Consider the following 57,671-nt stretch of genomic DNA (forward strand, 5'->3'; position numbering starts at 1 on the left):
CCCTCACCCCCACCCCCGCCCTCCCCTTCCCCTTGCCCTTCCTCTCCCGTGCCCCCTCGCTCCCCCTCCTCGACGGCCAGGTCGCCCTGGTCACCGGCGCGGGCGGCGGTATCGGCCGGGGCATCGCGCTGCGTCTCGCCGAGGAGGGCGCGGCGGTGGCGGTGCACTGCCGTACGGCGACGGAGACGGCGCGGGACGTGGCGCGGCGCGTCCGCGACCGGGGCGGACGCGCCACCGTGCTGCGCGCCGACCTCACCGACGAGGACGCCTGCCGGCGCCTGGTGGAGGAGGCCGCCGACTGGGGCGGCGGACGGCTCACCGCGCTGGTCAACAACGCCGGCGTGCAGCCGGTGCGGGAACTGCCCGGCATGACGGCGGCCGAGTGGCGGGAGGTGGTGGACACCAACCTCACCGGCGTCTTCGCCTGCACGCAGGCCGCCGCCCGGATCATGCGGGACCAGGACGGCGGCGGCACGGTCACGCACATCGCCTCCATCGAGGCGGGCGCCCCCGCTCCCGCCCACGCGCACTACAGCGCCTCCAAGGCGGCGGTCGTGATGCACGCCCGGTCGGCGGCCCTGGAGTACGGCCCGTGGGGGATCAGGGTCAACTCCGTGTCCCCGGGCCTCATCGACCGCGAGGGCCTGTCCGAGGCCTGGCCGGAGGGCGTACGGCGATGGCGGCGGGCGGCGCCGACGGGACGGCTCGGGCGCCCGGAGGACGTGGGCGACGCCTGCGTGTTCCTCGCCTCGCGGCTGGCGTCCTGGGTGACCGGCCACGACCTCGTGGTGGACGGCGGGGTGACGGCCCGCCCGTCGTGGTGAGGAGCCGCCGGACGCCCGGGTGAGCGCGACGGCCTCCGCGTCCGTACGTACCGGCGAGGCAGTGGCTCCCGACGACGGAGATGCGACGTGAGGTGTGGCGGCGGTGCGTGCGCCGGAGACCGGGGACGGCGACCGGCGGCTCCGCGGGGAGTTCCGCGGCTGGTGCTGCTGGGCACCGTGCTGGTCCTGTTCCTCCTCGGCACCGCCGCACCGGCGTCCGCCCACGCCGCCCTCGGCGGCACCGACCCCGGCGACGGAGCCGTCCTCGGGCGGTCCCCCGCCCACGTCACCCTGACCTTCAGCGAGTCCGTCGGCCTGCGCGACGACTCCTTCCGCGTCCTGGACCCGGGCGGCCACCGGGTGCGCACGGGGAAGGCCGGACACGCGGACGGACGTGCCGACACCGCCCGCGTCGCGCTGCCCGGCGGGCTGGGGGAGGGGACGTACACCGTGGCCTGGCGGGTGGTGTCCGCCGACAGCCACCCCGTCTCGGGCGCCTTCACCTTCTCGGTCGGCGCGCCCTCGCGGTCGGCCGCACCCGTGGACACCGGCCGCACCGAGGACCCGCTCACCGCGACCCTCCACAAGACCGCCCGCTACCTCTCCTACCTGGCCGCCGCCCTGCTCCTCGGCACCGCCGCCTTCGTCGCCCTGTGCCGCCCACCGGACCCGGCGCCGCTGCGCCGCCCCCTGGTGGCGGCCTGGTGGACCCTGCTGGCGGCCACCGTCGCCCTGCTGGTGCTGCGCGCCCCGTACGAGGCGGGCACGGGCCCGTCGGCGGCCCTGGACCCGGCCGCGCTGGGCGACACCCTCACGACCCGCCCCGGCGTCCTGCTCCTGATCCGGCTCGGGCTGCTCGCAGCGGTCGGGCCGTACCTCGTCCGGGCAGCGCGTGCGCGCCGGGGGAGCGCTCGGCCCACGGCCGCAGTGGGCGTCGTCCTGGCCGTCGGCCTCGCCCTGACCTGGGCCGCCGCCGAGCACGCCGCGGCCGGCCCGCAGGTACCGGTCGCGATGGCGTCCTCGGTACTGCACCTGCTGGCCACCGCGGTCTGGGCCGGCGGCCTCGCGGCCCTGCTCACCACCCTGCGCGCCTCGCGGCACGCCGCCGACGCGGCCGTGGTCGCCCGCTTCTCCCGGACCGCCCTCGCCGCCGTCACCGTCCTCGTCGTCACCGGCGTCTACCAGTCCTGGCGGGGCCTCGGCTCCTGGCAGGCGCTCACCGGGACGACGTACGGCAGGCTGCTGCTGGCGAAAGTGGCCCTGGTGGCCGTCCTGCTGGGCGCGGCGGCGCTCTCCCGGAGATGGACGGCAGCGCTGACGCCGACGCCGGAGCCGGCCACCGTACGCAAGCCGCCCCGCGTGCCCGTGCCGCCCCGCATGCCCGTGCCCGAACGGCTGCCGCAACCGACGGGCGACGGCCCCCCGACGGATGCACCCCGATCACCGGAGGCCGACCCGCACTGCGGCACCGTCCCGCACTCCGGCACCGACCCGTCCCCCGGCACCGACCCGTACCCCGGCACCGACCCGTCCCCCGGCACCGACCCGTCCCCCGGCGCCGACCCGTCCCCCGGCACCGGCGTGGGGGACGCCGCGGCCGGAACCGTCCTGCGCAGGGGGCTGTACCGTTCCGTCCTCGTCGAGGCCGTCGTCGCCGCCGTCGTGCTGGCGGTCACCGCCGTGCTCACCGCCACCCCGCCCGGCCGTTCCGCCGACGGGGCCGTGCGGGCGGCCGTACCGGCGGGCGGGGTGCTGCCCGCGTCCGTCACCACGATCCCGTTCCGGATCGGTGCCTCGGGCCGCGGCACGGTCCAGGTCACCCTGGACCCGGGCCGTACCGGCGACAACGCGGTGCAGGCCGTCGTCTTCGGCCCCGACGGGAGCCTGGCCGCCGTCCCCGAACTCCGCCTCGCCTTCACCCTCCCCGACCGGGAGGTGGGCCCCATCGAGGCGGACCTCGTCGACCGGGGCGGCTACTGGAGCGCCAACACCCTCACCCTGCCCCTCCCGGGCACCTGGACGATGAAGGCGACGGTCCGGGTGACGGAGACCGACCAGGTGAGCGAGACCCGACGGCTCCACGTCGAGCGATAGGGGCCCGGGGTTCTCGCTCCCTCTAGGGGTGCAGGACCACCTTGGTGTAGCCCTCGACCCGCTTGTCGAACTTGTCGTAGGCGGACGGCGCCTGGTCCAGCGGAAGTTCGTGGGAGACGACGAAGCCGGGCCTGGCCCGGCCCTCGATGATCAGGTCCCGCAGCCGCCGGTTGTACCGCTTGACGTTGCACTGGCCCGTCCCGACCCGCAGCCCCTTCTCGAAGAGCCGGCCGATCGCGACCAGGAGCATGCCCTGCTTGGCCTGCTCGTCCGGGCCGCCCGGGTCGGACGGGACATAGAGTCCGGGGACGCCGAGCGCCCCGGTGGGCCTGACCGTGTTGACCAGCGAGTTCAACACGGTCGCCGGTTCCTCCTCGCCGCTCTGGCCCGCCGTCGCCTGGTAACCGACGGCGTCCACGCCCTTGTCGGTGCCCGCGCCGCCGGTCTGCTCCTTGATCTGCTCGACCGGATCGCCCGCGGAGAAGTCGACGGGCACCGCTCCGATCTCCTCGGCCTTCCGGAGCCGCTCGGGGACGCGGTCGACGACGAACACCTTCCTGGCCCCGCGCAGCAGCGCCGAGTAGGCGGCCATGAGCCCGACGGGCCCGGCCCCGTACACCGCGACGCTCTCCCCGGGGCGGACGTCGGCCAGTTCGCAGCCGTGGTAGCCGGTGGGGAAGATGTCGGCGAGCAGCACGAAGTCGGTCTCGTGGGCGTCGCCCTCGGGCAGCTTCAGGCAGTTGAAGTCGGCGTACGGGACGCGCAGGTACTCGGCCTGGCCGCCCTGCCAGGGACCCATGGACACATAGCCGTACGCGCCGCCCGCGAAGCCGGGGTTCACGGTCGTGCAGTAACCCGTGTAGCCCGCGGTGCAGTTGGTGCAGAAGCCGCACGCGACGTTGAAGGGCATGACCACGCGGTCGCCCTCCTTCAGCCCGGTGACGCCCTCACCGACCTGGTCGACGATCCCCATGTTCTCGTGGCCGAAGACGATGCCCGGCTCCGCGGCGGTACGACCCTCGTACATGTGCAGGTCGGACCCGCAGATCGCGGTGGAGGTGACGCGCACGACCACGTCGTTCGGGTGCCGGACGTCCGGCTTCTCCACGTCCTCGACCGCCACGGAGAACGGCCCCTTGTAGACGACAGCCCTCATGGTCGCGACCTCCGTCCGCGCGCGGTTTCCCCCGTGACCCACCTCTCATGGTTCTCCGGTCGGCGGATCGGGGCAAATCGTTCGGACGGGCGCCGCCCGCCTCCTACGGCTCCTCGGTGGCCGGCCCCTCCTCGCGCTCGCTCAGCCTCGCCTTGATCACCGGGCTGATGAGCAGGTCGTACACGAGCACCCCGACGACCCCGCCGATGAGCGGGCCGACGATGGGGATCCACCAGTAGCCGCTGAACCACTGGAAGGTGCCCGGCAGGGCGATGTCCCCCCAGCCCTCGAAGAAGGTGAACAGGCGTGGACCGAAGTCGCGGGCCGGGTTGATCGCGTACCCGGCGTTGGTGCCGAAGGCGAGGCCGATCGCGACGACGACGAGCCCGATGAGGTACGGGTGGAGATTGGACATCGGAGCCGTGTTGCGGGTGTCGATCAGCGCGCAGATCAGCAGCAGCAGGATGCCGGTGCCCACGATCTGGTCGAGCAGCGGGCCCCACCAGGAGTCCCCGAAGTACTCGGCGGGGAACGTCGCGAAGATCGAGTACGTGTTCAGCGAGGTCTGCCGTGTCTCGCCCGCCTTGGTGATGGCCGCGTCGATCGCCCACCGGTAGCAGGCGTACACGAGCGCGGCGGCGACGAAGGCCCCCACGACCTGCGCGAGCCAGTAGGGCAGCACCTTCCGCCACGGGAAGTCCCGCCGTACCGCGAAGCCCAGGGTCACCGCGGGGTTGAGATGCGCCCCGCTGATGCCGCCGGCCACGTAGACGCCGAACACGACGGCGAGGCCCCAGCCCCAGGAGATGATGAGCCAGTTGGCGGCCCCGAAGGCCACGGCCTGACGGCCCGAGCCCGGCAGTCCCGCGACCGCGACGGCCACCGAACCGACGCCGAACAGGATCAGGACGAACGTCCCCAGGAACTCGGCGCACATCTCGCCGCCGAGGCCTTTTCGATAACCGCGTCGATGCACCACGCGCTCGGCCACCGGCTTGCCCTCCTTCGCTGGAACGGAACACACCAATCCGCTCCATACCCGCAGAAAGCTACGCCCGGGTGTCCGACTCGAAGAGTGCACCGGTTGGCACGCGGGACTTCCCCCGGACGGAGCAACGCCGGACCCGGTGGCGCGACCGCCGGCCCGGACGTCGGGGCCGGCGGTCGCGCCGTCGCGGGTCCGGCTTCCGTCAGGCCCGGCGGAGGAGCCCCCGCAGCGTGGTGCGGGCGGGGACCCAGGTGCCGACAGCGGCGAGCGAGGCCGCGCCGAGGAGGACCAGGGCGAGCCCGGCGGCGGGGACGGCGGCCCCGGCGGTGCCGCGCGTGATGCCCTCGGCGTAGGTGGTGAGCACGGCGAGGGCGACGGCGAGGCCCAGCACGGTGGCGAGCACGAGGGCGACGGCGGTCTCCCAGCCGAGCATCCGCCGGATCTGGCGGCGGGTGGCACCGGCCAGGGCCAGCGCGGCGAACTCGCGGCGACGGTCGGAGATGCCCATGGCCAGCGTGTTCAGAACGGCGATGGCCACGAAGGTGATGATCAGTCCGAGGGTGACGTAGCCGATCTGCGCGCCGGACCGGTTCGCCGTGGCGGCGGAGGCCCGGTCGAGTACGCCGAGGCCGGGCTCGCCCCGCAGGGCGCCGGCGAGCGACCGGCGGGTCAGGCCGTCGCCGCTGACCAGCAGTTCGTCGTCCAGCGGCACGTCGACGTGGGCGGCGACCAGGCGGTGCGCGAGGGTCAGGTCGCCGAAGCCCAGGCCGCGGCTGTAGAGCGCCACCACCGTCACCTGCGCCGGGGTGCCGTCGGCGAGGGTCAGCCGGACGCGCTGGCCGAGCCGGTAGCCCAGCCCGTCCGCGGCCGCCGCGGTGCCGTCCGCCAGCTCGCCGAGGTCGCCGGCGGTGACACCGAGGTCCAGGGTGTCCGTCAGCCGCTCGGGGGTGACGCCTTGCACGCTGCGCCGGGTGAGCCCGTCCCGGACCTGGCTGTGCAGGACCCGGGTCACCGTCCGGACGCCGGGCACCGCGGCGAGCGCCTCGGCGGCGGGGGCCGGAGCGTGCGGGCCGACCACGAAGTCGGCGGTGTTGCCGCGCTCGCGCTGGGCGGCGGCCGCGTGCTCGGTGGTGGTCTGGGCGAACAGGATCGTGCAGGCCATGGCGATCAGCAGGGTCAGCGGCATGACCACCGACGCCATCCGGTGCGCTCCGGCCCGCAGGTGCTGGAGGGCCAGCCAGCCCCCGGTCCTGGACGCCCGCAGCGGCAGGCCCAGGACGGCCGTCCCGGCCCTCGCCACCAGCGGGCCGAGCAGGGAGAGCGCGGTGCACCACAGCAGGACGGCGAGGAAGCAGACCGGCGTCGAGGCCTGGTCGGAGTGGAGGACGGTCAGGAGAGCGGTCAGCACCAGGGCCCCGGCGGCGGCCAGGATGCCGAAGCCGATCCGGACCGCGGCCGGGCGCGGCGGCTTCGTCTCCGCCTCCCCGAGCGCCTCGACCGGCTTGACGGCGGTTGCCCGCCGGGCCGAGATCCGGGCCGCGGCCCAGCTGGCCAGGGTGGTGACGGCCGCGGCGGCCAGGGCCGGGAAGGGCGAGAGCACGACGGGCAGGTTCGCCGGTACGACGTCCAGGGCGACGAACCGGCCGTGCAGCCATCCGCCCAGCGGCAGACCGGCACCGGCGCCCAGCAGCCCGGCGGACAGGCCGAGCAGCAGCGCCTCGCCGCCGATCATCCTCCGGACCTGCCGCCCGGTCGCGGCCACCGCCCGCAGGACGGCGATCTCCCGCTGCCGCTGCTGGATCGACAGGCCGAAGGTGCCGACCACGATCAGCAGGGCGACCAGCAGGGAGGTGCCGGCCAGGACGCCGCCCATGCTGACCAGCCGCACTCCGGCCCCGGCGGCGTCCGGGAACTCCGCCGCCCCGCGGTCGTCGCCGGTGCGGACCACCGCGCCCAGGGTGCCGTCCAGCAGCGCCCGTACGTCGTCGGCGGCCGACGGCGCGGACGGGAAGACACCGATCGCGGCGACCAGGCCCTCGTGGCCGGCGAGCACGCGGGCCCGGCCGGTGGTGAAGAACACCGCGGCCTGGTTGTCGAAGCCCTGCGCGGTGACGCCGGACACCCGCACCTCCAGCGTCCCGGACGGCGTCCGTACGGCCGTGGTGGAGCCGGGCGACAGGTGCGCCCGGGCGGCGGTGGCGGCGTCGACGACCACCTCGTCGTCGGCGGCGGGCGCGTGACCGGCGGCCAGGTCGAGGCCGGCCAGCGGCGCGGACTCCCAGCCGTGTCCCCACGAGCCGCTGCCCGGACCGTCGGCCAGCAGCGCGGGGAAGGTCACCTCGGTGGCGACGGACCGCACCGAGGGCAGGGCCTCGATCCGGGGGACGAGTGCGGCCGGCACCCAGGCGCGGTCCGCGATCGGCTTGGCCTTCTCCTTGACCTTCCCCTTCCCCTTGTCGACGGTGACGTGGACGTCCTGGTCGCCGGAGACGACGATCGGCGCGGCCGCGTAACGCTCCGGCAGGACGGTGCCGACCAGCCCGGTGACCAGGAGGGTCCCGCATCCGCAGACCAGGGCGGCGGCGCAGAACAGGGCGACGAAGGCGCCGGCGAACCCGGCCCGGCGGTGCCGGAGGGTGGCGAGGGCGAGTCCCAGCATCATCGGTTCCACGCTCCCAGCCGGGTCATGCGGTCGGCGACCTTGGCGGCGGTCGGCCCGGCCATGGTGTCGGCGATGCGGCCGTCGGCCAGGAACAGCACCTCGTCGGCGTAGGACGCGGCGACCGGGTCGTGGGTGACCATCACGAGGGTCTGGCCGAGTTCGTCGACGGTCTGCCGGAGCAGGACCAGCACCTCACGGGCCGTCATGGTGTCCAGCGCGCCGGTGGGTTCGTCGGCGAACACCACCTCCGGGTCCGAGACCAGCGCCCGTGCGATCGCCACCCGCTGCTGCTGGCCGCCGGAGAGCTGACCCGGCCGGTGCCCGGTGCGCTCCCGCAGGCCCACCCGGCCGACGAGGTCCGCCAGCCGCCCGGCGTCGGCCCGCCGACCGGCCAGCCGCAGCGGCAGCGTGACGTTCTGCTCGACGGTCAGCGCGGAGACCAGGTTGAACGCCTGGAACACGAAGCCCACGCGGTCGCGCCGCAGTTCGGTCAGTTCCCGCTCACTCAGCCCGGACAGATCGGTGCCGCCGAGCCGGACCGTCCCGGAGGTCGGACGGTCGAGCCCCGCAGCGCAGTGCAGGAAGGTGCTCTTGCCCGAACCGGACGGTCCCATCACCGCGGTGAACCCGCCCCTGGGCAGCCGCACCGTCACCTCTCGCAGGGCGGCTACCGCCCCCCGCCCCTTGCCGTAGACCTTGCTCACGGCGTCCAAAGTGATCGCATCGCTCATGGCTCCAGCCTTCCGGCCCGTGAACTCCCTTCCCAGGGACGGGATCACGGCCCACCCGTGATCTCGTCACGGGTAGGGTCGGGCCGTGATCAGACTCCTGCTGGCCGAGGACCAGCACGTGGTGCGCGGCGCGCTGGTGGCCCTCCTCGGTCTGGAACCCGACCTGGAGGTCGTCGCGGAGACGGGTTCGGCCGACGACGTACTGCCCCGCGCGCTGGCCTTCCGCCCGGACGTGGCGGTCCTGGACATCGAGATGCCGGGCCGGACCGACGGCCTGCAGGCGGCCGCCGCGCTGAAGGAGAAACTGCCGGACTGCCGGACGCTGATGCTCACCTCGCTCGGCCGTCCCGGTCTGCTCCGCCGTGCCCTGGAGGCGAAGGTCGACGGCTTCCTGCTGAAGACCGCACCGCCCGCCGAACTGATCGCGGCGGTCCGTCAAGTGGCCTCCGGGGGCAGGGTGCTGGACCCGGCCCTGGCCGTCGCCGCCTGGGACCTGGCGGACAATCCGCTCACGCCCCGCGAGAAGGACGTCCTGCGCGAACTGGCGGGCGGCGCCGAGCCGCCCGAGATCGCCGCCCGCCTGCACCTGTCCACCGGCACGGTGCGCAACGTCCTGACCGCGGTCGTCGGCAAGCTGAACGCCCGCAACCGCACGGACGCCGTCCGGATCGCCCGCGAGACCGGCTGGCTCTGACCCGCCGTACGGGACCGCGGGGCGAAACGGTTCACCGCAGGGGCAGTTCGGCCCGCAGCAGGTACCAGCCGTCGTCCGGCCCGGCGGCCAGGGTCCCGCCCGCCCCGGCCAGCCGGACCGTCAGCCCGCCGATCCCGGAGCCGGGGGCGGTGACGTCCGCCCCGACGCCGTCGTTCTCCACCTCCAGCCGGGCCACGCCGTCGGCCGCCGAGACGGCGATCCGCGCGTGCCGGGCCCGGCTGTGCCGCAGTACGTTGGTGACGGCCTCGCGCAGCACCACGCCCAGCACCGAACCCACCGCGTCGGGCAGCGGCCCGTCCTCCAGTTCCACCGTGATTCCGGCCGCCTCCAGTACCGCCGCCGCCGAAGCCAGTTCGGCCGCGAAGGACAGCCGGGGCCCGTCGTCCGCCACCGCGCCCAGCTCGGCCCGGCCCCGCTCGGCCAGACGCGCGATGTCCGCCAGCTCGGCCCGGCAGCGGACCGGATCGGTGTCCACCAGCCGCCGGGCCAGCTCGGCCTTGAGCAGGATCGCGGCCAGACCGTGCCCCAGCAGGTCGTGCAGATCACGGGCGGCGCGCAGCCGCTCGGCGACGACGGCCGCACGGGCCCGCCCGGCCACCGCCCGCTGCAGTTCCCGCACCAGCCGGACCAGGCGCAGCACCGCGTACACCACCACGCAGGAGATCGACGCGCTGACGGCGGTCAGCAGCGAGGACGCCGGCCCACCGCCGCCGATCACCCCGGCGGCGACCACCAGCGCGCCGGCCAGTGCCGCACCCGTGCGCAGCGGCAGGGCGATCAGCAGCGAACCCGCCAGGATGCCGGCCGCACCGATCCAGTTCGGGCCCAGCCAGGGCAGCGGCAGCAGGGCGAGCACCGCCGAGGCGAGCAGAGCGGCACGGGCGTGCCGGGTCGCGTCCCGGATGGAGAAGCGGACCTGGAAGGCGCAGAAGAGCGCCGCGCACCCCGCCCCGAGGACGAACCACGGGCCGGGAACGAACATCAGCGCCCGGACGCAGAAGACGGCGAGCAGGAACCAGTACAGACCGAGTGCGGTGCGCAGCTCGGGAGGATCGACGGCGGCCGGGGCCGGGGGCACCGCGACGGACGCCTCCACCGCGAAGCGTCCGTCCGCCTGCAGGCCCGTCGTCAGCCGGCCGTCCACGGCCCGTACCCGTTCCGCGAGGTCGTCGAGCAGGTCCGCGCCGAAGGCCGCCGTCGGCACGCCGTCGTTGACCACCCGCAGCACCACCCGCCCGGCCCGCTCCTCGGTCGAGACCTCGCACCGCCGGGCGTCCCCGACCCGCACCACGGCGGTGACCGCCTCCCGCAGCACCGTCGCCAGCACCGTCCCGGCCGGACCCAGCGGCTCCCGGTGCCCGATCCGCAGCTCGGCCGCGACGCCCGCCGAGTCCAGCAGGGCGCGGGCGCTGGACGCCTCCGGGGCCAGCGAGAGGCTGCGCAACTCGGCGGCGGCGGCCCGGACCGCCGCCAGCGTCCGGCGTGCCACGTCGGTCACCTTGTCCAGCTCCGCCGGATCCCGGCGCTCCGCCGCCTCCCGGATCCCGGCCATGCCCGCGTCCAGTCCGCTTCCGAGCGCGGCCGCGATGCGCAGCCGCTCGTCGGTGACCGCGGAGGCCGCGAGTTCGAGCCGTGTGCCGTGGACCCGGCCCGCCGACAGGGCCAGCGTGGTCACGGTGTAGAGCATGGCGCCGCCCAGGGCGACCATCAGCAGCAGGTCGACGGCCTCCCGCACCCCGGCGGCCCGGTCCGCCTCCACCACCACCGCTCCCGCCGCCAACAGGGCCAGCAGCAGTCGGCGCCGTTCCACCAGCGCGGATGCCACGGGCAGGCACAGCAGGCCGATCGACGCCCCGAGCGCACCCGTCGCGAGAAACCCGACCCCCGCTTCCAGGACCGCCCACCCGGCCCACCCGACCGACCCGGCCCACTCGGCCCGTCCGGCGACGCCCCGGGTGTGCCGCAACTGCAGCCCCACCAGCGCGAGGCAGCCCAGCACCACCGCCGCTCCCGCACCGGGCTCCGCCGCGACCCGCCCCAGCCCCTTCAGCAGGGGTGCGAGCACCAGCGCGACGGCCACCACCGCCACCAACCGCCGCCCCACCGGCCCGGACTCCCCCTCCACGCGGGCATCGTACGCGGCCCCGAAACCGAAGAGCCCCCGAAGAGCCTCCGGCTGCCGCCCGAGCGGAAGCAGGTACGTCGAAGGGCCCCTGCTTCCACGGGGCCCTTCGACATCGTGCCCGGTGAGGCACTGGCGCCGGGATGATGGCCGCTGGACCACGCGTTCGCCTGTGTTCATACCCGTCCGCCTGTTCAGCGGAAGTCGTCGGCCCAACTCGCCTGAACGGTGGTGACCGCCTCTGAATGAGACGGAAACTGAGACGGACGGCCGCGGGCTGGTCAGGCCGTTCGGATCCCTAGCCGCAGGCGCATCCGGTCGCTGTCGGGGGCTCCTCGGTGGCCTGGCTGGTGCAGCAGCCGTCGCCGGTGGCGCTGGGGTCGGCGCTCTTTCCGAGGCTGTCGGCGTCGGCCTTCACGACGTAGACCTCCCACGGCTCCTTGCCGGGCCCGTGCACCCACACCTTGTCCTGGAGCGCGTAGCAGCAGGACGTGTCGTTCTCCTCGAAGGTGGCCAGGCCGGCGTCCTTGAGCCGGGTGGTGGCGGCGTTGACCCGGTCGGTGGAATCGACCTCGACGCCGAGGTGGTCCAGCCGGGTCTCCTCGCCGGGCTCGCCCTCGATGAGTACGAGCTTGAGCGGGGGCTCGGTGATGGCGAAGTTGGCGTAGCCCTCGCGCCGCTTGGCCGGTTCGGTGCCGAACAGCTTGGAGTAGAAGGTGATCGACGCTTCCAGGTCACTGACACGCAGGGCGAGCTGAGCACGGGACATGACGGGATCCCATCCGGTTGCATTGACGTCTGTCGATGCAAGATTGCGTGCTGGATCGAAGACTGTCAACATAGAGGAATGTCGAATCAAGAGCTGAGGGTGCTCGGTCAGAGCGATGACGTCGGAGCGTGCTGCCCCGGGCTGCTGACCGCTCCTCTGGATGAGGGCCAGGCCGTAGAGCTGGCGAAGGTGTTCAAGGCGCTGGGCGATCCGGTGCGGCTGCGCCTGCTGTCGATGATCGCCTCCCGGGCGGGCGGCGAGGTGTGCGTCTGTGACCTGACCCCGGCCTTCGATCTGTCCCAGCCGACGATCTCGCACCACCTGAAACTGCTGCGGCAGGCGGGCCTGATCGACTGCGAGCGGCGCGGCACCTGGGTCTACTACTGGCTCGTCCCGGAGATGACCGACCGGCTCGCCGGCATCCTGACCCGTCCGGCTGGTGAGCCGCTGCCCGAGCGCACCGCGTCGGCCGGAGCCGTCTCGTGAGCACTGCCGTACCCGAAGGGAACGTGGCCGGACGCCTCTCCTTCGTCGACCGCTACCTGGCCGTCTGGATCCTCGCGGCCATGGCCGTGGGTCTCGGCCTGGGCCGCATGGTCCCCGGCCTGGGTGACGCGCTGGCCAAGGTGACCGTGACGGGCGTGTCCCTGCCGATCGCCCTGGGCCTGCTCGTGATGATGTACCCGGTGCTGGCCAAGGTCCGTTACGACCGCCTCGACACCGTCACCCGCGACCGCCGCCTGCTGCTGCCGTCCCTGCTGCTCAACTGGATCGTCGGCCCGGCGCTCATGTTCGCCCTGGCCTGGCTGTTCCTGCCGGACCTGCCCGCCTACCGCACGGGTCTGATCATCGTCGGCTTGGCCCGCTGCATCGCCATGGTCATCATCTGGAACGACCTCGCCTGCGGCCACCGGGAAGCCGCCGCCGTCCTGGTCGCCCTGAACTCGGTCTTCCAGGTGATCGCCTTCTCGGCGCTGGGCTGGTTCTACCTCTCCGTCCTGCCCGGCTGGCTCGGCCTGGAGCAGACCGGACTGGACGTGTCGGTGTGGGAGATCGCCCGTAGCGTGCTCATCTTCCTCGGCATCCCCCTCGCGGCCGGCTACCTCACCCGACGCATCGGCGAGAAGACCAAGGGCCGCACCTGGTACGAGACCAAGCTCATCCCGCGCATCGGCCCGTTCGCCCTGTACGGGCTGCTCTTCACGATCGTGATCCTCTTCGCCCTGCAAGGCGACGCCATCACCTCACAGCCCCTCGACGTCGCCCGGATCGCCCTGCCGCTGCTGGTCTACTTCGCCGTCATGTGGGCCGGGTCCATGGCCCTGGGCCGAGCGGTCGGCCTCGACTACTCGCGGGCCACAACGCTGGCCTTCACCGCCGCAGGCAACAACTTCGAGCTGGCCATCGCTGTCGCCATCGCCACCTTCGGAGCCGCCTCCGGTCAGGCCCTCGCCGGCGTCGTCGGACCCCTCATCGAGGTTCCCGCGCTGATCGGCCTGGTGTACGTCGCCCTGTACGCTCGCCGCTACTTCACCGCCCCCGCCGTCCCTGCGCCCCAAGAAGACCCCACCCATGTCTGACACCGCCAGGCCGTCCGTGCTCTTCGTCTGCGTCCACAACGCCGGACGCTCACAGATGGCCGCCGCCATCCTCACCCACCTCGCGGGCGACCGCGTCCAGGTCCGCTCCGCCGGCTCCGCCCCCGCCGACACCGTGAACCCGGCCGTCGTGGATGCCATGGCGGAGGTGGGCATCGACATCGCGGCCGAAGTGCCCAAGGTGCTCACGGTGGAGGCGGTCCAGGCGTCCGACGCCGTCATCACGATGGGCTGCGGCGACACCTGCCCCGTCTTCCCCGGCAAGCGCTACCTCGACTGGCAGCTCCCCGACCCGGCCGGGCAGGGCGTGGAAGCGGTACGCCCGATCCGCGACGAGATCGAGAAGCGCATCTGCGGCCTGGTCGACGAGATCACTCCGGTGAGCTGACCATGGGCACGGCTGGTGAGTACCGCATCGCCGCGCTGGGCGCCGAGCGAGCCGCCCTGAACCAGTAGGGAAAGTTGTAACTCAGTCTGTCTGTCGGGGCTTGAAGTCGTGCGCACACGCGGGCAGTTCAGTCGCCTGACGGTGCGCGAGCGGCAGGAAGAGCACCGGTCGGATCGTCCAGGTGATGCGGGTTTCGGCGTGGGGAACCGACACTGTGCACGGCTCGGTCCGCAACAGGGCTCGTCGGGTCTTGACGCGGCCCTCGTACAGCCACTCCCACGCCTCGTCCGAGGCGTCCGCGTACAGCTCCGCGGTGACCGTGTGGCCATGGTCGCTCTCGTGCACGATGACGTCCGTGACCGAGACCGCCACCACCTGAGCCGAGACCGCGACCGCCAGGTGGAAGCTGCCGTACTCCCGGCCGCTGGCCGTGTGAAGGATCGCGTTCGCGCTCAGCTCGCTCACGATCAGTTCGGCGTCTTCGGCTAAGGGAGAGCCGCGCAGGATGTCGCGGGTCCACCGGCGGGCCCGGCTCACTTCTTCGGGGAATCCTGGGCAACTCAGTCCCCAGACCCGGACGGCGCACCATTCCACGATGCTCGCCACACCGCCGCGACCGTCCTCTTGATCCTCGGCGTCCCGGACGTCGTGATCGACTCGATCACGGGGTGCGAGCCTGGGGGAGCGGCACGGATGCGCGCCCGGTACATGCATGTGACGGGAGTCATGCCCCGCAAGGTCGCCCAGCAGGTTGGTGACGCGCGCTGGACGCCACCCGGCTCCGAGAAAAAACCAACTGAGACGAAAACTGAGACGGACAACGTCGAAGGGCCCCCTGTTTCCAGGGGGCCCTTCGACATCGTGCCCGGTGAGGCACTGGCGGAGGATACGAGATTCGAACTCGTGAGGGGTTGCCCCCAACACGCTTTCCAAGCGTGCGCCCTAGGCCTCTAGGCGAATCCTCCGCCGAGAACATTACATGACGCCGGGGAGTGCTTGCGAACTCGTTCCGGGGGCCCCACATCGGGTAACGTGTGCCCCAGCCCCTCACGCGGCGCTATCTGACTGAACTCCCCCAGGGCCGGAAGGCAGCAAGGGTAGGTCGGCTCTGGCGGGTGCGTGGGGGGCGTCTCCTTTGCGGGCGGTCCGGTTGTCGGTGGGCGCCTATAACCTCGTATGCGTGTCGTCTCTCGCGCTCTACCGCCGTTACCGCCCGGAGTCCTTCGCCGAGGTCATCGGGCAGGGGCATGTCACCGACCCGCTGCAGCAGGCGCTGCGGAACAACCGGGTCAATCACGCGTACCTGTTCAGTGGTCCGCGCGGCTGCGGCAAGACGACCAGCGCCCGGATCCTGGCCCGCTGCCTGAACTGCGAGCAGGGTCCGACGCCGACGCCGTGCGGCGAGTGCCAGTCCTGCCGCGACCTCGCGCGCAACGGTCCGGGCTCCATCGACGTCATCGAGATCGACGCCGCCTCGCACGGAGGTGTGGACGACGCCCGTGACCTGCGCGAGAAGGCCTTCTTCGGGCCCGCCTCCAGCAGGTACAAGATCTACATCATCGACGAGGCCCACATGGTCTCCCCGCAGGGCTTCAACGCCCTGCTGAAGGTCGTCGAGGAGCCCCCGGAGCACCTCAAGTTCATCTTCGCGACCACCGAGCCCGAGAAGGTCATCGGGACCATCCGGTCGCGCACCCACCACTACCCGTTCCGGCTCGTGCCGCCCGGCACCCTGCGCGACTACCTCGCCGACGTGTGCGGCAGGGAGGGGATCGCGGTCGAGGACGGCGTGCTGCCGCTGGTCGTACGGGCCGGTGCGGGGTCCGTACGCGACTCCATGTCGGTCATGGACCAGCTACTCGCGGGCGCCGGTGCCGACGGTGTGACGTACGACATGACCACCGCTCTGCTCGGCTACACGGACGGTTCACTGCTCGACTCCGTCGTCGAGGCGTTCGTCTCGGGGGACGGCTCCGCCGCCTTCGAGGTGGTGGACCGGGTGATCGAGGGCGGCAACGACCCGCGGCGCTTCGTCACCGACCTGCTGGAGCGCCTGCGGGACCTGGTGATCCTCGCCGCCGTGCCCGACGCCGCGGAGAAGGGGCTCATCGACGCCCCCGCCGACGTCGTCGAGCGGATGCAGGCCCAGGCGCGGTCCTTCGGCGCCGCGGAGCTGAGCCGTGCCGCCGACATCGTCAACGAGGGGCTCACCGAGATGCGCGGCGCCCACGCGCCACGCCTCCAGCTCGAGCTGATCTGCGCGCGCGTGCTGCTGCCGGCCGCGTACGGCGACGAGCGGTCCGTCATGGCGCGGCTGGACCGGATCGAGCGCGGGGTGCAGTTCTCGGCCGGTGCGGGTGCGCCCGCCATGGGGTACGTGCCCGGGCCCGAGGCGCACGCCGGCCCGGGCGGCGGTCCGGCGGCGGCCCGTGCGGCGGTACGGGGACAGGGCGCCGGGGCGCCGGGGGGCGGACCGGGGGAGAACGCGTCCTCCGGTGCCGGCACCGGAGGCGGTGGTGGTGCGGCCGACGCGGGTGGTCCTTCCGCCGGGGGCGGGCAGTCGCAGGCCGCGCCTTCTCCGGCCGCCGCCGGTCCCGCGGCGGCCCCCGCGCCTGCCTCCACCCCCGCCTCGGCTCCGGCGGCCCCGGCCCCCGCCGCGCCCGGTGCCTGGCCGACCGCGTCCCCCGCGGGGGGCGGGCGCCGCCCCGGCGGGTGGCCCACGGCGGCCCCGGCGGGCGGCGGGCAGTCCCGTCCGGCGACCGCTCCCGGGCCCGCCGCGACTCCGGCCCCGGCGTCGGCCCCCGCGGCGGCCGCTCCCGCGCCCGCCTCTCCGCCGCCCGGGGCTCCCGGGATCGACCCCCGTTCCATCTGGCCCAACATCCTGGAGGCGGTCAAGAACCGCCGCCGCTTCACCTGGATCCTGCTCAGCCAGAACGCCCAGGTCACCGGCTTCGACGGCACGTCCCTCCAGCTCGGCTTCGTCAATGCCGGCGCCCGGGACAACTTCGTCAGCAGCGGCAGCGAGGACGTGCTGCGGCAGGCCCTGGCCGAGCAGTTCAACGTGCAGTGGAAGATCGACGCGGTCGTCGACCCCTCCGGCGGCTCGGCGCCCCCCTCCGGCGGCCCGTCCGGTGGCTACGGCGGCGGTGGCGGCGGTTACGGCGGTGGCGGAGGCGGCTTCGGCGGCGGGGGTGCGCCCGCACCGCGGCCGTCCGCCCCCGCGTCCCCGCCCGCCGCGCCCCCCGCGGCGTCCGCTCCCTCCCCGGCTCCGGCTCCGGCCGCCGCCCCCGCGCCCCGGCCCTCGGCACCCGAGCCGCCCCCGGTCTCCCCCGAGGACGACATCCCCGAGGACGACGACCCGGACCTCGACGAGTCCGCGCTGTCCGGCAAGGAGCTGTTGGTCCGCGAACTGGGCGCCACGGTGGTCGAGGAGATCGCCAACGAGTAGCCCCGCCGGGCCCCGCGACTGGAGGAAGCCACAAGCGTCCGGTCCCCGTCCCTTCGGAAGCCCGCACAAACCGCGCCGCCCCCTTCCCATTAGGCTTCACCCCGTGAAGGTCCTTGTCATCGGCGGCGGCGCCCGCGAACACGCCCTGTGCCGTTCCCTGTCCCTCGACCCCGACGTCACCGCGCTGCACTGCGCACCCGGCAACGCCGGTATCGCCGAGGTCGCCGAACTGCACCAGGTCGACGCCCTCGACGGCGCGGCCGTCACCGCGCTCGCCACCCGGCTCGGCGCCGAGCTGGTCGTCGTAGGGCCCGAGGCGCCGCTGGTCGCCGGGGTCGCCGACGCCGTGCGCGAGGCGGGCATTCCGGTCTTCGGGCCCTCGGGCGAGGCGGCGCGGCTGGAGGGCTCCAAGGCCTTCGCCAAGGACGTGATGGCCGGCGCGGGCGTGCCCACGGCGCGTTCCTACGTCTGCACCACCCCCGACGAGGTCGACGCGGCCCTCGCCGCCTTCGGCGCCCCCTACGTCGTCAAGGACGACGGGCTGGCCGCGGGCAAGGGCGTCGTCGTCACCGACGACCTCGAGACGGCCCGCGCGCACGCGAACGCCTGCGACCGCGTGGTCGTCGAGGAGTACCTGGACGGCCCCGAGGTCTCCCTCTTCGCCGTCACCGACGGCGAGAACGTACGCCCGCTCCAGCCCGCCCAGGACTTCAAGCGCGCCCTCGACGGCGACGAGGGCCCGAACACCGGCGGCATGGGCGCCTACTCGCCGCTGCCCTGGGCCGACCCGAAGCTGGTCGACGAGGTCGTGCAGAGCGTGCTCCAGCCGACCGTCGACGAGATGCGCCGTCGCGGCACCCCGTTCTCCGGGCTCCTCTACGCCGGGCTCGCGATCACCTCGCGCGGGGTGCGCGTGATCGAGTTCAACGCCCGGTTCGGCGACCCCGAGACCCAGGTCGTGCTGGCCCGCCTGAAGACTCCGCTGGCCGGTCTGCTGATGGCCGCCGCCACCGGCAACCTCGCCGACCTCGAGCCCCTGCGCTGGAGCGACGAGGCGGCGGTCACCGTGGTCGTCGCCTCCCACAACTACCCCGGCACCCCGCGCACCGGCGACCCGATCACCGGTCTCGACGAGGTCGCCGCCCAGGACGCCCCGCACGCCTACGTCCTGCACGCCGGCACCCGCGCCGAGGGCGACGCCGTCGTCAGCGCCGGCGGCCGCGTCCTGTCCGTCACGGCCACGGGTGCCGACCTCACCGAGGCCCGCGACCGTGCCTACCGGGCCGTGGCCCGCATCGGCCTCGACGGAGCGCAGCACCGCACCGACATCGCGGCGAAGGCGGCGGGCGCGTAACCCCTGCGCGTTCCCGTCACGAACCCGTTCCGGCAGGCCCCGGCTCCCTCCCAGGAGCCGGGGCCTGACCTTTGCTGTCCGTCTCCACCTTTCCCCAAAGCCATTCCATCGGGTGACCAATGGGCCATACGGCTGACGGGCGCGGGGGCCCCAACTATGGTGCCGCGCATGCGTTCCGGCACTTGGCCCACCGGCATTGCGATGTCAGTGCCGGGTGCCACAGTGGGTGGAGTGAGCGAAACCGGAGAAGCGGAAAGAGCGGGAAGAGCGGGAAGAGCGGTAGTGCAGCAGGACGGTCCCGTGCAGACAGGGCAGACAGGACAGCGATGAGGGGGTGAGGTCCGGCCGTGACCGGTACCGGTGGTGTGGAGATGGGCGTGCTCGCGGCGCGCACCCGGGCGCTGGCGGTGCTGCGGGTTCGCAGCCGTGCGCTGGCCGTGGCCCTGCTGCCCGCCGCCGCGGCCGTGATCCTCCTTGCCGGTGGATCCGCCGGGCACCTCGTCGGGGAGGGCTGGGACGTCCTCCGCTGGGCGGTGTGCGTCCTCGCGCTGCTCGTCCTGCTGGCGGCCGCCGGGGTCGCCCTGGTCGTGGCCCGCTCCAAGCCCGCCGCGACCCCCACGGTCACGGTCGCCGAGGAGTCGGCACCCGAGCTGTACCGGATGGTGCGGGACCTGGCCGACCGGCTCGACGTCCCCGCCCCCTCGGCGATAGCGCTCACCCCGGACTGCGACAGCTGGCTGGAGGAGCGCACCCCTCCGCCCCACGCCCCGCCGGCCGCGGCCGGGCCCGAGGACGCCCTGCCCGGCCTGGGCGGCTCGGCCCGCCGCCGCAGTGCGGTCGCGGCGCCCGTCCTGGTCATCGGCTCACCGTTCCTGTGGTGGATGCGGGTGGGCGAGCTGCGCGCCGTCCTCGCCCCGGTCGTCGCCGGTACGGGACCCTCGGCGCACCCCGACATAGCCGCGGCCCGGCGCTTCATACGGGGCCTGGACGCCGCGGTGGCGGTGGCCTCGGCGGGCGGCCGGCGCGACCCGCTGTCCCGGGCGGTGTGTGCGGGCCTGGGGTGGGTGTCGCGGTTCCTGCTGCGTAGCTGCCGGGGGCACGCGGCGGAGATGGAGCGCGGGGTCGCGGCTGCGGCGTCCGAGCGCGCACAGGCTGTGGACTACGGGCTGCGGATCGTCGCGCAGGAGCAGGTCGGGCTCGCCTACGCGGGCTGGGACCGGCTGCTGACCCGGGTGGCGCTGCCCGCCTGGCGGATGGGCCGCTGGCCCTCACGGCTGGACGTGGGCGTCGTCGCCGCCCTCACGGAGCTGTCCCGCCGCGACCGCCTGGCCGAGGGCTTCGCGTCCCGCCTGGGTGAGCGCCCCGCCTGCGACCTGCTGGAGGAGCCCGGGGTGATGGACGAGGCGGTTTCCCTCCTCGCCGCGCGCCTCTTCCACGGAGGGCCGGCCGAGACCGGCCGGGACTGGTCGCCGGTCGGATGGGACGCGTATCCCGAGGAGGTCGTCGACCGGACCTGGCGCACGGACGCGGCCCGCCTGCACCAGGTGCTCGACACCCTGGGCGTCCGCCGCACCGCCGGGGGCGGCGCACCGGACACGGACGACCCGACCCTGGCCCGCGTCCTGGACCACCTCACGACCCCGGACCCAGCCGCCCCTCCCCCCGACGCGGACCCCGGCACGGCCCGCGACCCCCGCCACCCGAACGGCATCGCCGCCCGGCACCCCCAGCCCGCCGACCCGGACGCGGGCGTGCTCCCCGCGTCGTGGGCGGCAAGCGACGCCCCCGCCCGGCAGCCCGCCGCGGACCCCGGCGCCGGTGTCCAGTCCGGCGGCGGAAACCCGCGGCATCCCCAGCCCGCCGACCCGGACGCGGGCCAGCCCACCCACCCGGACGCGGGCCGGTTCGCGGGGTCGTGGGCGGCAAGCGACGCCCCCGTCCGGCAGCCCGCCGCGGACCCCAACGCCGAAGCCCAGTCCGGCGACCCGGACACCGGGCACCCTCACCCCGCAGCCCTGGACCCCGCGACCCCGAGTCAGGCGTACGCCGACCCCGCCACCCCGAATCAGGAATACGCCCACCCCACCACCCCCCTCGACGACGAGGACGACCTCGCCGGTACCACGGCCCGGGGTGCGGCCCTCGCCGCCGGGCTCAGTGCGCAGTTGGCCCGCGAGGAGGCGCGGGCGCGGCCCGCCCGCGCCGGGGCCGCCGCCTCCTCCTCGTCCCCGGAGTCCGCCGCCGCCCCCTGGGACGAGCGCGTGCTCCCCCTCCTGCCGCTCCAGCCCCCGCGCACCGGACGCGAGATCCTCACCGCGCACATCACGGCGATGGTGTGCTGCGCGGCGATGGACACCGCGGGAGCGGTCCCCGGCCTCGACTGGCTCGACGGGCCGTCGCTCATGCTCGACGGCGCCCGCACCGCGGACCTGGAGCCCAGCGTGCTCAGCCTCGTCGAGACGGGCGACCCCGGTCCGCTGCGCGCCTGGATGACCGAGCTCGGCATACGCCCGGAGAAGCCGGTGCGTCTGGTCTGACGTCCGCGCCGTCCCCCTGGCCCCGCGCACCCACGGGCCCCAGTGAAGCGGACGCTCCCATTCCACTTTCGGCCACTTCGCGACGAACAGTGACAGCACGCGTGCGAAATGTGATGTGCTGGGACCGATCGCGCACATGGCAAAGGCGTTCGTCATACGCACGACCACGGGGGACGAGGGAGGGGACTGTCCCATGGGGCCCGAGCAGATCCGCCGCTGGGAGTCGGGAGCACTCGCGCACGCCGTGACGGACCCCTTCGGACAGGGGCCGGTGCCGTGGCTGCGCGGCGGCGAGACGTACTTCGGCGACACCGGCCAGGTGGTCCCCTGGTACGCGGACCAGGACCGTTCCGACGCCCGCGGCGGTACCGGCGGCGGTCCCCGCGCCGCCGACGACGTCGGCCGCCAGATCAAGGGCTTCACCGCGACGGGAGCCGTCGCCCCCGGCGAGGCCATCGACTTCCACGTCACCGTCGACCCGCCGCAGGAGTTCGGCGTCGACATCTACCGGATCGGACACTACGGCGGCGACGGCGCCGCCAAGATCACCACCAGCCCCCGCCTGTCCGGCATCGTCCAGCCCGCGCCGCTCACCGCCGACCGCACGGTCTCCTGCCACCACTGGTGGCAGTCCTGGCGGCTGCAGGTCCCCTCGTACTGGAGCATCGGCGCATACGTGGCCGTCCTGACCACCGCCGACGGCTACCGCTCCCACGTGCCCTTCACGGTCCGCGACAACCACCCGGCCGACCTGCTCCTCCTCCTGCCGGACGTCACCTGGCAGGCGTACAACCTCTACCCGGAGGACGGCCGCACCGGCGCCAGCCTCTACCACGCCTGGGACGAGGAGGGCCGGCTCCTCGGCGAGGCGGACGCCGCGACGACCGTTTCCTTCGACCGCCCGTACGCCGGCGCGGGTCTGCCCCTCCACGTGGGCCACGCCTACGACTTCATCCGCTTCGCCGAGCGCTACGGCTACGACGTCGCCTACGCCGACGCCCGCGACCTGCACTCCGGCCGCGTCGACCCGGGCCGCTACCGTGGCCTGGTCTTCCCCGGCCACGACGAGTACTGGTCCAGCGCCATGCGCCGCACCGCGGAACTGGCCCGCGAGCAGGGGACGTCGCTGGTCTTCCTCTCCGCCAACACCATGTACTGGCAGGTGGAACTGGCGCCCTCCCCCTCCGGCGTCCCCGACCGCCTGCTGACCTGCCGCAAGCGCAAGGGGCCCGGCCGGCCGGCGCTGTGGCGGGAGATCGACCGCCCCGAGCAGCAACTGCTCGGCATCCAGTACGCCGGCCGCGTCCCCGAACCGCACCCGATGGTCGTCCGCAACGCCGGTCACTGGCTCTGGGAGGCCACCGGGGCGCACGAGGGCGACGAGATCGAGGACCTGGTGGCGGGCGAGGCCGACCGCTACTTCCCGCGCACGGCGCTCCCCGACCACGACGAGCGGGTCCTGCTCGCCCACTCCCCCTACACCGACGCCGACGGCGTCCGGCGCCACCAGGAGACGTCTCTGTACCGGGCACCGTCGGGCGCCTGGGTCTTCGCGTCCGGCACCTTCGCCTGGTCCCCGGCCCTGGACCGTCCCGGCCACGTGGACCCCCGGATCCAGCGCGCCACCGCCAACCTCCTGGACCGCATCTGCAAACGGGAGTAGGCCGCGCAGACTGCCCGCCCGCTCCCACGGCGACCCCACCCGCCCCGGCCAGCCCCGCCCGCCGCCCTCCCCGCGACGTACGGGACAATCGACGTATTGTTCAGAACCACGGGGAGGAACCGTGTCCGGATTCGTTGAAAAGCCCGAGCCGATCCAGGTTCCGGGCCTGGTGCATCTGCACACCGGCAAGGTGCGCGAGCTGTACCGGAACGAGGCGGGCGACCTCGTGATGGTCGCCAGCGACCGCATCTCCGCCTACGACTGGGTGCTGCCGACCGGGATCCCCGACAAGGGCCGGGTCCTCACCCAGCTCTCCCTGTGGTGGTTCGAGCAGCTCGCCGACCTGGCTCCGAACCACGTCCTGAGCACCGAGCTGCCCCCCGGCGCCCCCGCCGACTGGGAGGGCCGCGCCCTGGTCTGCAAGTCGCTGCGGATGGTCCCCGTGGAGTGCGTGGCCCGCGGCTACCTCACCGGCTCGGGCCTGGCGGAGTACGAGGAGTCCCGCACCGTCTGCGGCCTCGCCCTCCCCGAGGGCCTGGTCGACGGCTCGGAGCTGCCCGCCCCGATCTTCACGCCGGCCACCAAGGCCGAGGTCGGCGAGCACGACGAGAACGTCTCCTACGAGGAGGTGGCCCGCCAGGTCGGCCCGGACACCGCGGCCCGCCTGCGCCAGGCCACCCTCGCCGTCTACTCCCGCGCCCGGGACATCGCCCGCGAGCGCGGCATCGTCCTCGCCGACACCAAGTTCGAGTTCGGCTTCGACGGGGACGACCTGGTCCTCGCCGACGAGGTCCTCACCCCGGACTCCTCCCGCTTCTGGCCGGCCGACCGGTGGCAGCCGGGCCGCGCGCAGCCGTCGTACGACAAGCAGTTCGTGCGGGACTGGCTGACCTCGGCGGAGTCCGGCTGGGACCGGCGGAGCGAGCAGCCCCCGCCGCCGCTGCCGCAGCAGGTCGTGGACGCCACCCGCGCCAAGTACGTGGAGGCGTACGAGCTGCTGACCGGCCAGACCTGGGCGTAGCGGGCCGGGACACGACGAAGCCCCCCGGCCGGAACCGGGGGGCTTGTCCACTGGAGCGAACGACGAGGTTCGAACTCGCGACCTCAACCTTGGCAAGGTTGCGCTCTACCAACTGAGCTACGTTCGCACGGTGCGTCGTGGGTTTCCCCGTGGCGCGAGAGCCACTATACCCAACCCCGCTCCCGTGCGAGACGCACCGCCGCGTGCCGGTTCTCCGCCCCGAGCTTGCTCGCGGCGGACGACAGGTAGTTCCGCACGGTCCCCTCGGCGAGTGCGGCGCGCTCGGCGATCTCCGCCACGGGCGCCCCGTCGGCGGCGTGCTCCAGCACCTCGGCCTCGCGCGCGGTCAGCGGCGAGTCCCCGGCGGAGATCGCGTCGGCGGCCAACTCGGGGTCGACGTAGCGGTTTCCGGCGTGCACCGTGCGGATCAGTTCCGCGAGCCGCTGGGCGCTGACCGTCTTGGGGACGAATCCCCGCACCCCCGCCGCGAGCGCCCGCTTCAGGTGTCCGGGGCGCCCGTGGCTGGTCACGATCAGCACCTTGCAGGAGGGCAGCTCGGCCCGCAGCGATGTGGCGACCTTCACACCGTCGGCGCCGGGCATCTGGAGGTCCAGTACGGCGACGTCCGGGGCGTGCGCCCGCGCCATCGCCAGTGCCTCCGGGCCGGTGGCCGCCTCGGCGACGACGAGCAGGTCGTCCTCCAGGGCCAGCAGGGCGGCCAGCGCCCCGCGGATGAGGTGCTCGTCGTCGGCGAGCAGGACACGCACGGTCACGACACCACCTCCAGTGCGGCCCCGGAAGCGGGGGCGGGCAGCGGCACCTCGGCCGTCAGCCGGAACACGCCCTTGCCGGCGGGGCCCGCCCGCAGCGTGCCGTCCACCGCGGAGAGCCGCTCCCGCAGCCCCGCGAGCCCGGAGCCGCCACCCGAGCCGACCCCACCGGCCGCACCGGCCCCACCAGCGACACCGGCCCCACTGCCGGAGCCGGCCGGGCCGCCGTCCGCCCCCGGCACCGCCGCCCCGTCGTTCTCCACCGTCAGCACTACCCGCCCCTCCGACGTCCGCACCGTCACCGCGACCTTCTTCGCGTCCCCGTGCCGCAGCACGTTCGTGGTCGCCTCCCGTACCACCCAGCCGAGCGCCGACTGCACCTCCGCGGGCAGGCCGCTCGTCTCCCCGGTGACCTTCGCCTCGATGCCGGCCGCCGACAGCACGCCGCGGGCACCGGCCAGTTCCACCTCCAGGGCTGCCTCCCGGTAGCCGCGCACGACGTCCCGGACCTCGCGCTGCGAATCCTGGGCGATGCGCTGCACCTCGATCATCTGCTCCACCGCCTCGGGACGGCCGCGCCGGGACAGTTGGACGGCCAGTTCGCTCTTAAGGGCGATCACCGCCAGGTTCCGCCCCATCACGTCGTGCAGGTCGCGCCCGAACCGCAGCCGCTCCTCGGCCACGGCGAGCCTGGTCCGGGTCTCCTTGGCGTCGTCGAGCGCGTAGACCGCGTGGAGCAGCCAGAGGGAGAAGATCGAGGTGACGGCGAGGAACCCCCCGGTCACCAGCGCGAGCCCGGCCAGCACGACCGAGGCGAGGACGGGCATCCCCAGCGGGAACGTCAGCAGTCCCGCGCCCACCGCGAAGCCACCGACGACCGCGGCCCGGCGCCGCCGGCCGTTCACCCCGAGCGTCATGATCCCGGCCGCGAAGCACAGGACGCCGCCGTACACCGAGCCCGCCGCGGTCTCCACCTCGCCGGCCGGTCCGCGCTGGGCGATCCCGACCGCGGTGACCGCGACCGCGGCGCTGACGGCGACGAGCGCCCACATCAGCCGCACCGGCTGCGGGCGCCGGCCGAGGGTCCAGTCCAGCGCCCGGGACGAGACCAGCATGCAGACGGCGGCGTGCACGCCGACCAGCAGGCACAGCACGGTGGCGAGTCCGGCGCCGGTCCGGCCGTAGGCCGTCACCCCCAGCGCGAACACCTCGATGACCCCGAAGAAGTGGAACGACCACCGCGTGTACGTCTCCACCTTCTCCGGCGTGCTCTTGAGCCGCCACCATCCGCCCGGCCTGCGCATCCGTCCGCCATTCCCGATCGCCTCGTACGCCGCACGCCGTACGCCCGGCGCACGTCCCCGCGCCCCGTACGTCAGTGCCGCGGCTCCCACCGGAACCACCGTCGTACAGCAAACACCGCGAGCACGGTCCAGGCCACCGCCGTCACCAGGGCGCCCAGCGTCTCGGCCGTCGACAGGCCGCCGGTCCAGCCGCCGCGCACCAGGGTGATGACGGGGGTCAGCGGCAGCAGCTCGCACACGGAGGCCAGCCGGTCGGGAAGCAGGTCGAGCGGGAGGAACAGGCCCGAACCGAGCATCGAGAGGAAGGTGAACGGCAGCGGCGTGACCTGCGCGCTCTCGCCGGTCTTGGTGAGGCCCGCGGTGGCGGCCGCGAGCGCGGCGCACATCACCAGGCCCAGCAGCAGACCGGCGACGGCCAGGTGCGGGGCCGACGGCGACGGCAGGTCGAGCAGCGCGACGCAGCCGGCCGCGAGCAGCAGCGACTGCACGAGCCCGCTGAGGAGGGCCGGCAGGGCGGACCCGCCGAGGATCTCCACGTCCCGCAGCTCGCCGGTGCGCAGCCGCTTGAGGACGAGTTCCTCGCGCCGGACGACGAAGACGCCGACCAGGGCGGAGTAGACGGCGAACAGCAGGGAGAAGCCGATCGCGGCGGGCAGCACGAGCGTGCCGATGGTCAGCCCGGCCTTGCCGAGGTCCATCTCCTCGGCCCCCGCCCGCACGCTGAACGGCATCACGAACGGGATGAAGAGCGCGGCGAAGACGGTGCCCTTGTTCCGCCCGAGCAGGATCAGCTCGGCGCGGGCCAGCGCGGTCATGCGGCTCATCGGTGTGGTGGTCGAGGTCCCGGCGGCGTGCTCGGCGCGGGCCGGTGTGTCCGTGGCGCTCATGCCGCGTACTCCTGCTTCCTCTGCTTCTTCTGTTTCCTCTGCTTCGTCCCGCCCGTGCCGTTCGGGTCGGGGGCGGGCGTCTGCTCGGACACCTTCTTGGCGATGCTGAGGAAGGCCTCCTCCAGGGACGCCGAGCGCACGTCCAGGCGGCGCAGCTCCACCCCGGCCTGTCCGGCCCACACCAGCAGGCCGGTGGCGGCGCGCTGGAGCTCCCGGGTGCGCAGCCTGACCGTGCGCCCCTCGGACTCGTGGTCGCTGACGCCCAGTTCGCCCAGCGGCGGCAGGTCGCCCACGAAGTAGCCGTCGGGCAGTTCGAAGGAGATGCGGGAGGGCTGCGCGGCGGTCACCTCGGCGGGAGTGCCGGTGGTGGCGATCCGGCCCTCGTGCATGATCGCGAGCCGGTCGGCGAGGTTCTCGGCCTCCTCCAGGTAGTGCGTGGTCAGCAGCACGGTCGTACCGCCGTCGCGGAGCGTGCTCACCAACTCCCAGGTGTCCCGGCGGCCTTCGGCGTCCAGTCCGGTAGTGGGCTCGTCGAGGAAGAGCACCTCCGGGTCGCCGAGCAGGGCGAGTGCCAGGTCCAGGCGGCGCCGCTGGCCCCCGGACAACTGCTTCACGCGGGTGCCGGCCTTCGCATCGAGGCCGACCAGCGCCAGCACCTCGGCCGGCGGCCGGGCGCCGCTCACGCACCCCGCCCACATCCGCGCCGTCTCGGCGACGGTCAGCTCGGAGGGGAAGCCGCCCTCCTGGAGCATGACCCCGGTGCGGGGGCGCACGGCGGCCCGCTCGGTGTACGGGTCGTGCCCGAGGACGCGCACCCGCCCGCCGGCCGGGGCGGCCAGACCCTCCAGCAACTCGACCGTCGAGGTCTTGCCGGCGCCGTTGGTGCCGAGCAGGGCGAAAACCTCGCCGCGGCGCACGGAGAAGTCGACCCCGCGCACGGCCTCGAACCCGCCCCCGTACACACGCCGCAGGTCGGTGACCTCAATCACGTGTTCGTGTCCGTTGGTTTGCATGGCTCAAGCATTCCGGCGCCCGGGTGGGTAGGACAGTGCGGGCCGTCATCACCGGGCATGACAAATGTCAGAGGGCCGGGGTGCGGACCCACCCCAACCGGCGCACGAAAAGACCCCGGTCCAGGAGGACCGGGGTCTGATTCCCGAGCGGACGACGAGGCTCGAACTCGCGACCTCAACCTTGGCAAGGTTGCGCTCTACCAACTGAGCTACGTCCGCATGTGCTCCCGACCAGCTTTCACTGATCGGTGCGAGCACCAGCCTACCTGATCCAAACGGGTCATCGGTACGGCTGTGCAGAGCGGGTGACAGGAATTGCACACTGCGCCTTCCCCCTGGAAGGGGGATGTTCTACTACTGAACTACACCCGCGTGTTCCGTGAGCTGGGCCTTTCGGCCTCGCCCCTCGGCGTGCTCCAGACTTTAGCTGATCACCCGGGGTGCCGCGCAAGTCGGTTGCCGCGAGGGGCCGCTGAGCGCCCGTCGGCCACCCGCGCCGGGCGGCCCGGCCGGCGCGCCCGGTGCCGGCCGCGGGCTCACTGCGCCTCGGCGAAGGCCTCGTACACCCTCTTCGGGATCCGGCCCCGCGCCGGCACGTCCATCCGGTGCGCCTGGGCCCAGGCGCGGACCGCCGCCGGATCGGGGGCGACCTCCGTCTGCCGGTAGGTCCTGCCGGACCGGGAGCGCTTGCGGCCGGCCGAGACGTACGGCTCCAGCGCCTTGCGCAGTTTCCGGGCATTGGCTTCGTTCAGGTCGATCTCGTACGTCCGGCCGTCGACTCCGAAGGCGATCGTCTCCGCCGCTTCCGAGCCGTCGATGTCGTCAAAGAGAGTGACCACGACACGCTGCGCCACGAATATCGGTCCCTTCGTGCGGCATCTCCGCGATGACGTGCCCGAACGTGCCAAGACGCCGCGATGATGCCGACTGTTCGCCTGTAATTGGGCAAAGTATCGGCTAATGACATTTCATTTGTACCGTGCCCGGCATTGCAATGGGAAGACCGACTAAATCTTCCCGCGTGTCCGCCGCACAATGGGTACCCCGCTCCGGATCCGGATCTTTCCCGAAGCTTTTCTCGGCCACCCCCTCCCGATGCCGAATCGTGACTGGGCTCACGTAGATTCCTCCAAGGCTACGCGCGTAGAAATTTTGTGCGGGTAGTCTGAAGGAACCTGCTCAGCACCACACACCGGGAGTGCCAGTGGCACGCGTCGTAGTCGACGTCATGCTCAAGCCGGAGATCCTCGACCCCCAGGGCCAGGCGGTGCAGCGCGCACTGCCGCGGCTGGGTTTCGAGGGGATCTCGGACGTCCGTCAGGGAAAGCGATTCGAACTGGAAGTGGACGGGCCGGTCGACGACGCCGCCCTCGCCCGCATCCATGATCTTGCGGAATCCTTCCTCGCCAACACCGTGATCGAGGACTTCACCGTCAAGGTCGAGTCCGAGGACGTAGTCGCGGGGGCCGCGAAGTGACCGCTCGTATTGGCGTCGTCACTTTCCCCGGCAGTCTCGACGACCGGGACACGCAGCGCGCGATCCGCGTCGCCGGCGCCGAACCCGTCGCTCTCTGGCACAAGGACAAGGACCTCAAGCAGGTCGACGCCGTGGTGCTGTGCGGCGGTTTCTCGTACGGCGATTATCTGCGCGCCGGCGCCATCGCCCGCTTCTCGCCCGTGATGGACACCGTCATCGACCAGGCGAAGGCCGGTCTGCCGGTGCTGGGCATCTGCAACGGCTTCCAGATCCTCACGGAGGCCCACCTGCTGCCGGGCGGCATGCTGGGCAACGACCACCTGCACTTCATCTGCCGCGACCAGAAGCTGCGGGTGGAGAACGCGGACACCGCCTGGACCGGCGACTACACCGCCGGCCAGGAGATCCACATCCCGCTGAAGAACATGGACGGCCGCTACGTCGCCGACCGGCGCACGCTGGACGAGCTGGAGGCCGAGGGGCGGGTGGCCTTCCGCTACCTCGACATGAACCCCAACGGCTCGCTCAACGACATCGCCGGCATCACCAACGCCGCCGGGAATGTCGTCGGCCTCATGCCGCACCCCGAGCACGCCGTCGAGCCGCTGATCGGTACGGGCCGTACCGACGGTCTGCCGTTCTTCACCTCGATCCTCAAGAAGCTGGTCAACGCATGAGCCGGACGCCTCTGGACACGGTCGAGCACGCGGCCGCGACCCCCGACGTCGAGCTGCCCTGGGCCGAGCTGGGCCTGAAGAAGGACGAGTACGAGAGGGTCGTGGAGATCCTCGGCCGCCGCCCCACCGGCGCGGAGCTGGCCATGTACTCCGTGATGTGGTCCGAGCACTGCTCGTACAAGAGCAGCAAGGTGCACCTGCGCCAGTTCGGCGAGAAGGCCCCGCAGTCCGACGCCATGCTCGTCGGCATCGGCGAGAACGCCGGTGTCGTCGACGTCGGCCAGGGCTACGCGGTCACCTTCAAGGTCGAGTCGCACAACCACCCGTCCTACGTGGAGCCCTACCAGGGCGCGGCCACGGGCGTCGGTGGCATCGTGCGCGACATCATCGCGATGGGCGCCCGCCCGGTGGCCGTGGTCGACCCCCTGCGCTTCGGCGCCGCCGACCACCCCGACACCAAGCGCGTCCTGCCCGGCGTCGTCGCCGGCATCGGCGGCTACGGCAACTGCCTGGGCCTGCCCAACATCGGCGGCGAGGTCGTCTTCGACGCCTGCTACCAGGGCAACCCGCTGGTCAACGCCGGCGCCATCGGCGTCATGCGGCACGAGGACATCCACCTCGCCAAGGCGTCCGGCGCGGGCAACAAGGTCATCCTGTACGGCGCCCGCACCGGCGGCGACGGCATCGGCGGCGCGTCGATCCTGGCCTCCGAGACCTTCGACGACGCGAAGCCCTCCAAGCGCCCCGCCGTCCAGGTCGGCGACCCCTTCCAGGAGAAGCTCCTCATCGAGTGCACCCTGGAGGCCTTCGCCGAGAAGCTGGTCGTCGGCATCCAGGACCTGGGAGCGGCGGGCCTGTCCTGCGCGACCAGCGAACTGGCGTCGAACGGCTCCGGCGGCATGCGCGTCACCCTGGACGACGTCCCGCTGCGCGACTCGACGCTCTCGCCCGAGGAGATCCTCATGAGCGAGTCGCAGGAGCGCATGTGCGCGGTCGTGGAGCCGGACAAGGTCGACCGCTTCCTGGAGATCTGCGACAAGTGGGACGTCATCGCCACGGTGATCGGTGAGGTCACCGACGGCGACCGCCTGGAGATCTTCTGGCACGGCGGCAAGATCGTCGACGTCGACCCGCGCACCGTCGCCCACGACGGCCCGGTCTACGAGCGCCCCTACGCCCGCCCGGACTGGCAGGACGCCCTCCAGGCCGACGACGCGAACAAGCTGCCCCGGCCCGCGACGGGCGACGAGCTGAAGGACCAGGTCCTCAAGCTGGTCGGCTCGCCCAACCAGGCGTCCAAGCAGTGGATCACCCAGCAGTACGACCACTTCGTGCAGGGCAACACCGTCCTCGCCCAGCCCGAGGACTCGGGCATGATCCGCGTGGACGAGGAGTCCGGCCTCGGCGTCGCCATCGCCACCGACGGCAACGGCCGCTACGCCAAGCTCGACCCGTACACGGGCGCGCAGCTCGCGCTGGCGGAGGCCTACCGCAACGTGGCCACGACCGGCGCGAAGCCCCTCGCGGTCTCCGACTGCCTGAACTTCGGCTCGCCGGAGGACCCGGCGGTCATGTGGCAGTTCGCGGAGGCCGTGCGCGGCCTGGCCGACGGCTGCCTGCAGCTCGGCACCCCGGTGACCGGCGGCAACGTCTCGCTCTACAACCAGACCGGCGAGGCCGCCATCCACCCCACCCCGGTGGTCGCGGTCCTCGGCGTCATCGACGACGTGGCCCGGCGCACGCCGGTCGCCTTCCAGGAGGACGGCCAGCTCCTGTACCTGCTGGGCGACACGCGTGAGGAGTTCGGCGGCTCGGCCTGGTCCCAGGTGATCCACGACCACCTCGGCGGCCTGCCCCCGAAGGTGGACCTGGAGCGCGAGCGCCTGCTCGGCGAGATCCTGATCTCCGCCTCCCGCGACGGCATGATCGACTCCGCGCACGACCTGTCCGACGGCGGTCTGGTCCAGGCGGTCGTCGAGTCGGCGCTGCTGGGCGGCCGGGGCGCGCGTCTGGTCGTACCGGACGGGCTCGACGCGTTCACCTTCCTGTTCTCGGAGTCGGCGGGCCGCGCGGTCGTCGCCGTCCCGCGCTCGGAGGAGGTCCGCTTCAACGACATGTGCGGCGCCCGCGGCCTGCCCGTCACCCGCATCGGCGTGGTCGACGGCGACGCGGTCGAGGTCCAGGGCGAGTTCACCCTCCCCCTGACGGAGCTGCGCGAGGCCCACGAGGGGACGATCCCGGGGCTGCTCGGGTAGCAGCGGTACGACGTACGTGGAGGGGCCGTCCGGAGCGTTCCGGACGGCCCTTTCGCATGTCCGGCGGAACGCGCTTGCAGGGAATTACGAACTTACGTAATCTCAGAGGTGTGGAGCACCTGGAACAGCGCGTGGCCGACCTCGAACGGCGCCTGGCCGCCCTGGAGGCCGCCGGCCGGCCCGCCCCCGGGTCCCAGGAGGGCGACTTCTGGGCCCTGGCCGGATTGAAGGAGCAGCTCACCGGGATGGGGGCGGCGACCGGAGGCGTCCTGTTCACCGGCGCGGTGCGGCTGCCGACCGGGGAGCGGTACGAGTGGCAGCACGGCGCGTGGCACTGTCGACCGCGCGGAACTGACCGGGGACCGCCGGGACCGACCGGGACCGGCCGGGGACCGCCGGGACCTTCGGGTCCGTCACGAGCAAGGGGGAACGATGTCCGCACGCAAGCTCGCCATGATGACCTTCCGGGGGCTGCAACTCGCCTTCGTCGCCCTGGTGGTCGTCGCCGTCCTCCTCGACCCGGCGCTCCCCTGGTGGTGCGTCTTCCTGCCGCTGGTCCTCGCCCACGTCCTGATCACCGTGGTCAACCGGTGGAACGGCGGCGCCCCGGACGCCCCCGGCAGGGCCCCCGCGCCCGTCGAGGTCGCCCCGCCCGTCACCGGCCGCTGGTCCGCGCTGAACAGCCCCGCCGACCGCACCCCGAGCCACGGTGTCCACGCCTACGGCCAGACCTTCGCCATCGACCTCGTCGCCGAGCCGGAACCCGGCGCCCGACCCGGCTTCCGCCTCCTGTGGCCGCTCGCCCGGCGCCCCCGCGCCTTCCCGGCGTTCGGCGCCCCGCTCCTCGCGGTGGCCGACGGCACGGTCGTACGGGCCGACGACGGCCGGCGCGACCACCTGAGCCGGACCTCGCTGCCCGCGCTGCTGTACCTGATGGCCGTCGAGGGCTCGGTGCGGGAGATGGCCGGCGTCCGGCACATCGTCGGCAACCACCTGGTGCTGGAGCTCGACGACGGCACCCACGCCCTGTACGCCCACGTCCAGCGGGGTTCCTCCACCGTCCGCGAGGGCGAGCGCGTCCGCGCCGGACAGGTGGTCGCCCGGTGCGGGAACTCCGGCAACTCCACCGAGCCGCACGTCCACTTCCAACTGATGGACGGCCCCGACCCGGACACCGCCCGGGGCGTCCCCTTCACCTGGCGCGGCATCGGTGTCCCGCGCAACGGTGAGATCTTCGAGACGCCCGCACCGGCCACCTCGCCCGCATAGGCTCACCGCATGCCCCCGGCCAGAAAGCGCCCCCGCGCCTACGACCCCGCCCGCACCCGCGCCGCCGTCCTCGCCCAGTTCGGGCACGTACGGGCGGCCGTGCGCACCCTCACCCCCGAGCAGCTCGCCCTGCCGACCCGGCTCGGGGAGTGGACCGTGCGGGAACTGGTGGCGCACGTGGGCGCGGTGCTGACCACCGTGGACCGGCTGCTGGACGAACCCGAGCCGGCGCGGCAGGACGGGCGGCTGGCCGACTGGCCGTCCGCCATCGCCGCCGACGCGGACGCCATCGCCGCCACCGCCCGCCGGCTCGCCGCCGAGCACCCCGACCCGGACGCCCGTCTCGCCGAGGCCGAGCGGCGCTTCACCGGGCGGCTCGACGCCCACCCCGGGACCAGGCCGGTCCCGACCGGCGCGGGTGCCCTGCCGCTGGCCGACTACGTCGTCACCCGCACCGTCGAGCTGGTCGTCCACACCGACGACCTGAACGCCGCGGTCCCCGGCCTCGACGTCCCCTTCGACCGGCAGGCCCTGGCCGCCGCGACCCGGCTGCTGGCCGACGCCCTCGCCGTGAAGGCGCCCGGCGGTGCGACGGAGGTGCGGATCCCGCCGTACGCCGTCGTGCAGTGCGTGGAGGGTCCCCGGCACACCCGGGGCACCCCGCCCAACGTCGTCGAGACCGACCCGCTGACCTGGATCCGGCTGGCCACCGGACGGCTGGCCTGGCAGGACGCCCTGGCCGGGGCCCGGGTGAGCGCGAGCGGGGAGCGGGCCGACCTCGGATCACTGCTGCCGCTGCTCCGCTGAGCGAGGCGGACACCGCCGCCGGCGACGGGCGCGTCACCCACGGGGTCCGGTCCCCGACCCGAATGATGTGCGAAGGCTCACTCATGGACGCCGGGAAGCGGCTGCCGGGCCTGTCCGACGGCCCCGCCCCAGCGCCGCTGGGATCATGAAACCCGCGCTCTGACCAGGGACAACGGCACCATGAACCGGATCAACGCCGAACGGTGATCACCTGCTGACCCCTTGTCCCCAATTCGGACCAGTGGTCGACCTCGCCTACACTCGGTGGCGTGCCACGTGGTGACGGTCGACTCAATCACGATCTGCTTCCCGGCGAGAAGGGCCCCCAGGACGCTTGCGGCGTCTTCGGAGTCTGGGCCCCGGGCGAAGAGGTCGCAAAGCTCACGTACTTCGGGCTGTACGCCCTCCAGCATCGGGGCCAGGAATCCGCGGGAATCGCGGTCAGCAACGGCTCCCAGATCCTCGTCTTCAAGGACATGGGCCTGGTGTCCCAGGTCTTCGACGAGACCTCGCTCGGTTCGCTCCAGGGTCACATCGCGGTCGGTCACGCCCGCTACTCGACCACCGGCGCCTCCGTGTGGGAGAACGCCCAGCCGACGTTCCGTGCCACCGCGCAGGGCTCCATCGCGCTCGGGCACAACGGCAACCTCGTCAACACCGCCCAGCTCGCCGGGATGGTCGCCGACCTGCCCAAGCAGGACGGCCGCTCCACCCGCGTCGCGGCGACCAACGACACGGACCTGGTCACCGCGCTGCTCGCGGGCCAGGTCGACGACGACGGCAAGCCGCTGACCGTCGAGGAGGCGGCCGGCAAGGTGCTGCCCCAGGTGCGCGGCGCCTTCTCCCTGGTCTTCATGGACGAGCACACCCTCTACGCCGCCCGCGACCCGCAGGGCATCCGCCCGCTGGTCCTGGGCCGCCTCGAGCGCGGCTGGGTGGTCGCCTCGGAGTCCGCAGCCCTCGACATCTGCGGCGCCAGCTTCGTCCGGGAGATCGAGCCGGGCGAGTTCGTCGCCATCGACGAGAACGGCCTGCGAACGTCGCGATTCGCAGAAGCGAAGCCCAAGGGCTGTGTCTTCGAGTACGTGTACCTGGCCCGCCCGGACACCGACATCGCCGGCCGCAACGTCTACCTCTCGCGCGTCGAGATGGGCCGCAGGCTCGCGAAGGAGGCCCCCGCGGAGGCCGACCTCGTCATAGCGACCCCGGAGTCCGGCACCCCCGCGGCGATCGGGTACGCCGAGGCGTCGGGCATCCCCTTCGGCAACGGCCTGGTGAAGAACGCCTACGTGGGCCGCACCTTCATCCAGCCCTCGCAGACCATCCGCCAGCTCGGCATCCGCCTGAAGCTGAATCCCCTGAAGGAAGTCATCAAGGGCAAGCGGCTGGTCGTCGTCGACGACTCCATCGTCCGCGGCAACACCCAGCGGGCCCTGGTCCGCATGCTGCGCGAGGCCGGCGCCGCCGAGGTCCACATCCGGATCTCGTCGCCGCCCGTGAAGTGGCCCTGCTTCTTCGGCATCGACTTCGCCACCCGCGCCGAGCTCATCGCCAACGGCATGAGCGTCGAGGAGATCGGCACCTCGATGGGCGCCGACTCCCTGGCGTACATCTCCATCGACGGCATGATCGAGGCGACCACCATCGCCAAGCCGAACCTGTGCCGTGCCTGCTTCGACGGCGAGTACCCGATGGAGCTCCCCGACCCCGAGCTGCTCGGCAAGCAGCTCCTGGAGACCGAGCTGGCCGCGGGGCCCGCCGGTACGGCCGCCGCCGACGCCATCCGGCGCCCGTAGCCGTCCGCCGCCCCGCTCCACCGCCGTACGACACGAAGGTTCTCATCGTCATGCCTGACACAACTGGTGCCAGCTACGCAGCCGCCGGCGTCGACATCGAGGCGGGCGACCGCGCCGTCGAGCTCATGAAGGAATGGGTGAAGAAGACGCGCCGCCCCGAGGTCCTCGGCGGCCTCGGCGGCTTCGCCGGCCTCTTCGACGCCTCCGCCCTCAAGAACTACGAGCGCCCGCTGCTCGCCTCCGCCACCGACGGCGTCGGCACCAAGGTCGACATCGCCCGGCAGCTCGGCGTCTACGACACCATCGGCCACGACCTGGTCGCCATGGTCATGGACGACATCGTGGTCTGCGGCGCCGAGCCGCTGTTCATGACCGACTACATCTGTGTCGGCAAGGTCCACCCCGAGCGGGTCGCCGCCATCGTCAAGGGCATCGCCGAGGGCTGCGTGCTGGCGGGGTGCGCCCTGGTCGGCGGCGAGACGGCCGAACACCCCGGCCTGCTGGGCGCGGACGACTTCGACGTCGCGGGCGCCGGTACGGGCGTCGTGGAGGCCGACCGGCTGCTCGGCCCGGACCGCATCCGTACGGGTGACGCGGTGATCGCCATGGCGTCCTCCGGGCTTCACTCGAACGGGTACTCGCTGGTCCGCCACGTCCTGCTGAACGAGGCCGGGCTGGCACTCGACGCCCACCTGGACGGCCTCGGCCGCACCCTCGGCGAGGAGCTGCTGGAGCCGACCAAGATCTACTCCCTGGACTGTCTGGCCCTCATGCGCACCGCCGAGGTCCACGCCTTCAGCCACGTCACCGGCGGCGGACTCGCGGCCAACCTGGCCCGCGTGATCCCCGACGGCCTGCACGCCGTGGTCGACCGCTCCACCTGGACCCCGGGCGCGGTCTTCGACCTCGTCGGCCGGACCGGCAAGGTGGAGCGCCTGGAACTGGAGAAGACCCTCAACATGGGCGTGGGCATGATCGCGATCGTGCCCGAGGAGTCGACGGACGTGGCCCTGGCGACCCTCACCGACCGCGGCGTCGACGCCTGGGTGGCCGGCGAGATCACCGACCGCGGCGAGCACCCGACGGGCGCGGCACTGGTGGGCGACTACGCCGCCTGAGGTGCCGCGGGTGCCGTGGGCAGCACAGAACCCGGTCGGTGACATGCATCACCGACCGGGCTGGTGTTCAGTGCAAGGTCAAGCGCCGCGTCGCTGTTGGGAAGGGGACTGGCCGTCCTCGTCCTCGTCGTCGTCCTCATAGAGGTCGGCGTAACGTGCGTACACGTCGTCGTCCTGCTCATCGTCCTCGAATCGCTCGCCGTTCGGCGGTTGTGCGTTCGACGGCGATGCGCCCAGCTCCTCGGCCAGGCGGGAGAGATCAGTCCCACCGCTGTTGTACTTCAGCTGGCGGGCGACCTTCGTCTGCTTGGCCTTGGCCCGGCCGCGCCCCATGGCTCGACCCCCTCAACGACGGGGCTCGACGGCCCCAGAGTCTTGACACGCGTTCATGGTCCGGCACGGGCTCTCCGCGGAGAGACCGGTCCGTAGGGCTTCCACGGTACCTGAGCCCACGCCCATACGGTACGTCGCCCGCAGCACGTGGCACTGCCCAGGACCGTCGAGGCGCCCCGTCCTCGCTGGTCAACCGCGATTTTAACCACGTTTCGGTGGTCGACCCGCCGGGATAAGTGAGAGTTCTCTCGAACTGTGTCCCGACGGGTACCCGTCAAGCCTGCGAGGGCCCCGCAGGGCCCTCGCCGTGATGGCCGGATCACCGACGGTCGCGCGCCTCCGCCATCCGCTGCTCGGCGATCCGGTCGGCCGCGGCGGCCGGCGGAATACCGTCCTCCTTCGCACGTGCGAATATGGCCAGCGTGGTGTCGAAGATCTTCGACGCCTTCGCCTTGCACCGGTCGAAGTCGAACCCGTGCAGTTCGTCGGCGACCTGGATCACACCGCCCGCGTTCACGACGTAGTCCGGCGCGTAGAGGATCCCGCGGTCGGCGAGGTCCTTCTCCACGCCCGGGTGGGCGAGCTGGTTGTTGGCCGCGCCGCACACCACCTTGGCGGTGAGCACCGGCACGGTGGCGTCGTTCAGCGCGCCGCCGAGCGCGCAGGGCGCGTAGACGTCGAGGTTCTCCACCCGGATCAGCGCGTCGGTGTCGGCGACGGCGACCACCGACGGGTGCCGCTCGGTGAGGGCCCGTACGACGTCCTTGCGCACGTCGGTCACGACCACGTGCGCGCCCTCGGCGAGCAGGTGCTCGACCAGGTGGTGGCCGACCTTGCCGACGCCCGCGATGCCGACGGTGCGGTCGCGCAGCGTCGGGTCGCCCCACAGGTGCTGGGCGGCGGCCCGCATGCCCTGGTAGACGCCGTAGGAGGTGAGGACGGAGGAGTCGCCCGCGCCGCCGTTCTCCGGGGAGCGCCCGGTGGTCCAGCGGCATTCCCGGGCCACGACGTCCATGTCGGCGACGTACGTGCCGACGTCGCACGCGGTGACGTAGCGGCCGCCGAGCGAGGCGACGAACCGGCCGTAGGCGAGGAGGAGTTCCTCGCTCTTGATCTGCTCGGGGTCGCCGATGATCACGGCCTTGCCGCCGCCGTGGCCGAGCCCGGCCATGGCGTTCTTGTACGACATCCCGCGGGCGAGGTTGAGCGCGTCGGCGACGGCCTCCGCCTCGCTCGCGTACGGGTAGAAGCGGGTACCGCCGAGCGCGGGGCCCAGGGCGGTGGAGTGGAGGGCGATGACGGCTTTCAGGCCGCTGGCACGGTCCTGGCAGAGCACGACTTGCTCATGACCCCCCTGGTCCGAGTGGAACAGGGTGTGCAGTACATCAGCAGGTGCGCCGGTTACGTCGGTCACGGTGGTGACTCCTGTGTAGGTGCGGCGATGGGCGGCAGCCCCCGTGCGGGTGGCGGGGACTGTGGCACGAGATTAGAGCCTGGCGGTGCCGGCCCGCCGCACAGTGCGCAGGATCACCTCCGCACGGAGTACGGGCGTGCGACGATTTGCAGAGATTCTCGCGCGTTTGTGATCCGTTTCCACGGCTTTCCGCAGGTTTTCGCGTCGGTGCGCGGGGGAGGGAGCAGGCGTGCCCAAGGTGTCCTCGGTGATCGTCCCGTACGCGGCGTACCTGCGTGTCTACGAGCCGCTGGCGGCCTTCCCCGACGAGGAACGCGCCCACTGGACCCGCTACGCCCGCCGCGCCGACCGGCCCTCCTGCCAGGACGAGTTGCGCCGCTCCCTGGCCGACCTGCTGCCCACCCCGCCCGTGGCGGTGCCGGTGCACGAGAGCGCCGACGCCTTCGTGGCGGAGCTGGACGGCGTGGTCTGCGTCTGCCCCTGGCGGACCCGGCTGCGCGGCTGGCAGGCGCTGGGTGAGCTGGCCGAGGACTTCCCGGAGCCGGTCCTGGACGCGCTGATCCCGCCGGTCGTGCGCCGCCAGAGCGCGCAGGACTACGAGCGCTGGCTGGAGCGCAACCCGGACGCCCGGCCGTGGATCCGCACGGCCACCTGGCAGGTGCCGATCAACTGGTTCGTGCTGGTCTCCGACGAGGAGCGCGAGTACGAGGAGGGCGGCGACGGCCCGGCGGCGGCCGCACCGGTGCTGCGCTACCGCACCCCGATGGTGCAGGCCCGGCGTCGGGTGGCCCGGGGGCTGCGGGCCCTGCGGGAAGCCGTCGACGAGGGGCCGCTCATCGACGGGCTGGTGGACGTGGGGCGCTGGCTGGAGGAGTTCCACCCGCGCTCCCTGGTCGAGTTGGACTACGGCGGGCTGGTGCACGCCCTGCCGGCGGGCGAGTTGGCGGCGGACCACTCCGCGGCGGACGTGGCCGAGGGAATCGACGCCCTGCGGCACGGCGACGGGGCCGCCGCGGGGGCGGCCTACGGGCGGCTGGTGGAGCGCTGGCGCGCGGTCCGGGACCGGCGGTCCGCGAACTGACCGTCCGGGCCGGCCGGTGAACTGATGTTTGACGTACCGCTCGATGTGGGGTTTCGTCTTCCGCTCCGACACCTGTTCGGTGTGGGCTCATCCTTTGCCGACAAAGGACGTAGGTCCCGATCCGGGCCTTTGCGTCAAGCGTGACGGACCGCACGTACATCACTCTTGCGCCGCTTCCCCCTCCTCATGCCAAAATAGGACAAGGAGCCCGGGGAGGGCTCCTTCCGTCCTGCTGTGGTGCACTGTGGGCGGAATCTCCGCATTGCACGCTTTGGGGGGTCTGATGTCAGGTCGGGTGTCCCCTGTGCGTCCTGTGACTGATCGTCACAGAGGCGTGACTGTCCGCTATGGCATGGTCCATCGGCTTCCGTCGCTGATGAACACCTGGGAGGGCAATTCCATCGGTTTGGCCGACGCGGCTGGACAGATGGTGTAGTTGTAGTGCCGAGGACAAGCCGTTCGTCCTATAACCGACTCGACTCGCGTCCGCCATTTCGGGCAACGCGGGTCAAGGTGCAGAATTTAGAGGAATGAACCGAGAAGGTTCGGTTCTCCCGAGGAGGCCGCTCATGACCGCTCGCACCCCTGATGCCGAGCCGCTGCTGACCCCGGCTGAGGTCGCCACCATGTTCCGCGTCGACCCGAAGACGGTCACGCGCTGGGCGAAGGCCGGCAAGCTCACGTCGATCCGCACGCTCGGCGGGCATCGCCGCTACCGCGAAGCCGAGGTCCGCGCCCTGCTCGCGGGCATTCCGCAGCAGCGCAGCGAGGCCTGAACAACTGAATAACCGGGCAGAACGGCAGGTCCCCCAACCTGCCGAGGCGCCTGGAACCACAGCTCCAAGCGACGCCGTCCCTGCCCCAACAGAGGTGCGTCGTTGATCGCGCTGGACCCCGCCGGGTCCAGCGCGATTTTTTGTGCCCGGCCGGTCGGCCGGTCGGCCGGCGGGCGGTTCTGTGAGCGGGCTTGTCGGAGTCTGGGGGGCGGTGTCGGTTCGGCTGTGCGAGTGTTGCCGAGGTGGTGCAATTGCACATATTAAATTGACCAGTTGTAGGGGAGGTGTAAGCCCCACCGTTTCAAAAACTCATGGGGTGACACCCGTCACACGGTGCGGAGGTTGTTGGGTTCGGTGCCCGTGCGCTAGTGGAGGTCCGGCCTCCACGAGGTCTGTGCGGCAAGGGTGTTGGAGCCGACGGGGTTCACGCCGTGGTCGCGCTCCCGTCCCCGACGCCCTCTTGACGAGTCGTAGGAGACTGTGGCGTCGGCGAGTCCAGCGCGAGCCGCAACAGGCGGTGGCAGATGGGGCAGTGGCGCGTCACGTGACGGTACGACGACGCGGCCGACAGATGCGCCCGGAGCAGGGCCCTGGTCTCATGCCTGACCGACGCCGCCATACGCCACCTCCAGGGGCCACACGGGGGACGTGCCCTGCCTTTGGAGTACCGAGCGAATGTGACGCCGTCAAGGCCGCGGGAGGGGCTCTGACGGCCTCTCAGGGCTTCCGGCGTCCAGCCGGTGGCCACGCGAGGAGTGGCCGCCCATGTCGAAGAGGGCCCCGCACCGGACGGTGCGGGGCCCTCTTCACTGCGGTCCTGACGGGATTTGAACCCGCGGCCTCCACCTTGACAGGGTGGCGAGCACTCCAAACTGCTCCACAGGACCAGGTTTCGCGGCGCTTCTCGTGCGGTGCGCTGCGAGAAGAGACTGTACAGGAGGGTGGGCCCCCGGTCGAACTCACCCTCCGTACGGGCTCCGTCACCCTTCCGTCAGGGCGCGAGCGCGTCGATGGCCTTCACGATCCGCTTGTCGGAGACCGGGTACGCCGTGCCCAGCGCGTGCGCGAAATAGCTGACCCGCAACTCCTCGATCATCCAGCGGACCTCCAGGACCTGCTGCGGCACCGGCCGGCCCTGCGGCATCTGCTCGAGCAGCCACGCGTACTCGTCCCGCATCTCGTGGACCTTCTCCATGCGGGACGTGTCCCGCTGCACCCCCGTCGGCATCTGCTGCAGCCGGCGGTCCGCCGCGACCAGGTAGCGCATCAGGTCCGGCAGCCGCTTGATCCCCGCCTCGGTGACGAAGCCGGGCTTCACCAGGGCGTCCAACTGCGTCCGCACGTCCTGGAGGTTCGCCAGCAGCGCCGGGCTGCGCACGGCCTTCAGCCGGCGCTCGCACGCCTGCCAGGCCGCCAGCACCTGCTGCACCTGGCCCACCGTGCGGACCGTCGTGTCGACGATCTCCGCGCGGACCTTGTCGTAGAGCTTGCGGTACGACTCCTCGTCCCACGCCGGGCCGCCGAAGTCCGCGATCAGCCTGTCCGCCGCCGCCATGGCGCAGTCGTCGAACAGTGCCTGGATCGAACCGTGGGGGTTCGCGGACAGACCCAGCTTCTGCTGGTTCGTCAGCTTCTCGGACGCGAACTTCGCCGGATTGACCGGGATGTTGCGCAGGATCAGCCGCCGCGTGCCCTTCCACATGGCCTGCGCCTGCTCGGCCTCGGTGTCGAAGAGGCGGACGGAGACGGTGTTCGCCTTCGGCCCGTCGTCCACCAGCGCCGGGTACGCCTTGACCGGCTGGCCGGCCCGGCGGGTCTCGAAGACCCGGGTCAGGGTGCCGATCGTCCAGTCCGTCAGCCCGGAGCGCTCCAGGGACTCGCCGCCGCTGCGCTCCGCCGTGGCCGCCGCGGCCTGCGACAGCGCCTTGCGCGCCTTCGGGCGCAGCCGGAGCTTGAGCGCCTCCAGGTCCTTGTCCTCGGCGAGCTTGCGGCGGCGCTCGTCGACGATCCGGAAGGTGATCTTCAAGTGGTCGGGGACCTTCGCCCAGTCGAAGTCCTCGGCGTCGAGCGGCACCCCCACCATGCGCTTCAGCTCCCGCGCCATGGTCACCGTCAGCGGCTCCTGGAGGGGCACCGCACGGTCCAGGAACGCCTGGGCGTAGTTCGGCGCGGGCACGTAGTGGCGGCGGACCGGCTTGGGCAGGGAACGGATCAGCTCCGTGACGACCTGTTCGCGCAGGCCCGGAATCTGCCAGTCGAAGCCCTCGTCCGTCACCTGGTTGAGCACCTGGAGCGGCACGTGCACGGTCACGCCGTCGGCGTCCGCGCCCGGCTCGAACTGGTACGTCACCCGGAACTTCAACGGCCCCTGCCGCCACGAGTCCGGGTAGTCGTCCTTGGTGACCGCCCCCGCCTTCTCGTTGATGAGCATCTCGCGCTCGAAGTCGAGGAAGTCGGGCTGCTCGCGCCGCTTGTGCTTCCACCAGGAGTCGAAGTGCGCTCCGGAGACGACGTGTTCGGGCACTCGCTGGTCGTAGAAGTCGTACAGCGTCTCGTCGTCGACCAGGATGTCCCGGCGCCGCGCCCGGTGCTCCAGCTCCTCGACCTCGGTCAGCAGCTTGCGGTTGTCGGCGAAGAACTTGTGGTGCGTGCGCCAGTCGCCCTCCACCAGGGCGTTGCGGATGAACAGCTCGCGGCTGACCTCGGGGTCGATCCGCCCGTAGTTCACCTTGCGCTGCGCCACGATCGGCACGCCGTACAGCGTGACCTTCTCGTACGCCATCACGGCCGCCTGGTCCTTCTCCCAGTGCGGTTCGCTGTAGGTGCGCTTGAGGAGGTGCCCGGCGAGCGGCTCCACCCACTCCGGCTCGATCTTCGCGTTGACGCGGGCCCACAGGCGGGAGGTCTCCACCAGCTCGGCCGACATCACGAACCGCGGGGGCTTCTTGAACAGCGCCGAGCCCGGGAAGATCGCGAACTTGGCGTTCCGGGCGCCCACGTACTCGTTCTTCCCCGTGCTCCTCCCGCCGTCCCCTCCACTCTCCTTCACGTCCTTCATGCCGACGTGGGAGAGCAGGCCCGCCAGCAGCGACACGTGCACGCGGTCGTCGGGCGCGGCCTCCTCGGCGTCGTTGACGTGGATGCCCATCTGCTTGGCGACCGTGCGCAACTGCGTGTAGATGTCCTGCCACTCGCGGATGCGCAGGAAGTTGAGGTACTCCTGCTTGCACATCCGGCGGAAGGACGACGAACCGCGCTCCTTCTGCTGCTCGCGCACATAGCGCCAGAGGTTGAGGAAGGCGAGGAAGTCGCTGGTCTCGTCCTTGAAGCGGGCGTGCTGCTGGTCCGCCTGGGCCTGCTTGTCCGCCGGACGCTCCCGCGGGTCCTGGATGGACAGCGCGGCGGCTATGACCATGACCTCGCGGACACAGCCGTTCTTGTCCGCCTCCAGCACCATCCGGGCCAGCCGCGGGTCGACGGGTAGCTGGGCGAGCTTGCGACCGGTGTCGGTCAGCCGCTTGCGTACGTCCTTCTGCGCCGGGTCGAGTGCGCCCAGCTCCTGGAGGAGCTGCACACCGTCGCGGATGTTGCGGTGGTCCGGGGGGTCGATGAAGGGGAACTTCTCGATGTCGCCGAGGCCGGCCGCGGTCATCTGCAGAATGACGGACGCCAGGTTGGTCCGCAGGATCTCCGCGTCCGTGAACTCCGGGCGGGCGTCGAAGTCGTCCTCGGAGTACAGCCGGATGCAGATGCCGTCGGAGGTACGGCCGCAGCGGCCCTTGCGCTGGTTGGCGCTGGCCTGGGAGATCGGCTCGATGGGCAGCCGCTGGACCTTGGTGCGGTGGCTGTAGCGGGAGATGCGGGCGAAGCCGGGGTCGATGACGTACTTGATGCCGGGGACGGTGAGGGAGGTCTCGGCGACGTTGGTCGCCAGGACGATCCGGCGCCCGGTGTGCTGCTGGAACACCCGGTGCTGCTCGGCGTGCGAGAGCCGGGCGTACAGCGGCAGCACTTCCGTGAACCGGTACTTCTTCTTCTCCAGCGCGTCGGCGGTGTCCCGGATCTCCCGCTCGCCGGAGAGGAAGACGAGGATGTCGCCCTTGCCCTCGCCCATCAGCTCCTCGACGGCGTCGGTGATCGCCGTGATCTGGTCCCGGTCGGCGTCCTCGCCGTCCTCCTCCAGGAGCGGCCGGTAGCGCACCTCCACGGGGTAGGTCCGCCCGCTGACCTCGATGATCGGGGCGTCGCCGAAGTGCCGGGAGAAGCGCTCGGGGTCGATGGTCGCCGAGGTGATGACGACCTTGAGGTCGGGACGCTTCGGCAGCAACTGGGCGAGGTAGCCCAGCAGGAAGTCGATGTTGAGGGACCGCTCGTGGGCCTCGTCGATGATGATCGTGTCGTAGGCGCGCAGCTCGCGGTCGGTCTGGATCTCGGCGAGCAGGATGCCGTCCGTCATCAGCTTGATGAAGGTGGACTGCGGATTCACCTGGTCGGTGAACCGCACCTTCCAGCCGACGGTCTCCCCGAGCGGGGTGTCCAGCTCGTCGGCGACCCGCTCGGCGACGGTGCGCGCGGCGATCCGGCGGGGCTGGGTGTGCCCGATCATGCCGCGGACGCCGCGGCCGAGCTCCACGCAGATCTTCGGAATCTGGGTGGTCTTGCCGGACCCCGTCTCACCGGCGACGATCACGACCTGGTGGTCACGGATGGCCGCCGCGATCTCGTCCTTCTTCTGGCTGACCGGGAGCTGCTCGGGGTAGGTGACGGCCGGCACGCGCGCCCTGCGTTCGGCGATGCGCTGCTCGGCCTTGGCCACCTCCGTCTCGATCTCGGCGAGGACGGCGGCGCGGGCCTCCGGCTTACGGATCTTCCGCGCACCCTCGAGCCTGCGGCCGAGCCGGTGCGCGTCGCGCAGGGACAGCTCGGTCAGCCGGGGGGCGAGGGCGCCGAGGGCGGGGGCAGAGTGCGTAGACATACGGGTTCCAGGATCTCATCCCCGGGAAAATCCTGGCGAACGCTTTTGCCGTGGCCTCCGCAAGGGCGCGTACCGGCCCCGCACACAACAAAGCCCCGGTCCGTGACCGGGGCCTGTGCTGTGGCTGGGGCCGGGGTCGAACCGGCGACCTATCGCTTTTCAGGCGATCGCTCGTACCAACTGAGCTACCCAGCCGCGGGGTTTCACGTGAAACCCAGGACCTTCGTACGACAGTGTCGCACATCCACCAGTCCTCGCGGTGCTCGGCGGCCGGGGCCCCAGCGCCCTCCTAGGAGGACCCGAGGCGACGGCGCACCGCGTACCGGGCGCGTTCGGGTGCCCGGCCGTCGCGATGCAGTTGCAGCGAGTGGTTGAGGGCCAGCATGATCCCGAACAGCTCGTACACCAGTTGGTCGGGGTCGGTGTCGGCCGGCAGGTCGCCGGCGGCGACGGCCCGGCGGATGTGGATGCTCAGATCGCGGCGCCAGAGGGCGTCCAGACCGGCGACGGCATCGCGCACCGGTCCGTCCCGGCCGTCGAACTCCGCGGCCGCGGCCGTGAAGAAGCAGCCGCCCGGCAGCAGGGCCCGTTCCAGGTACGAGATCCATGCCTCGCACAACGCGGTCAGGTGGGCCAGCCCCGCCGGCACGTTCCGCACCCGTTGCGGCACCTCACGGGCGAACATCTCCGCCGCCGCGTCGACGACGGCGAGTTGCAGACCCTGCTTCGTGCCGAAGTGGCCGAGCACCCCGGCCTTGCTCATCCCCATCTCGGTCGCCAGGCGGCCGATGGTCAGTCCCTCCAGCCCTTCCACGGACGCGAGAGTCAGACCCCGGTCAACGATGCGCCGGCGGGTGCGACTGGCCTCCAGGGCGGAGTTGCGAGGGCTCACGGGATCACATGGTAGCCGCTTGCCCGGCCTTTAACTTCCGACCGTTCGGTTGCTATATTCCGGCGAGCTCCGCCCGAACATCACGCAGACCGACCGAGGAGAGCCGTGCCGGGTAACCGTATCGTCGCCATGGGTCACCATCAGCCGTCCCGAGTGCTGAGCAACGCGGACCTGGAGCAGATGGTGGAGACCAGCGACGACTGGATCCGCCGGCGGACCGGGATCGCCACCCGCAGGATCGCGGGTGAGGACGAGTCCGTGACCGACATGGCCGCGGCTGCCGCGGCCAAGGCGCTGGCTGCCTCCGGCCTCGCGCCGGCAGAGATCGGGTTCGTGACCGTCGCCACCTGCTCCGCCATGGACCGCTGTCCTTCCATCGCCGCCCAGGTCGCCGCCCGCCTGGAAATCCCCTCCGCCGTCTGCTTCGACCTGAACAACGGATGCGCCGGCTTCACCACGGCCCTGGCCGGCGCGGATCACGCGCTCAGGGCGGGAGCGGCCCGGCACGCCCTCGTCGTCGGCGCCGAGAAGATGAGCGACGTCACCGACTGGAGCGACCGCAGGACGTGCGTTCTCCTGGCCGACGGTGCGGGCGCGGCCGTGATCAGCCCGACCGAGGCGGGTGACGACGGCATCGGCCCGGTCGTCTGGGGATCCGACCCGACCCGCGGCGACGCGGTGCGACTGCGGGACGGCTGGCAGCCGAAGTTCGCCCAGGAGGGCCAGACGGTCTTCCGCTGGGCCACCACCGAGCTGCCCGCCTTCGTCGAGGACGCCTGCCGCCGGGCCGGCATCGCCACCACCGACCTCGCGGCGGTCGTCACCCACCAGGCCAATCTGCGGATCATCGAGGCGCTGACCCGACGCCTCGCGCTGCGCGACGACGTCGTGATCGCCCGGGACGTCGTCGACTCCGGCAACACCTCCGCCGCGTCCGTCCCGCTCGCGCTGTCCAAACTCGTCGAGCGCGGAGAAGTGCCCGTGGGCGCGCCCGTACTGCTGTTCAGCTTCGGCGGGGGCCTTTCCTGGGCCGGCCAAGTCGTCGCCTGCCCCTGAGAGGGCATCCGGTGCGGCCACGCCCAGGTCCGCGGGAGGCCACCGGAGGCGGGGGCACGTCGCTGACGTACATGAGAAGCCCCGGACGGAGACCGTCCGGGGCTTCTCATGATGCTGTGGCTGGGGCCGGGGTCGAACCGGCGACCTATCGCTTTTCAGGCGATCGCTCGTACCAACTGAGCTACCCAGCCGCGGGGTTTCACGTGAAACCCGGAGAACCGGACACCTGATGTTGAGCGTGCCCCCAACGGGATTCGAACCCGTGCTACCGCCTTGAAAGGGCGGCGTCCTAGGCCGCTAGACGATGAGGGCTATCGGCCCGCCTGGGCGCTTCTCAGCGCGTCGGGGACGTGAGAAGCATATGGGATGGCGGGAGGGATCGCCAAAACGGTTTACGGAGTGCTGCGGGCGGGGCCGTCCGGGGCCGAGCGGGAGGCACTGGTGGGGGAGGCGCCGGTGGGGGACGGCGACCGGACCGCGCCGGGCTGGTTCTCCTTCGGCAGGTGGCGGCTGACCTCGGCCGTGGTCAGGCCCAGGCCGCCGAGCTTGATCTCGTCCCACGCCTGGAGGCGCCGGGAGTCACGGTCGAAGTAGAGGATCGACGCCTGGATGGGGTCGGGGTACTTGCCCTCGACCGCGCGCAGGCCGCTGCCGCCGGTGGAGCCCTCGGTGCGCAGCCGGGTGCCGTACTTCATGACCTCCATGTCCTCGTGGTGGAGGTGCCCGGAAAGCACCAGGGGAACGTCGCCGTCGACCTCGCGGGCGGCCGACGGCTCGTGGGCGACGGCCACGTCCACCGGGGTGCCGGCCGCGCTCTCGTCGCGCAGGGCGGAGGCGAGACGGGCCCCGGCCAACTCCTGGGACGCCTCGGCACCGTCCGCCTTGGAGCGGTCCGGGGTGTACTGCGGGTCGCCCATGCCGGCGAAGCGCAGACCGGCGACGGTACGGGCGTGGCCGTCGTCCAGGACGTGCACGTTCTTCAGGTGCTTCAGGTACTCCTGGGTGCCGCGGGAGTCGTGGTTGCCGCGGACCCAGACATAGGGGGCGCCGAGGTCCTCGACGGGGTCCAGGAAGCCGTTCTCGGCGGCGGTGCCGTGATCCATGGTGTCGCCGGAGTCGACGATCACGTTCACCTTGTACTGCTGCACCAGCGAGGCGATGATCTTCCAGCTCGCCGGGTTCAGGTGGATGTCCGACACGTGCAGCACGCGGATCGTGGTCGGGTCGGGCTGGTAGGCGGGGAGCGTCGAGGTGACGTCGTAGAGCTTGGTCACGTTGGTGACCAGGCGGGCCAGTTCCTTCTGGTAGACGTCGAACTCGGTCACGATGCTGCGCGCGTTGCCCACCAGGGAGGGCGCGGAGGAGAGCAGTCCGGAGAACTTCGGCTCCAGGACCGAGTCGGGGTTCCAGGTCGCGTACGCGGTGCCGCCGGAGGCGACCAGCAGGGTGAGCGCGAGCCCGCCCGAGGCGAGGGCGCGCCGGGGGCGCCGGTAGACGGCGAGGCCGAGGGCGGTGGCGCCGGTGACGACGGCGACGCAGGAGCGGACGGCGAGGTCGAGGGTGCCGTGCTCGACGTCCCGGGCGACCTCGTCCTGGAGGCCGGAGAGGCGCTCGGGGTGGTCGACGAGGGCCTGGGCGCGGGCGGGGTCGAGCTGGTCGACGTTGACGTCGAGGCGGACCGGGGCGACGTGGCTGTCGAGCTGGAGGGCGCCCAGCGGCGAGACGTTGATCTTCGTGCCGCCCGCGAGGGACGGGCGCAGGGTCATCGTCGTGTCCATGGGCCCGACCGGAACCCGGACGTTGCCGACCGCCAGCAGCCCCAGCCAGGCGCCGAGCAGGACGACGGCGACCAGGCCGGCGGCGCGGGTCCAGGGGCGGGGGCCGGCGGCGAGCTCCGGGGTCGCGGACCCCCGGCGGTCGCGGCGGCGGCGGGCGAGAGCGCGCGGGACGGTGCGGATGGGGTTCATCACCTCGGCCAGGACGTGCAGGACTGCGGCGGGGACGCGGGCCATTGGTCCCGTATGCCCGTCGCCCGGGGCGGATATGCGGGCCGTGCTCCACGGTCGTACCCGACAATGGACGCGTGCTGGAGATGACGCGCGAGGAGTTCGAGGAACTGGTCGCCGAGGCCCTTGACCGGATTCCGCCGGAGCTGACGCGGCTGATGGACAACGTCGCGGTGTTCGTCGAGGACGAACCCCCGGCGGACGATCCCGAGCTGCTGGGGCTGTACGAGGGGACGCCGCTCACGGAGCGCGGCGAGTGGTACGCGGGCGTGCTGCCGGACCGGATCACCATCTACCGGGGGCCGACCCTGCGGTACTGCGAGACGCGCGAGGACGTCGTCGCCGAGACCGAGGTGACGGTCGTTCACGAGATCGCCCACCACTTCGGGATCGACGACGCACGGCTGCACTCCCTCGGATACGGGTGAGCGGACCCGGGTGCGCGTGATCGGACCGGGGGCGGCGCGTGTCCGGGTACGGGTGACGCGCTCGGGTCAAGTCCGCCTCGCCGGACGCGTGTCCTCTTGTGGGTGACGGGAGTTGGGCACGGCGACTCCTTGACCCCCGGAGGTGGCCGCCCGTGCGCCCCTTGTACGTACCCGTCCGTCTGGCCGCCACGGCCATGGCCGTCGCCGCCGCCGCCGGCTGCATGAGCGTCGGCGACGACGCGCCCGGCGGGGGCGCCAGGCCGTCGCACTCCGCCGGCGAGCGGGGCGGCGAGGCGCCGGAGGGCGGCCCCTCGGTCTCCGGCGGGAACGCCGGGTACGGCGCGGCGGTCGCCGACGGGAAGCGCGGCAAGGGCGAGAAGGGCGAGGGCAAGGCCGAGGGCGAGGGCAAGGGGAAGGGCGGCGGAGCCGAGAAGGGCGAGGGCGCGTCCGGCTCGGAGCCCCCGGCCGCCCGCCCGACCGGAGAGCGACCGCCCGACGGCGGGAACCAGGAGCCCGGTCCCACCCGGACGCCGCCGCAGGAGCCCACCCGGCCGGCCGAGCCGGAGCCGACGCCCCCCGAGGAGCCGCCCGCCTCCCCGACGCCGGAGCCGACGGTGGCCGAGCCGTCCTCGTCGGCGCACGAGCCGCCCGGGACCCAGTTGCAGCAGCGGGAGCCGGCACCGGCCGCCGGGACCCCTGCGTAGCGCGGGGCCTCTGAGCAGGGCGCGGGCTGCGCCTGAGCTGCGGATGCGCTGCCGGTTTGCCTTCGGGGGTGGAGGGTGCGTATGGTGGTAGATCGTTTGATCCCATTTGCCCGGCGCCATCGCAGAGCGCGCCGTGTGGCGCGTACTCTCCCCTTGCCGTGGTGGACCGCATCGAGGCGGTCGTATTGCGAATCGCGATTCACGGAGTTGACGGGCGCGTGCCGACGAGAGACTCCGGAAGGTTTCGCATTCGCATGTCCATCATCAGTACTGATCACGCCGTGGTGCCCGAGAACGCCGAGGGCGTCGAGGGTGCGCCGGAGGCCGTCGTCGAGGCCGCGGACGCCCCCGCGGCCGCCGAGTCCCCGGAGGCCGCCGAGGCTCCCGAGCCGACCTTCGCCGACCTCGGGCTGCCCGAGGGCGTCGTCCGCAAGCTCGCGCAGAACGGCGTGACCACCCCCTTCCCGATCCAGGCCGCGACCATCCCGGACGCGCTGGCGGGCAAGGACATCCTCGGCCGCGGCCGCACCGGCTCCGGCAAGACCCTCTCCTTCGGTCTGCCGACCCTGGCCACCCTGGCCGGCGGCCGCACCGAGAAGCACAAGCCCCGCGCCGTCATCCTCACCCCGACCCGCGAGCTGGCCATGCAGGTCGCCGACGCACTCCAGCCGTACGGCGACGTCGTGGGCCTGCGGATGAAGGTCGTCTGCGGCGGCACCTCCATGGGCAACCAGATCTACGCCCTGGAGAAGGGCGTCGACATCCTGGTCGCCACCCCGGGCCGTCTGCGCGACATCATCAACCGCGGCGCCTGCTCGCTGGAGAACGTGGAGATCGCGGTCCTCGACGAGGCCGACCAGATGTCCGACCTGGGCTTCCTGCCCGAGGTCACCGAGCTGCTCGACCAGGTCCCGGCCGGCGGCCAGCGGATGCTGTTCTCCGCCACCATGGAGAACGAGATCAAGACCCTCGTCGACCGGTACCTGAAGGACCCGGTCAGCCACGAGGTCGACGCCGCCCAGGGCGCCGTGACGACCATGTCGCACCACATCCTGGTCGTGAAGCCCAAGGACAAGGCGCCGGTCACCGCGGCCATCGCCTCCCGCAAGGGCCGCACCATCATCTTCGTGCGCACCCAGCTCGGCGCCGACCGCGTCGCCGAGCAGTTGCGCGACGCGGGCGCCAAGGCGGACGCGCTGCACGGCGGCATGACGCAGGGCGCGCGCACCCGCACGCTGGCCGACTTCAAGGACGGCTACGTCAACGTCCTGGTCGCCACCGACGTCGCCGCCCGCGGCATCCACGTCGACGGCATCGACCTCGTCCTGAACGTGGACCCGGCCGGCGACCACAAGGACTACCTGCACCGCGCCGGCCGTACGGCACGCGCGGGCCGCACCGGCACGGTCGTCTCGCTCTCCCTGCCGCACCAGCGGCGTCAGATCTTCCGGCTGATGGAGGACGCGGGCGTCGACGCCACGCGCCACATCATCCAGGGCGGCGCGGCCTTCGACCCCGAGGTCGCCGAGATCACCGGTGCCCGGTCCATGACCGAGGTCCAGGCCGAGTCGGCGGGCAACGCGGCGCAGCAGGCCGAACGTGAGGTCGGCCAGCTCACCAAGGAGCTGGAGCGGGCCCAGCGCCGTGCCACCGAGCTGCGCGAGGAGGCGGACCGCCTGGTCGCCAAGGTCGCGCGGGAGCGCGGCGAGGACCCGGAGACGGTTCTGGCCGAGGTGGCCGCCACCGCGTCCGAGGCCGTGGTCTCGCTGCCCGAGCAGGCCGGCGCGCGGGACGTGGAGAAGGCGGAGCGGCCGGAGCGCACGGGCGGACACGGCCACGGACACGGCCGCGACCGCTTCGCCGACCGGGGCGAGCGGACCGAACGTTCCTACGACCGCCGTGACGACCGTGGTGACCGGGGTGACCGTGGCGGGTTCCGCCGTGACGACCGTGGTGGCCGTTCCTTCGACCGTCGTGACCGTGACGACCGCGGCGGGCGTTCCTTCGACCGTCGCGACGACCGCGGGGGCCGCTCGTTCGACCGCCGTGACGACCGTGGCGACCGCGGCGGCTTCCGCCGTGACGACCGTGGCGACCGGGGTGACCGGGGCGGGTTCCGCCGTGACGACCGTGGTGGCCGTTCCTTCGACCGTCGCGACGACCGCGGGGGCCGCTCGTTCGACCGCCGTGACGACCGTGGCGACCGTGGTGGCTTCCGCCGCGACGACCGTGGTGAGCGGGGCGGCTTCCGCCGTGACGACCGCCGGGACGACCGCGGCGGTCACCGCGGCAGCGACCGTCCGTTCAACCGCGACCGCCAGGGCGACCGCCCCGGCTTCCGCTCCGGCGGTCACGACCGCCCGTACGGCCGCCGTGACGACCACCGCGGTTCGTCCTTCGGCCGCCGCGACGACAAGCCGCGCTGGAAGCGCAACGGCTGACGCCTGAACGTCCGTACGCGCCGCGGCCCCTGCCCTGACGGGTGGGGGCCGCGGCGTTTCCGCTTCCCGGACGCCGAGTGACGCATGTCACGCTCAGCCCGAGGGAATTGCTGGGGTCATGACAGATGACGCCAAGGCGAGTGGGCTGTCGGACGAGGAACGGCTGGCCCAGCTCGGCTACACCCAGGTTCTGGCCCGCCGCATGTCGGCGTTCTCCAACTACGCGGTCTCCTTCACGATCATCTCGGTCCTGTCGGGCTGCCTGACCCTCTACCTCTTCGGCATGAACACGGGCGGCCCCGCCGTCATCACGTGGGGCTGGGTCGCCGTCGGCCTGATGACCCTCTTCGTCGGCCTGGCGATGGCCGAGATCTGCTCGGCGTACCCGACCTCGGCGGGCCTGTACTTCTGGGCGCACCGCCTGGCGCCCCCGCGTACGGCGGCGGCCTGGGCGTGGTTCACGGGCTGGTTCAACGTGCTGGGCCAGGTCGCGGTCACCGCCGGCATCGACTTCGGCGCCGCGTCCTTCCTCGGCGCGTACCTGAACCTGCAGTTCGACTTCGAGGTGACGCCGGGCCGCACGATCCTCCTCTTCGCCGCGATCCTGGTCCTGCACGGCCTGCTCAACACCTTCGGTGTCCGCATCGTCGGCCTGCTGAACAGCGTGAGCGTGTGGTGGCACGTCCTGGGCGTCGCGGTCATCGTCGGCGCGCTGACCTTCGCGCCGGACCACCACCGGCCGGCGTCCTTCGTCTTCGGCGAGTTCGTGAACAACACGGGCTGGGGCAGCGGGGTGTACGTCGTCCTCATCGGCCTCCTGATGGCCCAGTACACCTTCACCGGCTACGACGCCTCCGCCCACATGACCGAGGAGACCCACGACGCGTCCACGGCCGGTCCGAAGGGCATCGTCCGCTCCATCTGGACGTCCTGGATCGCCGGTTTCGTCCTCCTCCTCGGCTTCACCTTCGCCATCCAGTCCTACGAGGGCGCCCTGACGTCCCCGACGGGCGCGCCGCCCGCCCAGATCCTCCTGGACGCGCTGGGCGCGACGGCGGGCAAACTCCTGCTCCTGGTCGTCATCGGGGCCCAGCTCTTCTGCGGGATGGCATCGGTGACGGCCAACAGCCGCATGATCTACGCCTTCTCCAGGGACGGCGCGCTGCCGTACTCCCACGTCTGGCACACGGTGAACCCGCGCACCCGCACGCCGGTCGCGGCGGTCTGGCTGGCGGCCCTGGCCGCGCTGGTCCTGGGCCTCCCCTACCTGATCAACGTCACGGCGTACGCAGCGGTGACGTCCATCGCGGTCATCGGCCTCTACATCGCCTACGTCATCCCGACGCTCCTGCGCGTCCGCCGGGGCGCCGCCTTCGAACGCGGGCCCTGGCACCTGGGCCGCTGGTCGCAGCCGGTGGGCGTGGTCGCGGTGACGTGGGTCGGCGTCATCACGGTCCTGTTCATGCTGCCGCAGGTGTCCCCGGTCACCTGGGAGACCTTCAACTACGCGCCGATCGCCGTCCTGGTCGTCCTGGGCTTCGCCGCCACCTGGTGGCTGGCCTCGGCGCGGCACTGGTTCCTCAACCCCGACCACGAACGCACCCGGGCCCGCGCCGCCGCCCACGCCAACGCCCCCGAGCCGGCGGACCCGTAACCCCCACGGCGCCCCCGCCCCTGCGACGCGGCCGGGACCCCGATACCCGATCGGAGTCCCGGCCGAGGCGGGCTATGCTCGGTGTGGCACCATCACGCGACACCGCGCGACAGTGCCCCTGGGCCCTTAGCTCAATTGGCAGAGCAGTGGACTTTTAATCCATTGGTTGTGGGTTCGAGTCCCACAGGGCCTACCACGCGCAGGCGGGCTGTATGTCCTGTGACCTGCCCGGCAGCGTCCGGGTCGGCTTCGGTCGGCCCGGACGCGCCGTCATTTCGCGCCCGCCCGGGCGTCCCCGCGCCGCGTGGGTGTCGTCACCGCTCGCAGGGCCCGGGCCATCCAGGGCTGGAAGGGCAGGTGGCCGGGGACGACCTGCCAGTCGTTCACGGTCCACACCAGTTGCCAGTACCGCTCGGCGAGCGGGTCGTGTCCCTTCTCGAACCGCCGGGCCGCCCACTCCCGCAGCGAGGGCCCGTCGGGACGGCCGAGGGCGGCTGCGAAGCGCCGCATCACCGTGTCGACGACCGGGGCGGCGTCCGCGGATTCCGGATCGACGCCGGCCTCCCTCGCCGCGGCGACGGTGCGCCTGACGAACAGGACGAGCTCCGCCGCCACCTCCGGGTCCACACCCGGCAGCACGTCCTCGTCGGCGGGCGGGAGCGCCGCATCCGCCACGCGCGCGCGGAAGTCCTCGTCGGCCATCAGCTCGGCCAGTTCCACCCAGGCGGCGAGCTGGGCGTCGGACGGCTCGTCGGGGAGGTCGGGCAGGGCGGTGCGCAGGGCGGCCAGGGCGTCGCGGGCCCGTGGCGGGCCGGCGCCGAGAGCGGCGACGAAGTCGGCCACCATGCGCCGCCGTTCGTCGCAGGTGAGGCGGGTGAGCCGGTGCATGAACACGGTCTCCTCGGGGCTGGGGCGGCGCCGGGCGACGAGCCGCAGCAGGCTGTGACGCAGGCGCAGCGCGCGGATGCGCAGGACGGTGGCGTCGGCGTGCGCGGCGGCGACCTCGGCGACGGAGAGGTCTCCGGTGAGGACTTGACGGATCGTGGCGAGGTCGACGTCCAGCTCCCGCAGAACGCCGATGAGGTGGAGCCGGTCGACGGCCGCGTCGTCGTATCGGCGGTAGCCGGCCGCGGTTCGGGCCGTGGGCGGCAGCAGTCCGGTGTCGGAGTAGAACCGGATGGTCCGTACGGGCACTCCGGTACGGGTGGACAGGTCACCGATCGAGTGCGGGGGCGTCGCGCCGTTCATGGGGCCCACTCTCCGGTCTCCAGCCGGTGGAGAGTCAAGGACGCACTGTCGGGGCCGCGGGGCCCCGCCGCTACCCGGCCCGCTGGCCGAGCCAGGCCAGGGCGGCGACCGTCATGGCGCTCACGCCCGTGTCCAGGGTCGGCTGGAGGACGGGGGCGAAGGAGGCGCTGTGGTTGACCGGGACGTCCTGAGCGAGGGTGCCGTTGCGGGCGGCCTCCGCGTAGCGGTCCGGGTCGGTGCCGCCGATGGCCCAGTACGTGAACGGCACCCCGAAGGCCTGCGGGATCTCGCTCATGTCCTCGCTGGCGGTCTGCAGTTCGACGGTGTGGGCGTCGTCCCCGAAGTACGCGCCGAACGCCTCCGCCACGCGCCGGGTCGGCTCCTCGTCGTTGACGGTGGGAGGGAAGGACGAGAGCCGTTCGAACCCGGGCTCCTCGGGGGAGCGGGACGCCTCGCACTCGGCGCGGACGATGCGCTCGATCGCGTCCAGGACCCGGGTGCGGGTGGCGTCGTCGTACGTGCGGACGTTGAGTTCCAGGACGGCCCGGTCGGGGATGACGTTGGGGCCGCTGCCCGCGTGGATGCTGCCGACGGTGACGACGGCGGGGGTGGTGGCGGCCAGTTCCCGCGAGACGACGGTCTGCAGGCGCAGGACGACGGACGCCGCGAGCACCACCGGGTCGACCGACGCCTGGGGCGCCGAACCGTGCGCGCCGCGGCCGTGCAGGGTGACGCGGAGGCTGTCCGCGGCGGAGAGGAAGGAGCCCGCACGGGTGCCGACGTAACCGGCCCGGTACGGCAGGACGTGCTGGGCGAGGACGACGTCGGGCCGGGGCGACCGGTCGGTGAGGCCGTCCTCGATCATGGCCTTCGCACCGGCGCCGTTCTCCTCGGAGGGCTGGAAGAGCGCGACGAAGGTGCCCCGCCAGGCGTCCCGGTGCCCGGCCATCAGTCGCGCGCACCCGACGAGGCCGGTCACGTGCACGTCGTGGCCGCAGGCGTGCATCACCGGCTGCTCCCGGCCGTCCGCGTCGGTGACCGTCTCGGTGGAGGCGTACGGCAGGCCGGTCCGCTCCCGGACCGGGAGGGCGTCCATGTCGGCGTGGGCCATGACGACCGGGCCGTCCCCGTTGGAGAGCACCCCGATCACGCCGGTGCCGCCGATGCCCTCGGTCACCTCGTAACCGCTCTCCCGCAGGGCGTCCGCCGCCTTCTTCGCC

Annotated in this window: 45 protein-coding genes, 9 tRNA genes, 1 other RNA gene and 2 pseudogenes (1 of these 57 running past the window's edge); 29 read left to right on the forward strand and 28 right to left on the reverse strand. The window is 72.6% G+C overall.

Translation table 11 applies throughout. The features are described from left to right. The first annotated feature begins 32 nt into the window (after positions 1–32). Complete coding sequence (locus tag IG88_RS0134440) at positions 33–824, forward strand: SDR family NAD(P)-dependent oxidoreductase (RefSeq protein WP_031049827.1); 792 nt, start codon at positions 33–35, stop codon at positions 822–824. A gap of 162 nt (positions 825–986) precedes the next feature. Continuing rightward, on the forward strand, positions 987–2,918 hold the full coding sequence (locus IG88_RS0134445) for a copper resistance protein CopC (RefSeq protein ID WP_031049828.1): 1,932 nt from the start codon (positions 987–989) through the stop codon (positions 2,916–2,918). A 22-nt stretch (positions 2,919–2,940) separates the two neighbouring features. Here the strand turns inward: IG88_RS0134445 and IG88_RS0134450 are convergent, their stop codons facing one another. From IG88_RS0134450 to IG88_RS0134465, 4 genes are all read right to left on the reverse strand, one after another. Beyond that, complete coding sequence (locus IG88_RS0134450; protein WP_031049829.1) at positions 2,941–4,074, reverse strand: glutathione-independent formaldehyde dehydrogenase; 1,134 nt, start codon at positions 4,072–4,074, stop codon at positions 2,941–2,943. 103 nt (positions 4,075–4,177) lie between these two features. Further along, the gene (locus tag IG88_RS0134455; RefSeq protein WP_199807533.1) at positions 4,178–5,011 is read right to left on the reverse strand and encodes an MIP/aquaporin family protein; all 834 of its coding nucleotides are present in this window, start codon (positions 5,009–5,011) and stop codon (positions 4,178–4,180) included. A gap of 253 nt (positions 5,012–5,264) precedes the next feature. Continuing rightward, positions 5,265–7,724 carry an ABC transporter permease gene (locus tag IG88_RS0134460; RefSeq protein ID WP_037837327.1) on the reverse strand — a complete coding sequence of 820 codons (2,460 nt, stop codon included), beginning with the start codon at positions 7,722–7,724 and terminating at the stop codon, positions 5,265–5,267. Beyond that, positions 7,721–8,455 carry an ABC transporter ATP-binding protein gene (locus tag IG88_RS0134465; RefSeq protein WP_031049837.1) on the reverse strand — a complete coding sequence of 245 codons (735 nt, stop codon included), beginning with the start codon at positions 8,453–8,455 and terminating at the stop codon, positions 7,721–7,723. The genes IG88_RS0134460 and IG88_RS0134465 overlap by 4 nt, the downstream gene beginning before the upstream one ends. 85 nt (positions 8,456–8,540) lie before the next feature. Between IG88_RS0134465 and IG88_RS0134470 the strand changes: the two genes are divergently transcribed. Continuing rightward, the gene (locus IG88_RS0134470) at positions 8,541–9,149 is read left to right on the forward strand and encodes a response regulator transcription factor (protein WP_031049839.1); all 609 of its coding nucleotides are present in this window, start codon (positions 8,541–8,543) and stop codon (positions 9,147–9,149) included. A gap of 31 nt (positions 9,150–9,180) precedes the next feature. Here IG88_RS0134470 and IG88_RS0134475 read toward each other — a convergent pair whose 3' ends face one another. After that, entirely contained in the window at positions 9,181–11,295 is a 2,115-nt protein-coding gene (locus IG88_RS0134475) for a histidine kinase (RefSeq protein WP_158854170.1), read from the reverse strand. A gap of 295 nt (positions 11,296–11,590) precedes the next feature. Further along, positions 11,591–12,061: an ArsI/CadI family heavy metal resistance metalloenzyme gene (locus IG88_RS0134480; protein ID WP_031049845.1), complete on the reverse strand. Its 471-nt coding sequence runs from the start codon at positions 12,059–12,061 to the stop codon at positions 11,591–11,593. Between the two features lie 78 nt (positions 12,062–12,139). Here IG88_RS0134480 and IG88_RS0134485 point away from each other — a divergent pair, with 78 nt between their 5' ends. The 3 genes from IG88_RS0134485 to IG88_RS0134495 are packed head-to-tail and all read left to right on the forward strand — an operon-like array spanning position 12,140 to position 14,047. After that, a complete protein-coding gene (locus tag IG88_RS0134485; RefSeq protein WP_031049849.1) occupies positions 12,140–12,547 on the forward strand; it encodes an ArsR/SmtB family transcription factor in 408 nt (135 codons plus the stop codon). Positions 12,548–12,570: 23 nt separating this feature from the next. Beyond that, positions 12,571–13,641, forward strand: a complete 1,071-nt coding sequence (gene arsB, locus IG88_RS0134490) for an ACR3 family arsenite efflux transporter (protein ID WP_107452395.1) — start codon at positions 12,571–12,573, stop codon at positions 13,639–13,641. Next, a complete protein-coding gene (locus tag IG88_RS0134495; protein ID WP_031049854.1) occupies positions 13,634–14,047 on the forward strand; it encodes an arsenate reductase ArsC in 414 nt (137 codons plus the stop codon). Before arsB ends, IG88_RS0134495 begins: the two co-directional genes overlap by 8 nt. 81 nt (positions 14,048–14,128) lie before the next feature. Here the strand turns inward: IG88_RS0134495 and IG88_RS44710 are convergent, their stop codons facing one another. Then, positions 14,129–14,584 (reverse strand): hypothetical protein, encoded by a 456-nt coding sequence (locus IG88_RS44710; protein ID WP_234332434.1) that lies wholly within the window; start codon positions 14,582–14,584, stop codon positions 14,129–14,131. Between the two features lie 54 nt (positions 14,585–14,638). Here IG88_RS44710 and IG88_RS44715 point away from each other — a divergent pair. After that, positions 14,639–14,824: pseudogene (locus IG88_RS44715) on the forward strand (site-specific integrase); the annotation flags it as partial. Positions 14,825–14,924: 100 nt separating this feature from the next. Here IG88_RS44715 and IG88_RS0134510 read toward each other — a convergent pair. Beyond that, a tRNA-Ser gene (locus IG88_RS0134510) sits at positions 14,925–15,012 on the reverse strand. A 73-nt stretch (positions 15,013–15,085) separates the two neighbouring features. Between IG88_RS0134510 and ffs the strand changes: the two genes are divergently transcribed. From ffs to IG88_RS0134535, 6 genes are all read left to right on the forward strand, one after another. Then, positions 15,086–15,182: signal recognition particle sRNA small type (ffs, locus tag IG88_RS40725), an RNA gene on the forward strand. A 45-nt stretch (positions 15,183–15,227) separates the two neighbouring features. Next, positions 15,228–17,495 carry a DNA polymerase III subunit gamma and tau gene (locus IG88_RS0134515; RefSeq protein ID WP_031049856.1) on the forward strand — a complete coding sequence of 756 codons (2,268 nt, stop codon included), beginning with the start codon at positions 15,228–15,230 and terminating at the stop codon, positions 17,493–17,495. A gap of 103 nt (positions 17,496–17,598) precedes the next feature. Beyond that, positions 17,599–18,849 (forward strand): phosphoribosylamine--glycine ligase, encoded by a 1,251-nt coding sequence (purD, locus tag IG88_RS0134520; RefSeq protein WP_031049858.1) that lies wholly within the window; start codon positions 17,599–17,601, stop codon positions 18,847–18,849. Between the two features lie 347 nt (positions 18,850–19,196). After that, the gene (locus IG88_RS0134525; protein ID WP_031049859.1) at positions 19,197–21,386 is read left to right on the forward strand and encodes a hypothetical protein; all 2,190 of its coding nucleotides are present in this window, start codon (positions 19,197–19,199) and stop codon (positions 21,384–21,386) included. Positions 21,387–21,579: 193 nt separating this feature from the next. Continuing rightward, a complete protein-coding gene (locus tag IG88_RS0134530) occupies positions 21,580–23,049 on the forward strand; it encodes a N,N-dimethylformamidase beta subunit family domain-containing protein (RefSeq protein WP_031049862.1) in 1,470 nt (489 codons plus the stop codon). A gap of 121 nt (positions 23,050–23,170) precedes the next feature. Beyond that, positions 23,171–24,070, forward strand: a complete 900-nt coding sequence (locus IG88_RS0134535) for a phosphoribosylaminoimidazolesuccinocarboxamide synthase (RefSeq protein ID WP_031049865.1) — start codon at positions 23,171–23,173, stop codon at positions 24,068–24,070. Between the two features lie 51 nt (positions 24,071–24,121). On the opposite strand, the gene IG88_RS0134540 is transcribed toward IG88_RS0134535, so the two are convergent. From IG88_RS0134540 to IG88_RS0134575, 8 genes are all read right to left on the reverse strand, one after another. After that, positions 24,122–24,197, reverse strand: a tRNA-Gly gene (locus IG88_RS0134540). Between the two features lie 37 nt (positions 24,198–24,234). Beyond that, positions 24,235–24,843 carry a response regulator transcription factor gene (locus tag IG88_RS0134545; protein ID WP_031049867.1) on the reverse strand — a complete coding sequence of 203 codons (609 nt, stop codon included), beginning with the start codon at positions 24,841–24,843 and terminating at the stop codon, positions 24,235–24,237. Then, positions 24,840–26,144, reverse strand: a complete 1,305-nt coding sequence (locus IG88_RS0134550; protein WP_031049870.1) for a sensor histidine kinase — start codon at positions 26,142–26,144, stop codon at positions 24,840–24,842. The genes IG88_RS0134545 and IG88_RS0134550 overlap by 4 nt, the downstream gene beginning before the upstream one ends. A gap of 71 nt (positions 26,145–26,215) precedes the next feature. Next, on the reverse strand, positions 26,216–27,031 hold the full coding sequence (locus IG88_RS0134555; protein WP_031049875.1) for an ABC transporter permease: 816 nt from the start codon (positions 27,029–27,031) through the stop codon (positions 26,216–26,218). After that, positions 27,028–28,044 carry an ABC transporter ATP-binding protein gene (locus IG88_RS0134560; protein ID WP_031049878.1) on the reverse strand — a complete coding sequence of 339 codons (1,017 nt, stop codon included), beginning with the start codon at positions 28,042–28,044 and terminating at the stop codon, positions 27,028–27,030. Before IG88_RS0134560 ends, IG88_RS0134555 begins: the two co-directional genes overlap by 4 nt. A 146-nt stretch (positions 28,045–28,190) precedes the next feature. After that, positions 28,191–28,263: transfer RNA gene (locus IG88_RS0134565), tRNA-Gly, on the reverse strand. Between the two features lie 81 nt (positions 28,264–28,344). Then, positions 28,345–28,416, reverse strand: a tRNA-Gly gene (locus tag IG88_RS0134570). Between the two features lie 164 nt (positions 28,417–28,580). Beyond that, entirely contained in the window at positions 28,581–28,898 is a 318-nt protein-coding gene (locus tag IG88_RS0134575) for a histone-like nucleoid-structuring protein Lsr2 (RefSeq protein WP_031049881.1), read from the reverse strand. A 350-nt stretch (positions 28,899–29,248) separates the two neighbouring features. On the opposite strand from IG88_RS0134575, the gene purS reads away from it, so the two are divergent. From purS to purM, 8 genes and pseudogenes are all read left to right on the forward strand, one after another. Next, the gene (gene purS / locus IG88_RS0134580; RefSeq protein WP_003974895.1) at positions 29,249–29,521 is read left to right on the forward strand and encodes a phosphoribosylformylglycinamidine synthase subunit PurS; all 273 of its coding nucleotides are present in this window, start codon (positions 29,249–29,251) and stop codon (positions 29,519–29,521) included. After that, positions 29,518–30,198, forward strand: coding sequence for a phosphoribosylformylglycinamidine synthase subunit PurQ (purQ, locus tag IG88_RS0134585; protein WP_031049884.1), 681 nt, complete (start codon positions 29,518–29,520; stop codon positions 30,196–30,198). The genes purS and purQ overlap by 4 nt, the downstream gene beginning before the upstream one ends. Beyond that, a complete protein-coding gene (purL, locus tag IG88_RS39455; protein WP_037837336.1) occupies positions 30,195–32,453 on the forward strand; it encodes a phosphoribosylformylglycinamidine synthase subunit PurL in 2,259 nt (752 codons plus the stop codon). The genes purQ and purL overlap by 4 nt, the downstream gene beginning before the upstream one ends. A 131-nt stretch (positions 32,454–32,584) precedes the next feature. Next, positions 32,585–32,782 (forward strand): annotated as a pseudogene (locus IG88_RS44720) (ArsR family transcriptional regulator); the annotation flags it as partial. A 103-nt stretch (positions 32,783–32,885) separates the two neighbouring features. After that, entirely contained in the window at positions 32,886–33,722 is an 837-nt protein-coding gene (locus IG88_RS0134595) for a M23 family metallopeptidase (protein ID WP_031049887.1), read from the forward strand. Positions 33,723–33,731: 9 nt separating this feature from the next. After that, complete coding sequence (locus IG88_RS0134600) at positions 33,732–34,529, forward strand: maleylpyruvate isomerase family mycothiol-dependent enzyme (protein WP_031049889.1); 798 nt, start codon at positions 33,732–33,734, stop codon at positions 34,527–34,529. A 269-nt stretch (positions 34,530–34,798) separates the two neighbouring features. Then, positions 34,799–36,325 carry an amidophosphoribosyltransferase gene (gene purF, locus IG88_RS0134605; protein ID WP_031049891.1) on the forward strand — a complete coding sequence of 509 codons (1,527 nt, stop codon included), beginning with the start codon at positions 34,799–34,801 and terminating at the stop codon, positions 36,323–36,325. A 50-nt stretch (positions 36,326–36,375) separates the two neighbouring features. Then, positions 36,376–37,443, forward strand: coding sequence for a phosphoribosylformylglycinamidine cyclo-ligase (gene purM / locus IG88_RS0134610; protein WP_031049894.1), 1,068 nt, complete (start codon positions 36,376–36,378; stop codon positions 37,441–37,443). A gap of 78 nt (positions 37,444–37,521) precedes the next feature. Here the strand turns inward: purM and IG88_RS0134615 are convergent, their stop codons facing one another. Next, positions 37,522–37,776: a DUF3073 domain-containing protein gene (locus IG88_RS0134615; protein ID WP_030404878.1), complete on the reverse strand. Its 255-nt coding sequence runs from the start codon at positions 37,774–37,776 to the stop codon at positions 37,522–37,524. A 319-nt stretch (positions 37,777–38,095) separates the two neighbouring features. Beyond that, complete coding sequence (locus IG88_RS0134620; RefSeq protein WP_031049897.1) at positions 38,096–39,190, reverse strand: Leu/Phe/Val dehydrogenase; 1,095 nt, start codon at positions 39,188–39,190, stop codon at positions 38,096–38,098. A gap of 229 nt (positions 39,191–39,419) precedes the next feature. Between IG88_RS0134620 and IG88_RS0134625 the strand changes: the two genes are divergently transcribed. Both IG88_RS0134625 and bldC read left to right on the forward strand, forming a co-directional pair. Further along, a complete protein-coding gene (locus tag IG88_RS0134625) occupies positions 39,420–40,271 on the forward strand; it encodes a hypothetical protein (protein WP_031049900.1) in 852 nt (283 codons plus the stop codon). A gap of 569 nt (positions 40,272–40,840) precedes the next feature. Continuing rightward, positions 40,841–41,047, forward strand: a complete 207-nt coding sequence (gene bldC / locus IG88_RS0134630) for a developmental transcriptional regulator BldC (protein WP_003949541.1) — start codon at positions 40,841–40,843, stop codon at positions 41,045–41,047. Between the two features lie 424 nt (positions 41,048–41,471). Here bldC and IG88_RS44725 read toward each other — a convergent pair whose 3' ends face one another. The 5 genes from IG88_RS44725 to IG88_RS0134655 all read right to left on the reverse strand — a co-directional run bounded on the left by IG88_RS44725 (position 41,472) and on the right by IG88_RS0134655 (position 46,914). After that, positions 41,472–41,666, reverse strand: a complete 195-nt coding sequence (locus IG88_RS44725) for a DUF6274 family protein (RefSeq protein ID WP_031049903.1) — start codon at positions 41,664–41,666, stop codon at positions 41,472–41,474. Positions 41,667–41,859: 193 nt separating this feature from the next. Beyond that, positions 41,860–41,934 (reverse strand) — tRNA-Asp (locus IG88_RS0134640). A 104-nt stretch (positions 41,935–42,038) separates the two neighbouring features. Next, positions 42,039–46,022 (reverse strand): ATP-dependent RNA helicase HrpA, encoded by a 3,984-nt coding sequence (gene hrpA / locus IG88_RS0134645; RefSeq protein WP_031049906.1) that lies wholly within the window; start codon positions 46,020–46,022, stop codon positions 42,039–42,041. A 121-nt stretch (positions 46,023–46,143) separates the two neighbouring features. Continuing rightward, positions 46,144–46,217 (reverse strand) — tRNA-Phe (locus IG88_RS0134650). Positions 46,218–46,311: 94 nt separating this feature from the next. Continuing rightward, a complete protein-coding gene (locus IG88_RS0134655; protein WP_031049909.1) occupies positions 46,312–46,914 on the reverse strand; it encodes a TetR/AcrR family transcriptional regulator in 603 nt (200 codons plus the stop codon). A gap of 105 nt (positions 46,915–47,019) precedes the next feature. Between IG88_RS0134655 and IG88_RS0134660 the strand changes: the two genes are divergently transcribed. Continuing rightward, positions 47,020–47,970: a beta-ketoacyl-ACP synthase III gene (locus IG88_RS0134660; protein ID WP_031049911.1), complete on the forward strand. Its 951-nt coding sequence runs from the start codon at positions 47,020–47,022 to the stop codon at positions 47,968–47,970. A 117-nt stretch (positions 47,971–48,087) separates the two neighbouring features. On the opposite strand, the gene IG88_RS0134665 is transcribed toward IG88_RS0134660, so the two are convergent. The 3 genes from IG88_RS0134665 to IG88_RS0134675 form a co-directional block, all read right to left on the reverse strand. Next, positions 48,088–48,161, reverse strand: a tRNA-Phe gene (locus tag IG88_RS0134665). Between the two features lie 48 nt (positions 48,162–48,209). Then, positions 48,210–48,282 (reverse strand) — tRNA-Glu (locus IG88_RS0134670). 80 nt (positions 48,283–48,362) lie between these two features. Further along, complete coding sequence (locus tag IG88_RS0134675) at positions 48,363–49,982, reverse strand: metallophosphoesterase family protein (RefSeq protein ID WP_031049914.1); 1,620 nt, start codon at positions 49,980–49,982, stop codon at positions 48,363–48,365. Between the two features lie 71 nt (positions 49,983–50,053). On the opposite strand from IG88_RS0134675, the gene IG88_RS0134680 reads away from it, so the two are divergent. The 5 genes from IG88_RS0134680 (at position 50,054) to IG88_RS0134700 (ending at position 55,399) form a co-directional block, all read left to right on the forward strand. Continuing rightward, the gene (locus tag IG88_RS0134680; RefSeq protein WP_030404836.1) at positions 50,054–50,404 is read left to right on the forward strand and encodes a metallopeptidase family protein; all 351 of its coding nucleotides are present in this window, start codon (positions 50,054–50,056) and stop codon (positions 50,402–50,404) included. A gap of 152 nt (positions 50,405–50,556) precedes the next feature. Beyond that, positions 50,557–51,108 carry a hypothetical protein gene (locus IG88_RS0134685; RefSeq protein ID WP_031049917.1) on the forward strand — a complete coding sequence of 184 codons (552 nt, stop codon included), beginning with the start codon at positions 50,557–50,559 and terminating at the stop codon, positions 51,106–51,108. 254 nt (positions 51,109–51,362) lie between these two features. Next, a complete protein-coding gene (locus tag IG88_RS0134690) occupies positions 51,363–53,549 on the forward strand; it encodes a DEAD/DEAH box helicase (protein ID WP_031049919.1) in 2,187 nt (728 codons plus the stop codon). Positions 53,550–53,667: 118 nt separating this feature from the next. Continuing rightward, entirely contained in the window at positions 53,668–55,203 is a 1,536-nt protein-coding gene (locus IG88_RS0134695; RefSeq protein WP_031049921.1) for an amino acid permease, read from the forward strand. Positions 55,204–55,323: 120 nt separating this feature from the next. Continuing rightward, a tRNA-Lys gene (locus tag IG88_RS0134700) sits at positions 55,324–55,399 on the forward strand. A 74-nt stretch (positions 55,400–55,473) separates the two neighbouring features. Here IG88_RS0134700 and IG88_RS0134705 read toward each other — a convergent pair. Together IG88_RS0134705 and IG88_RS0134710 are read right to left on the reverse strand one after the other, a co-directional pair. Next, a complete protein-coding gene (locus IG88_RS0134705) occupies positions 55,474–56,451 on the reverse strand; it encodes a MerR family transcriptional regulator (protein WP_031049922.1) in 978 nt (325 codons plus the stop codon). 70 nt (positions 56,452–56,521) lie between these two features. Next, a protein-coding gene (locus IG88_RS0134710; protein ID WP_031049925.1) for a M20 family metallopeptidase crosses the window boundary here: on the reverse strand, positions 56,522–57,671 show its 3' portion. It continues 116 nt past the right edge of the window; only the last 1,150 of its 1,266 coding nucleotides appear in the window; its start codon lies off the right edge, out of view; the stop codon is at positions 56,522–56,524.

The organism is Streptomyces sp. NRRL F-5650 (genome assembly GCF_000721365.1).
Classification (GTDB): domain Bacteria; phylum Actinomycetota; class Actinomycetes; order Streptomycetales; family Streptomycetaceae; genus Streptomyces; species Streptomyces ardesiacus.

What these genes read in the sequence shown, in the direction of transcription:
- IG88_RS0134450 (WP_031049829.1), bottom strand. Translation starts at nt 4,074, where the DNA reads ATGAGGGCTGTCGTCTACAAGGGGCCGTTCTCCGTGGCGGTCGAGGAC.
- IG88_RS0134455 (WP_199807533.1), bottom strand. Translation starts at nt 5,011, where the DNA reads ATGTGCGCCGAGTTCCTGGGGACGTTCGTCCTGATCCTGTTCGGCGTC.
- IG88_RS0134460 (WP_037837327.1), bottom strand. Translation starts at nt 7,724, where the DNA reads ATGATGCTGGGACTCGCCCTCGCCACCCTCCGGCACCGCCGGGCCGGG.
- IG88_RS0134465 (WP_031049837.1), bottom strand. Translation starts at nt 8,455, where the DNA reads ATGAGCGATGCGATCACTTTGGACGCCGTGAGCAAGGTCTACGGCAAG.
- IG88_RS0134480 (WP_031049845.1), bottom strand. Translation starts at nt 12,061, where the DNA reads ATGTCCCGTGCTCAGCTCGCCCTGCGTGTCAGTGACCTGGAAGCGTCG.
- IG88_RS0134485 (WP_031049849.1), top strand. Translation starts at nt 12,140, where the DNA reads ATGTCGAATCAAGAGCTGAGGGTGCTCGGTCAGAGCGATGACGTCGGA.
- IG88_RS0134495 (WP_031049854.1), top strand. Translation starts at nt 13,634, where the DNA reads ATGTCTGACACCGCCAGGCCGTCCGTGCTCTTCGTCTGCGTCCACAAC.
- IG88_RS0134530 (WP_031049862.1), top strand. Translation starts at nt 21,580, where the DNA reads ATGGGGCCCGAGCAGATCCGCCGCTGGGAGTCGGGAGCACTCGCGCAC.
- IG88_RS0134550 (WP_031049870.1), bottom strand. Translation starts at nt 26,144, where the DNA reads ATGCGCAGGCCGGGCGGATGGTGGCGGCTCAAGAGCACGCCGGAGAAG.
- IG88_RS0134555 (WP_031049875.1), bottom strand. Translation starts at nt 27,031, where the DNA reads ATGAGCGCCACGGACACACCGGCCCGCGCCGAGCACGCCGCCGGGACC.
- IG88_RS0134560 (WP_031049878.1), bottom strand. Translation starts at nt 28,044, where the DNA reads ATGCAAACCAACGGACACGAACACGTGATTGAGGTCACCGACCTGCGG.
- purL (WP_037837336.1), top strand. Translation starts at nt 30,195, where the DNA reads ATGAGCCGGACGCCTCTGGACACGGTCGAGCACGCGGCCGCGACCCCC.
- IG88_RS0134595 (WP_031049887.1), top strand. Translation starts at nt 32,886, where the DNA reads ATGTCCGCACGCAAGCTCGCCATGATGACCTTCCGGGGGCTGCAACTC.
- IG88_RS0134600 (WP_031049889.1), top strand. Translation starts at nt 33,732, where the DNA reads ATGCCCCCGGCCAGAAAGCGCCCCCGCGCCTACGACCCCGCCCGCACC.
- purM (WP_031049894.1), top strand. Translation starts at nt 36,376, where the DNA reads ATGCCTGACACAACTGGTGCCAGCTACGCAGCCGCCGGCGTCGACATC.
- IG88_RS0134615 (WP_030404878.1), bottom strand. Translation starts at nt 37,776, where the DNA reads ATGGGGCGCGGCCGGGCCAAGGCCAAGCAGACGAAGGTCGCCCGCCAG.
- bldC (WP_003949541.1), top strand. Translation starts at nt 40,841, where the DNA reads ATGACCGCTCGCACCCCTGATGCCGAGCCGCTGCTGACCCCGGCTGAG.
- IG88_RS44725 (WP_031049903.1), bottom strand. Translation starts at nt 41,666, where the DNA reads ATGGCGGCGTCGGTCAGGCATGAGACCAGGGCCCTGCTCCGGGCGCAT.
- hrpA (WP_031049906.1), bottom strand. Translation starts at nt 46,022, where the DNA reads ATGTCTACGCACTCTGCCCCCGCCCTCGGCGCCCTCGCCCCCCGGCTG.
- IG88_RS0134675 (WP_031049914.1), bottom strand. Translation starts at nt 49,982, where the DNA reads ATGGCCCGCGTCCCCGCCGCAGTCCTGCACGTCCTGGCCGAGGTGATG.
- IG88_RS0134690 (WP_031049919.1), top strand. Translation starts at nt 51,363, where the DNA reads ATGTCCATCATCAGTACTGATCACGCCGTGGTGCCCGAGAACGCCGAG.
- IG88_RS0134695 (WP_031049921.1), top strand. Translation starts at nt 53,668, where the DNA reads ATGACAGATGACGCCAAGGCGAGTGGGCTGTCGGACGAGGAACGGCTG.
- IG88_RS0134705 (WP_031049922.1), bottom strand. Translation starts at nt 56,451, where the DNA reads ATGAACGGCGCGACGCCCCCGCACTCGATCGGTGACCTGTCCACCCGT.